Annotated in this window: 49 protein-coding genes, 1 pseudogene and 1 riboswitch (2 of these 51 cut by a window edge); of the genes and pseudogenes, 23 read left to right on the forward strand and 27 right to left on the reverse strand. The window is 61.9% G+C overall.

Translation table 11 applies throughout. The features are described from left to right. A protein-coding gene (locus ASD00_RS20890) for an MlaE family lipid ABC transporter permease subunit (protein ID WP_025427211.1) crosses the window boundary here: on the reverse strand, window positions 1–516 show its beginning. 639 nt of this gene lie to the left of the window's left edge; the window shows 516 of its 1,155 coding nt (coding positions 1–516); it begins with the start codon at window positions 514–516; the stop codon falls past the left edge of the window. Between the two features lie 138 nt (window positions 517–654). Between ASD00_RS20890 and dgcA the strand changes: the two genes are divergently transcribed. Continuing rightward, entirely contained in the window at window positions 655–1,638 is a 984-nt protein-coding gene (gene dgcA / locus ASD00_RS20895; protein WP_025427212.1) for an N-acetyl-D-Glu racemase DgcA, read from the forward strand. Here dgcA and ASD00_RS20900 read toward each other — a convergent pair. Both ASD00_RS20900 and ASD00_RS20905 read right to left on the reverse strand, forming a co-directional pair. Then, window positions 1,590–2,810: an MFS transporter gene (locus tag ASD00_RS20900; protein ID WP_025427213.1), complete on the reverse strand. Its 1,221-nt coding sequence runs from the start codon at window positions 2,808–2,810 to the stop codon at window positions 1,590–1,592. The two genes, dgcA and ASD00_RS20900, sit on opposite strands and share 49 nt — an antisense overlap. A gap of 105 nt (window positions 2,811–2,915) precedes the next feature. Continuing rightward, window positions 2,916–3,755, reverse strand: a complete 840-nt coding sequence (locus ASD00_RS20905; protein WP_025427214.1) for a UDP-2,3-diacylglucosamine diphosphatase — start codon at window positions 3,753–3,755, stop codon at window positions 2,916–2,918. A 175-nt stretch (window positions 3,756–3,930) separates the two neighbouring features. On the opposite strand from ASD00_RS20905, the gene ASD00_RS20910 reads away from it, so the two are divergent. The 4 genes from ASD00_RS20910 to ASD00_RS20925 all read left to right on the forward strand — a co-directional run bounded on the left by ASD00_RS20910 (window position 3,931) and on the right by ASD00_RS20925 (window position 9,214). Beyond that, complete coding sequence (locus ASD00_RS20910) at window positions 3,931–6,243, forward strand: NADP-dependent malic enzyme (RefSeq protein WP_025427215.1); 2,313 nt, start codon at window positions 3,931–3,933, stop codon at window positions 6,241–6,243. A 176-nt stretch (window positions 6,244–6,419) separates the two neighbouring features. Beyond that, entirely contained in the window at window positions 6,420–7,157 is a 738-nt protein-coding gene (locus tag ASD00_RS20915; protein ID WP_025427216.1) for a LuxR family transcriptional regulator, read from the forward strand. A 154-nt stretch (window positions 7,158–7,311) separates the two neighbouring features. Next, window positions 7,312–7,956, forward strand: coding sequence for an acyl-homoserine-lactone synthase (locus ASD00_RS20920; protein WP_025427217.1), 645 nt, complete (start codon window positions 7,312–7,314; stop codon window positions 7,954–7,956). A 187-nt stretch (window positions 7,957–8,143) separates the two neighbouring features. Further along, on the forward strand, window positions 8,144–9,214 hold the full coding sequence (locus tag ASD00_RS20925; protein WP_025427218.1) for a DUF2865 domain-containing protein: 1,071 nt from the start codon (window positions 8,144–8,146) through the stop codon (window positions 9,212–9,214). Here ASD00_RS20925 and bluB read toward each other — a convergent pair. The 3 genes from bluB to ASD00_RS20940 form a co-directional block, all read right to left on the reverse strand. Continuing rightward, window positions 9,123–9,914, reverse strand: coding sequence for a 5,6-dimethylbenzimidazole synthase (gene bluB / locus ASD00_RS39045; RefSeq protein ID WP_057214315.1), 792 nt, complete (start codon window positions 9,912–9,914; stop codon window positions 9,123–9,125). The genes ASD00_RS20925 and bluB overlap by 92 nt on opposite strands. 44 nt (window positions 9,915–9,958) lie before the next feature. Continuing rightward, a riboswitch (cobalamin riboswitch) is annotated at window positions 9,959–10,168 on the reverse strand. Window positions 10,169–10,245: 77 nt separating this feature from the next. Then, complete coding sequence (locus ASD00_RS20935) at window positions 10,246–11,067, reverse strand: SDR family oxidoreductase (RefSeq protein WP_025427220.1); 822 nt, start codon at window positions 11,065–11,067, stop codon at window positions 10,246–10,248. Between the two features lie 91 nt (window positions 11,068–11,158). Beyond that, the gene (locus tag ASD00_RS20940) at window positions 11,159–12,352 is read right to left on the reverse strand and encodes a phytanoyl-CoA dioxygenase family protein (RefSeq protein WP_057208695.1); all 1,194 of its coding nucleotides are present in this window, start codon (window positions 12,350–12,352) and stop codon (window positions 11,159–11,161) included. Between the two features lie 100 nt (window positions 12,353–12,452). Between ASD00_RS20940 and ASD00_RS20945 the strand changes: the two genes are divergently transcribed. Next, window positions 12,453–13,478 carry a LacI family DNA-binding transcriptional regulator gene (locus ASD00_RS20945; protein ID WP_025427222.1) on the forward strand — a complete coding sequence of 342 codons (1,026 nt, stop codon included), beginning with the start codon at window positions 12,453–12,455 and terminating at the stop codon, window positions 13,476–13,478. A gap of 34 nt (window positions 13,479–13,512) precedes the next feature. On the opposite strand, the gene ASD00_RS20950 is transcribed toward ASD00_RS20945, so the two are convergent. Both ASD00_RS20950 and ASD00_RS20955 read right to left on the reverse strand, forming a co-directional pair. After that, window positions 13,513–14,478, reverse strand: coding sequence for a quinone oxidoreductase (locus ASD00_RS20950; protein WP_025427223.1), 966 nt, complete (start codon window positions 14,476–14,478; stop codon window positions 13,513–13,515). Window positions 14,479–14,490: 12 nt separating this feature from the next. Continuing rightward, complete coding sequence (locus ASD00_RS20955) at window positions 14,491–14,979, reverse strand: 2,4'-dihydroxyacetophenone dioxygenase family protein (protein WP_025427224.1); 489 nt, start codon at window positions 14,977–14,979, stop codon at window positions 14,491–14,493. Window positions 14,980–15,090: 111 nt separating this feature from the next. Between ASD00_RS20955 and ASD00_RS20960 the strand changes: the two genes are divergently transcribed. Then, window positions 15,091–15,762: an XRE family transcriptional regulator gene (locus tag ASD00_RS20960; protein ID WP_025427225.1), complete on the forward strand. Its 672-nt coding sequence runs from the start codon at window positions 15,091–15,093 to the stop codon at window positions 15,760–15,762. A gap of 4 nt (window positions 15,763–15,766) precedes the next feature. Here ASD00_RS20960 and ASD00_RS20965 read toward each other — a convergent pair whose 3' ends face one another. The 5 genes from ASD00_RS20965 to ASD00_RS20985 all read right to left on the reverse strand — a co-directional run bounded on the left by ASD00_RS20965 (window position 15,767) and on the right by ASD00_RS20985 (window position 22,318). Then, window positions 15,767–17,281 carry a diguanylate cyclase gene (locus ASD00_RS20965; protein ID WP_057208697.1) on the reverse strand — a complete coding sequence of 505 codons (1,515 nt, stop codon included), beginning with the start codon at window positions 17,279–17,281 and terminating at the stop codon, window positions 15,767–15,769. 163 nt (window positions 17,282–17,444) lie between these two features. Continuing rightward, the gene (locus tag ASD00_RS20970; RefSeq protein ID WP_025427227.1) at window positions 17,445–19,178 is read right to left on the reverse strand and encodes an ankyrin repeat domain-containing protein; all 1,734 of its coding nucleotides are present in this window, start codon (window positions 19,176–19,178) and stop codon (window positions 17,445–17,447) included. 267 nt (window positions 19,179–19,445) lie between these two features. Continuing rightward, window positions 19,446–20,273, reverse strand: coding sequence for a TolB family protein (locus ASD00_RS20975; protein WP_025427228.1), 828 nt, complete (start codon window positions 20,271–20,273; stop codon window positions 19,446–19,448). A gap of 24 nt (window positions 20,274–20,297) precedes the next feature. Further along, the gene (locus tag ASD00_RS20980; RefSeq protein ID WP_025427229.1) at window positions 20,298–20,483 is read right to left on the reverse strand and encodes a hypothetical protein; all 186 of its coding nucleotides are present in this window, start codon (window positions 20,481–20,483) and stop codon (window positions 20,298–20,300) included. Between the two features lie 152 nt (window positions 20,484–20,635). Continuing rightward, window positions 20,636–22,318, reverse strand: coding sequence for an NAD+ synthase (locus ASD00_RS20985; protein ID WP_025427230.1), 1,683 nt, complete (start codon window positions 22,316–22,318; stop codon window positions 20,636–20,638). A gap of 269 nt (window positions 22,319–22,587) precedes the next feature. Between ASD00_RS20985 and ASD00_RS20990 the strand changes: the two genes are divergently transcribed. The 5 genes from ASD00_RS20990 to ASD00_RS21010 all read left to right on the forward strand — a co-directional run bounded on the left by ASD00_RS20990 (window position 22,588) and on the right by ASD00_RS21010 (window position 28,048). Then, a complete protein-coding gene (locus tag ASD00_RS20990; protein ID WP_025427231.1) occupies window positions 22,588–24,510 on the forward strand; it encodes an LTA synthase family protein in 1,923 nt (640 codons plus the stop codon). A 257-nt stretch (window positions 24,511–24,767) separates the two neighbouring features. Next, complete coding sequence (locus ASD00_RS20995) at window positions 24,768–25,316, forward strand: DUF1003 domain-containing protein (RefSeq protein ID WP_025427232.1); 549 nt, start codon at window positions 24,768–24,770, stop codon at window positions 25,314–25,316. Between the two features lie 181 nt (window positions 25,317–25,497). After that, entirely contained in the window at window positions 25,498–25,920 is a 423-nt protein-coding gene (locus ASD00_RS21000; protein WP_025427233.1) for a TadE/TadG family type IV pilus assembly protein, read from the forward strand. 1 nt (window position 25,921) lies between these two features. Further along, window positions 25,922–26,935, forward strand: a complete 1,014-nt coding sequence (locus tag ASD00_RS21005) for a pilus assembly protein TadG-related protein (protein ID WP_057208699.1) — start codon at window positions 25,922–25,924, stop codon at window positions 26,933–26,935. 162 nt (window positions 26,936–27,097) lie between these two features. After that, window positions 27,098–28,048, forward strand: coding sequence for a hypothetical protein (locus ASD00_RS21010; protein ID WP_038576148.1), 951 nt, complete (start codon window positions 27,098–27,100; stop codon window positions 28,046–28,048). Between the two features lie 94 nt (window positions 28,049–28,142). Here ASD00_RS21010 and ASD00_RS21015 read toward each other — a convergent pair whose 3' ends face one another. The 5 genes from ASD00_RS21015 to rpiA all read right to left on the reverse strand — a co-directional run bounded on the left by ASD00_RS21015 (window position 28,143) and on the right by rpiA (window position 33,257). Next, entirely contained in the window at window positions 28,143–28,541 is a 399-nt protein-coding gene (locus ASD00_RS21015) for a GFA family protein (protein WP_025427236.1), read from the reverse strand. Between the two features lie 121 nt (window positions 28,542–28,662). Then, window positions 28,663–30,036, reverse strand: coding sequence for a 3-deoxy-7-phosphoheptulonate synthase class II (locus ASD00_RS21020; RefSeq protein WP_025427237.1), 1,374 nt, complete (start codon window positions 30,034–30,036; stop codon window positions 28,663–28,665). A gap of 245 nt (window positions 30,037–30,281) precedes the next feature. Further along, window positions 30,282–31,673, reverse strand: a complete 1,392-nt coding sequence (gor, locus tag ASD00_RS21025; protein WP_025427238.1) for a glutathione-disulfide reductase — start codon at window positions 31,671–31,673, stop codon at window positions 30,282–30,284. Between the two features lie 218 nt (window positions 31,674–31,891). After that, window positions 31,892–32,440: a DUF2059 domain-containing protein gene (locus tag ASD00_RS21030; RefSeq protein WP_025427239.1), complete on the reverse strand. Its 549-nt coding sequence runs from the start codon at window positions 32,438–32,440 to the stop codon at window positions 31,892–31,894. A gap of 121 nt (window positions 32,441–32,561) precedes the next feature. After that, the gene (gene rpiA / locus ASD00_RS21035) at window positions 32,562–33,257 is read right to left on the reverse strand and encodes a ribose-5-phosphate isomerase RpiA (RefSeq protein ID WP_025427240.1); all 696 of its coding nucleotides are present in this window, start codon (window positions 33,255–33,257) and stop codon (window positions 32,562–32,564) included. 223 nt (window positions 33,258–33,480) lie between these two features. Here rpiA and ASD00_RS21040 point away from each other — a divergent pair, with 223 nt between their 5' ends. Further along, window positions 33,481–34,158 (forward strand): HAD family hydrolase, encoded by a 678-nt coding sequence (locus tag ASD00_RS21040; protein WP_025427241.1) that lies wholly within the window; start codon window positions 33,481–33,483, stop codon window positions 34,156–34,158. Window positions 34,159–34,411: 253 nt separating this feature from the next. Here the strand turns inward: ASD00_RS21040 and ASD00_RS21045 are convergent, their stop codons facing one another. Continuing rightward, on the reverse strand, window positions 34,412–36,307 hold the full coding sequence (locus tag ASD00_RS21045; RefSeq protein ID WP_025427242.1) for a murein L,D-transpeptidase: 1,896 nt from the start codon (window positions 36,305–36,307) through the stop codon (window positions 34,412–34,414). Window positions 36,308–36,810: 503 nt separating this feature from the next. Here ASD00_RS21045 and fumC point away from each other — a divergent pair. The 3 genes from fumC to ASD00_RS21060 all read left to right on the forward strand — a co-directional run bounded on the left by fumC (window position 36,811) and on the right by ASD00_RS21060 (window position 40,312). Further along, window positions 36,811–38,232 carry a class II fumarate hydratase gene (gene fumC / locus ASD00_RS21050; protein WP_107027596.1) on the forward strand — a complete coding sequence of 474 codons (1,422 nt, stop codon included), beginning with the start codon at window positions 36,811–36,813 and terminating at the stop codon, window positions 38,230–38,232. A gap of 189 nt (window positions 38,233–38,421) precedes the next feature. Beyond that, the gene (locus ASD00_RS21055) at window positions 38,422–39,492 is read left to right on the forward strand and encodes a GGDEF domain-containing protein (RefSeq protein WP_025427244.1); all 1,071 of its coding nucleotides are present in this window, start codon (window positions 38,422–38,424) and stop codon (window positions 39,490–39,492) included. Window positions 39,493–39,667: 175 nt separating this feature from the next. Beyond that, window positions 39,668–40,312 carry a L,D-transpeptidase gene (locus ASD00_RS21060; RefSeq protein WP_025427245.1) on the forward strand — a complete coding sequence of 215 codons (645 nt, stop codon included), beginning with the start codon at window positions 39,668–39,670 and terminating at the stop codon, window positions 40,310–40,312. 33 nt (window positions 40,313–40,345) lie between these two features. Here the strand turns inward: ASD00_RS21060 and ASD00_RS21065 are convergent, their stop codons facing one another. From ASD00_RS21065 to ASD00_RS21075, 3 genes are all read right to left on the reverse strand, one after another. Further along, the gene (locus ASD00_RS21065) at window positions 40,346–41,152 is read right to left on the reverse strand and encodes a M15 family metallopeptidase (protein WP_038576151.1); all 807 of its coding nucleotides are present in this window, start codon (window positions 41,150–41,152) and stop codon (window positions 40,346–40,348) included. A gap of 64 nt (window positions 41,153–41,216) precedes the next feature. Continuing rightward, entirely contained in the window at window positions 41,217–41,825 is a 609-nt protein-coding gene (locus ASD00_RS21070) for a pyridoxamine 5'-phosphate oxidase family protein (protein WP_025427247.1), read from the reverse strand. A 212-nt stretch (window positions 41,826–42,037) separates the two neighbouring features. Beyond that, entirely contained in the window at window positions 42,038–42,946 is a 909-nt protein-coding gene (locus ASD00_RS21075; RefSeq protein WP_025427248.1) for an alpha/beta fold hydrolase, read from the reverse strand. Between the two features lie 47 nt (window positions 42,947–42,993). On the opposite strand from ASD00_RS21075, the gene ASD00_RS21080 reads away from it, so the two are divergent. Then, window positions 42,994–43,479 (forward strand): MarR family transcriptional regulator, encoded by a 486-nt coding sequence (locus ASD00_RS21080; RefSeq protein ID WP_025427249.1) that lies wholly within the window; start codon window positions 42,994–42,996, stop codon window positions 43,477–43,479. 26 nt (window positions 43,480–43,505) lie between these two features. On the opposite strand, the pseudogene ASD00_RS21085 reads toward ASD00_RS21080, so the two are convergent. Together ASD00_RS21085 and ASD00_RS21090 are read right to left on the reverse strand one after the other, a co-directional pair. After that, a pseudogene (locus ASD00_RS21085) lies at window positions 43,506–45,325 on the reverse strand (monovalent cation:proton antiporter-2 (CPA2) family protein). 24 nt (window positions 45,326–45,349) lie between these two features. Next, complete coding sequence (locus ASD00_RS21090) at window positions 45,350–45,724, reverse strand: DUF971 domain-containing protein (protein WP_057208701.1); 375 nt, start codon at window positions 45,722–45,724, stop codon at window positions 45,350–45,352. A 148-nt stretch (window positions 45,725–45,872) separates the two neighbouring features. On the opposite strand from ASD00_RS21090, the gene moaA reads away from it, so the two are divergent. Further along, entirely contained in the window at window positions 45,873–46,922 is a 1,050-nt protein-coding gene (moaA, locus tag ASD00_RS21095; protein ID WP_025427252.1) for a GTP 3',8-cyclase MoaA, read from the forward strand. Window positions 46,923–47,195: 273 nt separating this feature from the next. Here moaA and ASD00_RS21100 read toward each other — a convergent pair whose 3' ends face one another. Then, window positions 47,196–49,748, reverse strand: coding sequence for a methyl-accepting chemotaxis protein (locus ASD00_RS21100; RefSeq protein ID WP_025427253.1), 2,553 nt, complete (start codon window positions 49,746–49,748; stop codon window positions 47,196–47,198). Window positions 49,749–50,203: 455 nt separating this feature from the next. On the opposite strand from ASD00_RS21100, the gene ASD00_RS21105 reads away from it, so the two are divergent. From ASD00_RS21105 to mobB, 3 genes are read left to right on the forward strand one after another with little or no spacing between them, the layout of a single operon-like run. Continuing rightward, entirely contained in the window at window positions 50,204–51,112 is a 909-nt protein-coding gene (locus tag ASD00_RS21105) for a DMT family transporter (protein ID WP_025427254.1), read from the forward strand. Between the two features lie 16 nt (window positions 51,113–51,128). Next, window positions 51,129–51,794, forward strand: coding sequence for a molybdenum cofactor guanylyltransferase MobA (gene mobA / locus ASD00_RS21110; protein WP_051509168.1), 666 nt, complete (start codon window positions 51,129–51,131; stop codon window positions 51,792–51,794). After that, window positions 51,791–52,318 (forward strand): molybdopterin-guanine dinucleotide biosynthesis protein B, encoded by a 528-nt coding sequence (gene mobB, locus ASD00_RS21115; RefSeq protein ID WP_025427256.1) that lies wholly within the window; start codon window positions 51,791–51,793, stop codon window positions 52,316–52,318. The genes mobA and mobB overlap by 4 nt, the downstream gene beginning before the upstream one ends. Before the next feature lie 75 nt (window positions 52,319–52,393). Here the strand turns inward: mobB and ASD00_RS21120 are convergent, their stop codons facing one another. Further along, a complete protein-coding gene (locus tag ASD00_RS21120) occupies window positions 52,394–53,137 on the reverse strand; it encodes a polysaccharide deacetylase family protein (protein ID WP_025427257.1) in 744 nt (247 codons plus the stop codon). Window positions 53,138–53,237: 100 nt separating this feature from the next. Next, on the reverse strand, window positions 53,238–55,586 hold the full coding sequence (locus ASD00_RS21125) for an OmpA family protein (RefSeq protein WP_025427258.1): 2,349 nt from the start codon (window positions 55,584–55,586) through the stop codon (window positions 53,238–53,240). A 415-nt stretch (window positions 55,587–56,001) separates the two neighbouring features. Between ASD00_RS21125 and ASD00_RS21130 the strand changes: the two genes are divergently transcribed. Both ASD00_RS21130 and ASD00_RS21135 read left to right on the forward strand, forming a co-directional pair. Next, window positions 56,002–56,784 (forward strand): ABC transporter substrate-binding protein, encoded by a 783-nt coding sequence (locus tag ASD00_RS21130; RefSeq protein WP_057208703.1) that lies wholly within the window; start codon window positions 56,002–56,004, stop codon window positions 56,782–56,784. A 169-nt stretch (window positions 56,785–56,953) separates the two neighbouring features. Next, window positions 56,954–57,671, forward strand: partial view of an ABC transporter permease gene (locus ASD00_RS21135; RefSeq protein WP_025427260.1) — the 5' portion only. It continues 86 nt past the right edge of the window; the window shows 718 of its 804 coding nt (coding positions 1–718); its start codon is at window positions 56,954–56,956; the stop codon falls past the right edge of the window.

A 57,671-nucleotide genomic window follows, 5' to 3' on the forward strand; every position in this document is an offset into this window, starting at 1 on the left:
GTCGATCTGGTGAACGATGGCCGCCGGCGAGACGCCACTGTGCCGCCCGAGCTTGAGCTGGGCACCGCGAACCGCCGAGCCGAGAATGTACATCGCCGCGACGGTATCGTTCCAAGTGGCGATCATCACCTCGCCGACCGGTGCGAACAGCCGCTGGAACAGCGGAAGATGTTCGCTTTCGTCCTCCGGTGCCGGCAGTTCCGCCGGTAGCGCGCCGATCAGCTCGACATAGCGTTGACCGCCGTCGACGAACTGGATCTCGTCCTTTTCAGGTCCGGCAAGCCGCGTCATGAAGCGCCGGATGATCCAGGCGCCGGCCGTGTCCATAGCCGTCACACCCGACAGATCGAACTGCCTGACGCTGCTGCCCTTGCGCGCAAGCTGTTCGAGCTTGGCGGCCATGGCTTCAGCTGTCTCGTGCCGCCAGACGCCTGAAAAGACATACGCGCGTTCCGAGCCTCCGGCGTCTCCACTGAGCGCGACATCCGCAACGATCTTGGTCTGGGAACGCGTCACCTGGTCTCTGTCATCCCGATTTGCTAACCGCTCGTAAAAGCTTGCTCCGTCATAACGGCTCACATCCTTGATGTCATCCTGACGAAGCCGGTAACATCAAGACCTAAGCGCCAGATAGGCCCCGCCGGAGAAGATTTCATGTCAACTGTGCTCGAAGCGACAACCGAAGACTTCCCGATTGCGGGCACATTCACGATTTCACGCGGTTCGAAGACCACGGCAAGCGTCGTGACATGCCGAATCACCAAGGACGGCACCAGCGGTTGGGGGGAATGCGTACCCTATGGCCGCTACAACGAAACCATTGCCTCGGTGCTCGCCGAAATCGAAGCCATATGCCCGCAGATCGAACAAGGCCTGACGCGCCCGGAGCTACAGTCGGCGATGAAGCCGGGTGCGGCCCGCAATGCGGTCGACTGTGCGTTGTGGGATCTGGAAGCAAAGCAGAAAGGCAAATCTGTCCATGAGCTTGCCGGTCTCTCCTCACCTGGCACATTGACGACGGCCTATACGCTGTCGCTTGCCGAGCCCGATGCGATGCGCAACCAGGCCGCACAATATGCCCACCGCGCGCTGCTCAAGATCAAGGTCGGCACATCAGACGATGCCTCCCGCATCCGCGCCGTGCGCGAGGGTGCGCCGGAGAGCCGCATCATTCTCGATGCCAATGAAGGCTGGACGCCCGACAGCCTCGCCTATCACTTCGCCATCTGCGCCGAGCAGCGCATCGACCTGATCGAACAGCCGCTTGCCGCCGGCCATGATCAGGCCCTGGCCACGATCGCCCGCCCCGTTCCGGTGTGTGCCGACGAGAGCGTGCACGCGACCGGCGACCTCTCGGCCCTGGTCGATCGCTATGACGCCGTCAACATCAAGCTCGACAAGACGGGCGGCCTGACGGAGGCGCTTCGCATGCGCGATGCGGCAACGTCGCTCGGCCTCAAGGTGATGGTCGGCTGCATGGTCGGAACCTCGCTCGGCATGGCACCGGCAATCCTGGCGGCGCAGGGCGCGGATTTCGTCGATCTCGACGGGCCCCTGCTTCTGGCACGCGATCGCACGCCCGGCCTGCGCTACGAAGCCTCGCTGGTCTTTCCGCCGGAACCACGCCTCTGGGGCTGAAGATACCAGGCGGCAACGGCAAAGCAGCAGCCGGCAAAGGCGACGACCGACATCGAATAGAACCCGTTCACCCCGTACCAGGCGTAGAGATAGCCGGACAGGAAGGTGAGGATCGCCGTGAAAATGCCGGTGTAGAAGAAATAGAGCCCCTGGGCCGATGCCTCCTGCTCCTCGACGACGCGCTCCACCAGCTTGTTCTGCATGCCGGTGTGCATGATCGCATAGGTGAAGGCGTGGAAGCACTGCAGCACGAAATAGCCGGAAAAGCCGAGATCCATCGGGAAGATGATCCAGCGCACGACCGCCAGCGAGCAGCCGGACAGGATCATCGTCCAGACGCTGAAGCGGCGGATGATCGCCTTGGCGAAGATGAACATCGTCACTTCAGCAGCAACGCCGGCACTCCAGAGGATGCCGATCTCCGTGCCGCTATAGCCGATATGCTGCCAGTAGATTGCCGAGAAAGCGAAGAGCATGGCGTGGCTGGCGTTCACCAGCGTCACGCCGATCAGCAATAGCTGCAGATCGAGCTGGCGCAACGATTGCGGCGGAGGCTCGGTCAGCGCCGTGATCGGTGACGGGCGCCGCGGTCGGCCGACCTTTGGCGCCGCAAAGGCCATCAGGATCGTCAGGCCGAAACCGACCGCCATCGCCGGCAGCACCATGTCGCCACCGAAGATGCCGATCATCCAGCCGCCGAGCATGGTTGCGCCGATGAAGGCGACGGAACCCCAAAGCCGCATCTGCGCATAATCGAAACCCCAGCGCCGGACGCCGGAAAGCGCGATCGCCTCGACGATCGGCACATAGGGCGAATAGACCGCCGATTGCAGCGTATAGATGATCAGAACCGGCCAGAACTCCCGGGCGTAGAACAGCACGAAAGCCGTCGCCAGCGACAGGAAACCTGACCAGATCAAAACGATCGTGCGCTCTCCGAGCCGATCGGCGATCACACCGGCAATTGGCGCGGTGATCACGCGTACGAACATCGGCAGCGCCAGCACGACGCCGATCTCGAAATCGCTCATGGAAAGCGTGCTCAACCAGACCGGAAAATACGGCATTGCGAAACCGTTGACGATCAACGGAGCGCAGAAGAGCAAGGCGATGCGAAGCGCAAAATGACGCGGCGGAGGGCCCACAGTTGCGGGCGCTTGGGAGGGAATCATGGGAGAACCTGATGGCTATCGGCCAGCAATAGCATAGCCCGCTGCCGGATCGCCATAACCTAGATTTCACTACAAGCGACGCTTGCGCCCTCGCCGGCGTTCCCGTCAGGCTGCCCGTTGCGTCAGCAGGTGCGCCAGAAGCCGTTCGGCTTCGGCCGTTCCCTCGGCCTCTGCGACGCCGCCGCGCATCTGATGCCAGGTGATCAGTTCCATGGTGCCGTCGTGGTGTTCGGCGATCGCCGTGCAGCTTTCGACCCAGTCGCCCGTGTTGATGTAGCGCACGTCGCCGATATCCTCGATGACCGCATGGTGGATATGGCCGCAGATCACGCCCTGCGCATCATGCCGCCGCGCCTCGTCGGCAACCACCTTCTGGAACTCACCGATAAAGTTGACGGCGTGCTTCACCTGCAGCTTCGCCCAGGAAGAGAACGACCAATAGGGCATGCCGAGCCGGCGACGAACGGCGGCCAGGCCGATATTGATGGCGATCGCCGTATCGTAGGCCCAGTCGCCGAGATAGGCGAGGATGCGCGCATTGCGCACGACCACATCGAATTCGTCGCCATGCAGCACCAGATAGTTGCGGCCGTCGGCACCCTTGTGCATATGGCGCTGCGCCACTTCGATGCCGCCGAAGTGAACACCCGGGAAATCGCGCATGAACTCGTCGTGATTGCCGGGGATATAGATGATGCGCGTGCCCTTGCGCGCCTTGCGCAGCAGCTTCTGGACGACGTCGTTGCAGTTCTGCGGCCAGTACCAGCTACGCTTCAACCGCCAGCCATCGACGATGTCGCCGACGAGAACGATGGTCTCAGCCTCGTGATGGCGCAGAAAATCAATAAGAAAGTCGGTCTTGGCGGCCTTGGAGCCGAGGTGGACGTCGGAGATGAACAACGTCCTGAGGTGTCTTACGGAATTGATTTGCGGTGCCGCCATCATACCAGCCTCGTCTTGATTGAGCCTTCTGGGGCCCGTCAAAACCAGACTCGTGTTTCAGGAAGATGACACGGACGCCGGCCGCTTCGTCGCACCGGCTTAAAAGAACCGCGCAAAAACTGTACGCGGTTCGCAATTCATGCCACAAGGCCACGTCCAAAAAAGAGGAATGCAGACTATGAGCACGGGCGACAAAACGAAATCCCAGACAGGTCCGGTCAGCGGCGACATCGACCAGCAGGCCCTTTTCTTCCACCGTTACCCTCGCCCTGGGAAGCTCGAAATTCAGCCCACCAAGCCGCTCGGCAACCAGCGCGATCTCGCGCTCGCCTATTCGCCCGGTGTGGCTGCGCCCTGCATCGCCATCCGCGACAATCCTGAAACGGCTGCCGACTACACGGCACGCGCCAACCTTGTCGCGGTCATTTCCAACGGCACGGCCGTTCTCGGCCTCGGCAATATCGGTCCGCTTGCCTCCAAGCCGGTCATGGAAGGCAAGGCCGTCCTGTTCAAGAAATTTGCCGGCATCGACGTCTTCGACATCGAGATCGACGCGGCGAGCATCGAGCGTATGGTCGATGTCATCTCGGCGCTCGAGCCGACCTTCGGCGGCATCAACCTCGAAGATATCAAGGCGCCGGAATGCTTCGAGGTCGAGCGCCAGTTGCGCGAAAAGATGCAGATCCCCGTCTTCCATGACGACCAGCATGGCACCGCGATCATCGTTGCGGCCGCAATCCTCAACGGTCTGGAACTGGCCGGCAAGGACATCGCCAAGGCCAAGATCGTTACCTCGGGTGCAGGTGCCGCAGCGCTCGCCTGTCTCAATCTGCTGGTCACGCTTGGCGCCAAGACCGAAAACATCTGGGTGCACGACCTCGAAGGCCTCGTCTACAAGGGCCGCGAAGTGCTGATGGACGAATGGAAGTCCGTATACGCGCAGGAAAGCGACAACCGGGTATTAGCCGACAGTATCGGCGGCGCCGACGTTTTCCTCGGTCTTTCCGCCGCTGGAGTCCTGAAACCGGAACTGCTGGTGCAGATGGCCGAAAAGCCACTGATCATGGCGCTCGCCAACCCCACGCCCGAGATCATGCCGGAGGCAGCGCGCGCGGCGCGCCCCGACGCGATGATCTGCACCGGCCGTTCGGATTTCCCCAACCAGGTCAACAACGTGCTTTGCTTCCCGCACATCTTCCGCGGTGCGCTCGACTGCGGCGCAAGCACGATCAACGAAGAAATGAAGATGGCGGCGGTCCGCGCCATTGCCGGCCTTGCCCGCGAGGAGCCGTCCGACGTGGCCGCCCGCGCCTATTCCGGCGAGACGCCGGTCTTCGGTCCCGATTACCTGATCCCCTCGCCCTTCGACCAACGCCTGATCCTCCGGATTGCGCCGGCGGTTGCCAAGGCTGCCGAGGAAAGCGGCGTCGCCACCCGCCCGATCCAGGACTACGACGCCTATCTCGACAAGCTGAACCGCTTCGTCTTCCGCTCGGGCTTCATCATGAAGCCGGTCTTTGCCGCCGCCAAGAATGCGCAGAAGAACCGCGTGATCTTCGCCGAAGGTGAAGACGAGCGCGTGCTGCGCGCCGCCCAGGTGCTGCTGGAGGAAGGCACGGCCCGCCCGATCCTGATCGGTCGTCCGCAGATCATCGAGACGCGCCTGCGTCGCTACGGCCTGCGCATTCGTCCGGATATCGATTTCGAGGTGGTCAACCCCGAGGGCGACCCGCGCTACCGCGACTACGTCGAGGACTATTTCGCCCTCGTCGGCCGTCTCGGTGTCATTCCGGAAGCTGCCCGCACGATCGTCCGCACCAACACCACCGTCATTGGGGCGCTTGCCGTCAAGCGCGGCGAAGCCGATGCGCTAATCTGCGGTGTCGAAGGGCGTTACAGCAAGCACCTGCGCGACGTCTCGCAGATCATCGGCAAGCGCGACGGCGTGCTCGATTTCTCGGCCCTCAGCCTGCTGATCTCGCAGCGTGGCGCCACGTTCTTCACCGACACCTATGTCAGCTACTGCCCGAGTGCCGAAGAAATCGCCCAGACCACCGTCATGGCGGCGCAGGAGATCCGGCGCTTCGGCATCACGCCACATGCCGCCCTGGTCTCGCATTCGAACTTCGGCTCGCGCGATTCCGAGAGTGCCACCAAGATGCGCCAGGCGCTTCAGCTTGTGCGCGAACTCGCGCCCGATCTGGAAGTCGATGGCGAAATGCACGGCGATTCGGCCATCTCCGAAGTGCTGCGTCAGCGCGTCATGCCCGACAGCACGCTCTCGGGCGAAGCCAACCTGTTGGTCTTCCCGAACCTGGATGCTGCCAACATCACGCTTGGCGTCGTCAAGACGATGACGGACAGCCTGCATGTCGGACCGATCCTGCTCGGCTCAGCACTGCCGGCGCACATCCTGTCGCCGTCCGTGACCTCGCGTGGCGTCGTCAACATGGCGGCACTCGCCGTCGTTGAAGCCAGCCATCCGGGCTAGCGACGCCCTCGTTTTTAAGGGCCGCCGCACCCGGCGGCCCTGTGATGCTGCCGCGACCCTGGGCAACAACCATTGTTTGCAAGGGTCGACAATCCACAGCAAATCGGCTGTCGGTTCTGGACAAAAGGTGAACCCCCAACCATTGTGGGGTTTAGCGCAAAAATCGGTGTTGTGGCATGACTGAACAACAGGCTGTCCTCGACATGCTGGAAATTCTGGAATGCGGAGGCTGTGTCGAGCCGGCCCATTTCTTTACGTTGATGCGCCGTACCTTTCGCATCGCTCATCTCCTATATCTTGAAGCTGAGCCCTATGCCGACGAGCTCAAGATCTGCCGGTTGCACCACACGTTCGGTGCCTACGCGGCCGAGCTTTATCTGACGCGGGAGCTCTACCGTATCGACCCGATCCTCAAGCTGGCGCTCGGTGGCGTCAGGCCTGTCGAATGGACGACGGCGCGCCACCGCTTTCCCGAATGCGAGCCATTGTTCAAGACGGCCGAAGAGATCGGCCTTTCCAGTGAAGGCGTCGCCCTGCCGCTGCCCTCGCCGGCCGGCCGCACCGCCTTGCTGGCCATCAACGTCAATATGTCGGCCGCGGAGTGGTCGATCTATCGGCGCAACCACTTGCGCGACTTCCAGCTCGCCGCCAACCTGTTTCATGCCGGCATGCTTGAAAACGCCGCCATGACAGGGGGGCTGAACACGCGCGATACGCGCCTCACAGGTCGCGAAACCGAGGTTCTCACCTGGTCGGCGGCCGGCAAGAGCTATTGGGAAATTGCCACCATTCTCGGCATTTCCGAACGCACCGTGCGTTTCTTCATGACCAATGCCCGCCGAAAGCTCAATGTTGTCTCCAACACGCAGGCCGTGGCCCAGGCCGTTCGCCATGCACTGATCCCGACGGTTTGACCCACCCTCAAGACGCTCCTCCTTCGCTCATCTGAAACCCCGTCTATATTTAGTGGGAAAAAACGGTTTCCGGAACTGTCGGTAGTGACAGTTTCGCCCCTGCCTGAGGACTGACAGCATCACGCCATCCCCCAAAACAAGGATGGAGAAGAAGATGATCAGGATCCTCAACGGCAGGACACGCGGACAGCACCCACAGTCCATCGACGAGATGTTCAAGCTGCGCAAGCGCGTCTTCCACGATTTCCTGAAATGGGACGTGCAGACCGATGGGGAATGGGAGATCGACAATTACGACAAGTCGAATCCGCTCTATATTCTGTCCTATTCGCCGGAGACGGGAAAACTGCGCGGATCGCTGAGATTGCTGCCGACGCTCGGCCCCAACATGCTGGACGATACGTTCCCGATCCTGCTTGGCGACAACCCTGAGATCCGCAGCGCCTCGATCTGGGAATCGAGCCGCTTCTGCATCGACCCGGAGATTTCTCAGGACCGCGCCTCCAACCAGGTGACCGTCGCCGCCGCAGAACTGATGTGCGGTGTCGGCGAACTCGGGCTGGCCTCCGGCATCAGCCATATCGTCACGGTGACCGATGTCTTCCTCGAGCGGATGTTCCGCCGCATGGGTTGCCCCGGCGAGCGCATCGCTGACCCGCACCGGATCGGCTCGGTCTATGCCGTAGCGGTCGCCTGGGAAGTGACGCCGTCGCTGCTCAGCGCCATGAAGGCCGTAGCGGCGATCGAAGGCACGGTTCTTGAACGGCCGATGTCGCTGGAGACGGCACGCGCCGCCTGATCTCTAACGCTCCTTCCGTTCCTCCCACCGGACGGAGCTGTTAACGCAATGCGAGGCTTGTCGTTGCACCGGCGGCGACAAGCCTTATGATAGGGCTGAAACAGGAAGTGCCGACAGCGACCGAACCCGGACAACAAGGGTGGCGCCGTGCGGTTGCAGGAATGGACGTTCGCCCGTGTTCCGGAACATGAAAACCCTAGCCGCGGCGACCTTGCCGCTGCTTCTGGTTCTTGCCGATCAGGCGCTGGCCTCCAGCGTGTGCGACCGCCTGAACACTCGGCTCGCCGAACTGCCCGCCGCCATCGAAACTACGGCCGATACCCGCGATTATGCGAGCGCGATTTCCCGACAGAACATCGAATTGCGCCGGGCGCGCAACGATCGCCGACGCGCCGGCTGCGGCACAGGCAGCGTCGTCGTCTTCAACGGCGGCGACCCGGATATCTGCACAGACATCAACAGTCTGATCGCCGAGATGGAAGACAATCTGCGCATCCTCAAATCGGAGCGCCAGCAGCTGATGTCAGGCGATGGAGACGATACGCGCCGGCGCATCCTCGCCGCCCTCGAGATCAACGGTTGCTATGGTGGCAGCGAGGAATTTGCGACCGCCGACCCGGACGAGCCGGAAACGTACCGCAACATCCTGCGCGATCTGCCGCCGGACGAAAGCTACGGACCAATGCTGCGGGACGGCGAAATGGGCACCTACCCGCCGGAAAGCGGCGTCTATTCCGGCACGCTTCGCACCATGTGCGTGCGCACTTGCGATGGCGCCTTCTTCCCGATCTCGTCCGAGGCAAGCCCTGTGGACTTCGCCCGCGACGAGCAGGCCTGCCGCGCCCGCTGCCCGGGTGCCGAAACAGAACTATTTTTCCACGACCTGGCGACCGAGGAGAGCGACCAGATGGTCTCCGCCTCGACGGGACGCCCCTATAAAGAACTGCCAAACGCCTTTGCCTATCGGACGCGCGGCGTCGGCAAGCCGGGCATTTGCGGTTGCCAGATTCCAAAGATCGCGACGACGCCCAAGGCTTCCAGTGGCAACACTGGCAACAGCGAATCGTCGATCATCGTCATCGAGGGCAAGAAGGAAGCGGCCGCCCCTACCGCCAAGGCGGCTGCGGAGGAGCGCCCCTACGATCCCGCCAAGAGCAAGGTGCGGGTCATCGGGCCGACGTTCCTTCCCCAGGAGGAAACGTCGATCGACCTTCGCCATCCGAAGGGTCCGGGCTACCAGCCGGTTCAGAGCAACTGATCGCAGCGTCTGCCTTTCGGCAGGTTCCCCAGCCTTCCTCGAACACCAGCTCCTCCAGCGGCAGCCGCTGGCGCCAGCCCTTAACCGCAAGTTCCGGCTCCTGGTAAAGGCGATCGACATATCCGAGGCAAAGCCAGGCGACGATCACGACATGATCGGGAATGCCGAGGATCGCCTTGATCTCATTTTCATGAAAGATACTGACCCAGCCGACACCAACGCCTTCGGCGCGCGCCGCAAGCCAGAGGTTCTGCACGGCACAGACGGTGGAATAGAGATCCATCTGCGGGTTATGGGTGCGCCCGAGAACGACCGCTCCACCGCGCGTGCGGTCGCAGGTGACGCAGATGCTCAAGGGTGCCTTGCGGATCCCCTCCAGCTTCAGGGAGCGGTATTTCGCTTGGCGGTCGCCATCGAACATCAATGCCGCTTCGTCGTTGGCGCGGGAAAAGGCCTGCCATACCCGCTCGCGGGTTTCGGCCTGCCGGACCACGACGAAATTCCACGGTTGCATGAAACCCACCGATGGCGCCCGGTGCGCAGCATTGAGCAGGCGCATCACCACATCGTCAGGCAAGGGTTCGGCCAGGAACTGATCCCGCACGTCCCGGCGCGTTTCGATGGCTCGATAGACGGCTTCGCGCTCGTCGGATGAAAAGGCCTCTGCAGCCGCAAGGCCGCCATTAGCGTCAGTCAGCATCGTTCGATCCCCAACAATGCACAACCTTCCGCCGTCCGCGCGGATATCGGTCTATCTTGCCAGGCCGGTCTTCTGACTTCGGATCAACCGGCCGCCTCACCTTCCCAGATCACATGAAGATCCAGTGGCAAGATCTTGAGCAAGCTCAAAATCCCTAGAGGCAGTCGTCCCCGTCACAGCGTTGGGCACGTTCCGGAATAACACCGGATTCCCGATTCTCCCGCGTTGCGGGCACCTGACGGCGTCATAAGGGCACAGCCCACAGGGAATGACAAGCAAGTCCGGCGTCGCTTGCCGGTCACTCCACAGGGCCTCGCGACAGCGTCAGATGTCAGAGCGGCGCGACCGGATGCGGCGAGCCGTCATAGCCGCCCCACACCGACTGGTCGAAGCAGATGACCGACCCCGTCATCAGGCCGGACTCATCCGACGAGAGATAGGCGCAGGCACGCGCGACTTCCTTGGGGTCGACAAGCCGACCGAAGGGTTGGCTGGCGGCCGCCTTTTCGAGCCAGTCGTCTGCCGCCCCATGAAATTCGCGCTGGATGCGGTCTTCCCCTTCGGACGCCATCCAGCCGATATTGAGGCCATTGACGCGAATGCGGTTGCGCAGCAGCGCATAGGAGGTGTTCTTGGTCAGCGTCTCCAGCGCCCCCTTCGACGAGCAATAGGCGGCGATAAACGGCTGACCGGCCATCGCCGACATCGAGCCAATATTGACGATGGTGCCCTGCGTGCCCTCCCGCCGCATCAGCTTTACCGCTTCCTGCATCAGGAAGAACGGTGCGCGCACATTGACAGCGAACATCCGGTCGAACAGTTCGGGGCTGGTGTCCAGGATGGTGCCGCGATCGGTGATCGCCGCCGCATTGACCAGCGCATCGACGCGCCCGAATGTGGCGTCGCAGGCGCTGACGACCTTGCGCGCGTCCTCGACCTTTTCGAGGTCTGCCTCGACATAAAGTACCTGCGCGCCGGTTGCCTTGCGGATCTGCTCGGCCTTCGCTTCGCCCTTGGCAACGTTGCGTCCACAGATGACGACACCTTTAGCCCCACGTTCCGCAAACAGGTTGGCGATCGTTGCGCCCAGCCCCTGCGTCCCGCCGGTGACGATGGCGATCTTGCCGTCGAGACGGCCATATTGCTCGGTCATGAAAGTCCTCCCAGAATTGAAAGTGAGATGAAAACAGGGCGACCGGCCCCCGCCGCAGAACGCCGGGGACCGGAAAGATCGATTCTGCCGTTCAGCTCAGCTTGCGCTGTGCCTGCTCGCCAAGCGCGCTTCTGAAATCCGCATCGCTCCACCTGCCTGCCAGCGCCTCATGCATCAGTTGCGCCTGGGTCTTCGGCGCGAGACCGCCCAGCGGCGGATCGCGATCGAGATTGGTCGGGAAGGAATAGCCCTCGGCACAGGACGCAATCGCATTGGCCGCCTCATCGGCCGAAAGCGTGCCGGATGCCACGAGTGCGGTCAGCGCCGGGTAGAGGGCTGCACTCATCCTGGCGCGATCGACGGTCTCCATCGCCCTCCCGAAGGCCGAGGAGACCTGGAGCAGGTTGGCGACGCGCTTGATATCAGTCGAATGATTGCTGCCGGCCGCATGGAAGAGAGCCGGGTTGAAGAAGACGACATCGCCCTTTTCCAACGGCAGCTGCACGTGATGCTGGTCGAAATAGGCCCGGAACTCCGGACGTTTCAACGCGAGATAGCCGGGCACGTAGGTCTGGCTATAGGGAAGGAAAAGCGTTGGACCGCTCTCGATCGGCATGTCGCAATGGGCAACGGCACCTTGCAACGTCAGCACCGGCGACAGCCTGTGCACATGAACAGGATACTGCTCGATGACATCAGAGGTCTGGAATCCCAGATGATAGTCGCGATGGGCCGCCTGCGACGCGCCGCCGGGATTGACGCGATTGACCTGCGCCGTCAGCTGGTAGTTCGGACCAAGCCAGGCTTCGCTGACGAGCGCGATGATGGCGTTGGCGTAATAGGCGGCAAAGTTCTCAGGGCTTTTCAGGCAGTGTTTTTCGAGCGAATTCCAGATCCTGTCGTTAGCGCCGGGCTTGGCAAAGTGGTCGCCGCCGCCACTGTTGGTGCGGTGTTGCTCGTCGATGATGGCGTCAAAGATGCCGCTGGCCGCATCGATGACTGATGTGTCGGCATAGGCGTGCTTGAACACCGCCACCCCGGGCCCGGTTGCCAGCACCTCGCAGATTTCGGCCAGGGCAGCGCGGCGCCCCTCGGTCGTGGCGCAGGCGGCAACCAGGCTGGCGCTGTCATAGATCAGCACATTTTTCTCGCAGGCGAGCGCGTGTGGATAATCAGCAAGGTTCGTCTGCCGCTCCACCTCCGCACGGAACGCCTCGATGTCGCAGGCATCCTCGCTCAGCCACACACGGTCGAGGCGCTGGCGCGCCCTGTTGTCGGTCTTCATCTCGTTCCTCCTCAGAAACTTTCGATGTCCCGACTATAGGCGGCGTGAGATCGTGATATAGAGCAGGAATCCATCAAAAAACCATCAGGAGAGTTCGTCGTTGGCACATCCGTTTCTGGTCAAGGATATCGCCTTTCAGGCGGGACTCAGCACCGCGACCGTCGACCGCGTCCTGAATGAACGTCCCGGCGTGCGCCGGCAGACGGCAGCCCGCGTGCGAGCCGCCATCCGCGAGCTGGAGAAGCAGCAATCGGGATCGGAGATGCAAGGCCAGAAGCGCGCGATCGATATCGTGATGGAGGCGCCGGAGCGCTTCACCGAGGCGGTCAGGCAGGCGTTCGAAACCGAGGCGCCGACCTTCATGCCGACCACGTTTCGCTGCCGGTTCCATTTTGCCGAGATCATGCGGCCGCACGACATCGCGCAGCTGCTCGACCGCGTCCGCCTGCGTGGGACCGACGGCGTCGTGTTGAAGGCACCTGATGTGCCCGAAATCGTTGGCGCCGTCGCCCGCCTCGAACAGGCGGGAATTGCGGTCGTCGCGCTTGTCACCGATCTGCCGAACTCGGCGCGCACCGCCTATGCCGGGGCCGACAACCGCGCGGCCGGCGAGACGGCGGCCTATCTCGTGGGCGAACGGTTCGCCGGGCAGGCAGCAACCGTGCTCGTGACGATTTCGAGCAGCCGTTTTCGTGGCGAGGAGGAACGCGAAATCGGCTTTCGCCGGGTGCTCCGCGAGCACTATCCGGCGATCCGCATCGTCGAGATCAGCGAAGGCTACGGCAAGGACGCCGAAACCGGTGTTCTTGCAGCAAGAGCGCTTGCGACAGACGCCGACATCAATGCCGCCTATTCGATCGGCGGCGGCAACCGCGCCGTGCTGGCCGCCTTCGAGCGCCTCGGCCGCGACTGCAGCCTGTTCATCGCTCATGACCTCGACCAGGACAATCTGGCGCTGCTGCGCCAACGCCGGATCCATTTCGTCCTGCATCATGACTTGCGCAGCGACGCCCGCATGACTTTTCGCGCTATTCTCGCACGACGGAGCGGCGCCGGGCAAAAGCTGGGCGGAAGCCGACTGTCGGCCGTCGAGGTGATTACACCCTACAACGTGCCCATCATTTGAAAGGCGGGCCCCGCGACGACACGGGGCCGGTCTCTCACTCCGGCAAAAGCACGATCTTTCCGGAAAAGCTGCGGTCTTCGAGCCGCGCATGGGCTGCCGCACCGTCCGACAGTGCGAAGGTCTCGATGCGCGGACGTTCGATGATACCAGCGCGCAGGGCCTGGAACAGACGCTCTGCCCGGCTTAGCCGTTGCTGCCGGTCTGTCAGAAAATCCCAGAGATCGCCGCCAACGACGGTTTTCGAATTTTCCATGAGATAGCGCGGATCGACCAGCGGCGCCGGCCCACCCGCCATGCCGAATGTCACCAGCGTGCCGCGCGAGCGCACCGCCGAGAGACTGTCGAGCAAGGTTATGCCGACCGAATCATAGGCGACATTGACCCCACCGGCGCTCAAGGTGCGCACCTTGTCCGGCCAGCCCTCGTCATATCCGAGCGCATGGGCAGCACCGGCGGCCTTGGCAAGGGCCTGCTTTTCCAGCGTCGAGGCCATGGCGATGACGCTTGCGCCCCGCGCGATGGCGAGCCGGATCAGCAATTGCCCAACGCCACCGCCTGCCGCCTGGACAAGAACCGTGTCACCGGCCCGGACGCTATAGCTGTCCTCAACCAGATACTGCGCCGTCAGCCCCTGCAGCAGGAGCGCTGCCGCCGCCTCGAAGCCGATATCAACAGGAAGCGGAATCGCCCGCTCCAAAGGCACGGTCACCCGCGTTGCATTGGCAAACGGCACGTCGGCAAACCCTATCCTGTCGCCGAGGGCGATGCCTTCAACGCCTTCACCGACCGCGATGACCTCACCGGCCCCTTCATAGCCGGCAATAAAGGGTGCCTTGCCGGCGAGCACATAATTGCCCTTGCGCCGGTAGATATCGGCGAAGTTCAGCCCGATCGCCCGCATGGCGAGCTGGATGTGGCCGGGCGGCACGGCCGGGTCGGCAACCTCGCGGTAGCTCAGCACCTCGGGCCCACCGAACGAGTCGAACACCAATGCATGCATGATCACTTCCCCCTATCGGATGAGCGTACGGACGAATTCGTCGCCGAGCCCGACGGACTTACAGTGTGCCGCATACCGATCGAGCCTGACGAGCACATCGTCATACCCTTCGGCGTTGCCGTCCTCGTCGAGATAGACCAGGGGGCCGAACACATGGAACAGCGCCTTCATATGCCCGGCCTCCGGATGCACGTAGAGCGTATGAATGTCTCCCGCCGGCTCGAAGATGAAGGTGCCGCGTCGTGCTATCCAGTCGCGCTCACGATACCCCCAAGTGCCCTCGAGCGTCCAACCGGTAACCGGATTGGAATGGCGATGCCGCTCGATCGTGCCGGCTCCCTTCGCCTTGAAGAGGCTGACCCAGCTCCCGCCGCGCACGTCAAACAGCAAGGGCAAGGAAAAGGCACTGTCGCCAAATGGCAGCCATCGCCGCTCGTCGGCCTCCGCATCGGCAACGAGCAGCTCGTCTACTCCATATCTGCTTTCGGCAATGTTGATCACAGTCCATCCTCCCGTTAACTTCAACAATTGGGAATTATCTACTATAGTGGATTTCGTCAACAGAATTGAGAATCGTCGATTTTGCCTCTATCTGTTGCGCGAGGAGACGCCATGCCGAAGCTGACCATCACCCGCCGCCCCGCCGAACAGAGATTGCGCACGACTGAGGAGCGTCCGGCCGAACTCGGTGCAAGGGTCAAGGAGCTCAGAATCGCGCGCGACTGGACACTAGAAGAGGCGAGCCAGCATATCGGCCTGTCGCGTTCGGCCCTGTCGAAGATTGAGCGCAACGAGATGTCACCGACGTTCCACGCCATGCAGAAGTTGGCAGCTGGATTCTCGCTCGACCTCCTGAGTTTTCTCGCCTCCGGCGAGGCAAGCCCGCCTGCCGGTCGGCGCAGCATCACCCGACAGGACGATGGTACCCGCCACGAAACGCCGAACTATGGTCTGCGGCTGTTGATGGAAGAGGTCCGCAACACCGCCTTCATGGCGGTGGAGGTTCTGGTCAGAGCACGATCGCTCGACCAGTTCCCGGATTGGGACCGGCATGACGACGAGGACTTCATGTATGTTCTCGAAGGCGATATCACGCTCTACACCGAACACTACGCGCCAGCCGTGCTGAAATCCGGCGACGCCGTCTACTTCGATGCGCGCCTTGGCCACGCCTGCATATCGACCAGCGACAACGATGCCCGGCTGTTGTGGGTGACCGCTCCGCTTGGCGGGCGCTTCAGCCGTTCAGACGATGACCATGCCGATGGAACGGCGTCGGCCTGACAGCTCAGCCGGTATGGCGCCTGTCAGCCTCATCGTCCGGCGCATCGTTGTTTTCCGTCGAAAGGTCGTCGGCCGTCTGGACGCGGTTGCGTCCCCGTCGCTTGGCCAGATAGAGCGCCTCGTCGGCTACAGCCAGCAACGACCGAGCAGTACGGCCATGCCTCGGCGCAAAGGCCACACCAATGCTACCGCCGATACGCAGCACCTGCCCCTCGAACTCGATTGGCGTCTGCGCATCGTTGACGAGACCGGTGGCAAGTTCGGACGCATCCTTGCCGGTTGACCGCAGGATGACGGCAAATTCATCGCCGCCAAGGCGGGCAACAGTTCCGCGCGCACCAACCCGCAGGCGGTAACGTTCGGCCATCGTCACCAAGACTGCGTCACCCGCCGCATGGCCGTGCTCATCGTTGACGGCCTTGAACTCGTCGAGATCGGCAAAGATCAGCGCGAATGGACGTTTTTTGACGTCGAGCAGGGCCGCAGCGAGCACTTCGTCGAAGCCGCTGCGATTGAGCAGCCCGGTGAGACGATCGTGTTTCGCCATGTGGCGGTTTCGCGCCTCGCTCTGCTGCAGGGCGGAAAAGACGGAGGAGAACCTGAGGGCCACAAACGCCATCAGCGGGGTAGCCGCGATCGCGATGACGATGACGCTCGGCAGGATTTCCGCGCGGACGAAGCCGCCGGGCGATTTGGGCGTCCAGGCGACGACAAGGCATGAGACATCAGCGCAGCGACCGGCGGAGACGTGCACGCCGTCGGCCGGCCGCTGTGACAATGGCACGAAAGCGAGGCCGGTTACGCCAAGCTTTGCCTCGATTTCGCGCAGCGACCGCGCCGTCAGCGGGCGAACCGAAACCATGAACACCGGCTTGCGGCGTTCGGCCGGCAGCTGCAGCGTTTCCGGGATGACGGCCTGAACGACGGCTATGCTCATCTGGCCCTCGATCTGGCGCATATCCACGGCATGAATGCCGGGCACGATCGGCGTGACCGATTGCCGATCAGGCTGGGGGATATCGAGCGTATAGGTGCCGTTGTTGTTTCTCAACGCGTTGTCGTAGCGGCGTCGGGCTTCGTCGAGCAGATCTTCGACGTCGTGAAGCGGGGCATCGGCCGCCTCCGCCGGCACGACCAGCCCATCCTTCACCGCGGTCGAGACATGCCCGTCGGCATCGCTGACGATCAGCCAGGAAAAGCCGTAGTCCTCCCACAGCCAACCCGCCAATTCCGGGGCCACAAAGGTATCGCTCAGCCGTCCGGCCGCAAGTTCCGCATAGGTCGCATTCCAGAAGGAAACCTGGGCCTGAAACTGGACGGCGGCTTCCATCTGGTGCCGCAATTCGTTTGCCACCAGCCGGCGTTCCGCCGAAAGACCGAAGCGATCGGCCTCGACGACGGAGCGGTTGAGAACGAAGATGAGGCTGGCGATCGTCAGGATCGCGACCAGGGTACAGGCCGCATGGATCGCCCACACCGCCCTGTTGCGCTTCGGTTGCCGAAACTTTTGCTCGATCACGCCAGCGCCCCCTCACCGGACCAGCCGTCAAAGGCGAGGGGTGGCACCGGTCAGACGCCACCCTAAAGATCAAAGCAGAAATTTAGTTTAAGCAAGCTGGTATTTGAAAGCCTTAAAGACTTCAACCGCCTAGTAAAGCCGACAATCACCAGTCGTGCGACTGTTAGTTGGACTGCACAGCCGGACGCAACAAGGAGACGATTTCGTCGTCGCCTTCGTCGCGCGCCAGGTCGCGGATCGACCTCGTACCAGTACCATCACGCAGGTTGGCGTTCGCGCCTTTTTCGAGCAACAGCTTCACCACGGATGGCCTCCTGTTGACGACAGCGATAGCGAGCGGCGTCATCCAGTCGCTCTGCGGGTTTGGCCGCCCACGCCCACGGAACTGACCGAAGGGGATGTCGAGCAACTCCGGCTTTTCATTGACGATCTCGAGCACCCGCTCTCCCTTGTCGAAGGCAGCGGCCGCAAACAGGTCGAGCGGCTGTGTCTCGAGGAAGCGCACCATATCGGCCTTGCCGTTGTATTCGGCCCAGCCGATCGGCGGTGCGTGATGATACGGGTCGCGCGCCATGGTGTTGGCACCATGCGCGATCAGCAGCTTCGCCATCTCGATATGCCCGTGCAATGCCGCCTCGTGCAGCGGTGTGCGCGACGTCATGCGGTTGACGTCGAAGCCGAGCGACAGCATCAGCGCCACCTGGGCCGGCTGGGCTTCACCCGCAGCCTCATGCAGGATCGCCGGATGGGCCGCCTGCGTGCGCGAAACAAGCGCCGCATCCCCGGCTGCCAGCGCCTTTGCCGCCGTCGCATTTCCCTCACCGATCGCCCGCGCGAGGCGATCGACATCGGTGAGTTCCGCGACCGTGGCGCCATGGGCCACCAGATAGCCGGCAAGGGTCGGATCACCGCCGAGCTCGGCCCATTGGTAGGGCGTGCGACCTTTCACGACGCGGTTTACGTCGGCCCCATGCTCGACCAGCAGCCGCACACGGTCCGTCATCTTCTTTTCCAGCGCCCAGGCAAGTTGATAGTCGAAGACCCTTTCGCTGTTCTCGATCAACTGACCGTCTTCGCGGACAAGCCAGTTGTTCCTGTCCTTTGCGCTTAGCCCATACCGCAACAAAAGACCGATGCAGGTGTTATCGGGCTCGAACATGCGGTTATAGAGCGCCTGGCTATCATTGGCCGTAGCGCCGGCCTTAAGCAGGAGTTCGGCAAAGGCGACGCAATCCGGATGTTCTGGCTGACGCTCTTTGCCCGCCTCGCCCTGGCCGAAGACGCCCGTCAGCGCGGTAAAACGATATTGCCCGTCGTCCATCCAGAAGGCATTGGCATCGGCGCCACACGCAATGAGCCGTTCAGCCGCTGCAAGGGAAGATCTGCCGGGAACGCGGGCATAGGCCGCGTAGAGCAGAGGCTCCCAATCGTAAGGCCCACCACGCTTGCCGGAGAGTTTCGGATCCGTGTCGAGCCAACGGTCGATGGCGTCGCCATCGCCAAGAGCGGCTGCTACATGGATGCTTTCACGGGCAATTTCTGGATGCTCGTCGAGCAAGGCTTTCGCCTGGGCATATCGCTCCGGGTCCGCAGCGATGTCGCCGAAATAGGACACGGTCGCCAATGCGAGGAAGCGATTGGCAAGCTGTTCGGTGGCGGGCTTGCCGCCCTGAGCGCGTTCGAGATGCGTTTTCAATCGGGTCCAGCTGGAGAAGCCGAACTCCCGGGCGATGACCAGTTGGGCATCCTGCAGGCCGATTGTGGCCGGCTCGGAGAAATAGGACAGCGCCCGCTGGCGTGCCGCGGCATCGCCAGCCTTCAGGGCTTTGTGAAAAGCCTTGGCCTGCTTGCGGATGGAATAGAGGGTAGCGTTCGCGGAAAGATCGCGCGTGATCATGAAAGACCTCCTTTCATTCACGTCCGGTATCCGCGCCCACAGACTGAAAAGAGGTGTGGCAACCAAGTCCAGTGAAACAGGTGGGTCTGGCCCTTCCCGCGGATCGGGTGCGCCCTGCGAACGACACGATCGCTAGCACGCAGCCGATATTCTTGTCCACTGCATGTTTCCTTAAATCCTATCCGATTTAAGGATAAAACATGCAGCAATTCAAAGTGCTACAGCGACCTTTGCGCGTCTGATAAGACGCGCGGCGCTGTAGGCTTCTCAGCTTTCCGGTTCGTAGCGAACGAAAGCAAAGCGATCCCCCTTGGGCGACCAGTTGGGAACATTCATCGTGCCCTGCCCGCCGAAGAGCTCGAACAGCTCGCGCGCGTTGCTGCCATCCATCTCCATCAATCGCAGACGGACGTTCAGGTCCCGCGGATGATCGAAGACATCGCCGTCATAGGAGAGAACCAGAAGGTGTCTTCCGTCGGGCGACGGATGCGGGAACCAGTCGCCATAGGGGCTGTCGGTCACGCGCTCAACGTCGGTGCCGTCGGGACGAACGCGCCAGATCTGCATGCGGCCAGTGCGGCTGGAGTTGAAGTAGATCCACGCTCCATCCGGCGACCAGTCCGGCCCGTCGTTGCGGCCTTCGCCCTGCGTCAGTCGCCGCTCTTCGCCGCCTTCGACCGAGATCGTATAGATATCGAAGACCTGATCACGAATACCGCAATAGGTCAGTGCGCCGCCATCCGGCGACCAGCCGTGCCAGTAGGACGGGAGGTTGGGGGTGACAAGCCGCGGAGTGCCGCCAGAAGCCGGCAGCAGGTAGATCGCCGACTTGCCGAACTCGGTCTTGTCGCTGATCGCAATCGTGCTGCCATCAGGCGAAATGCCGTGGTCATTGTTGCAGAGATGGGCAAAGCCGGTTTCGATCTCGACCGGCTCCGAGCCGTCGAAGGCCAGCCGGTAAAGCCGGCCGTCGCCATTGATGATGAGATATCGCCCGTCCGGAGACCAATTCGGCGCCTCGACCAGCCGCTCCGTCTGCCAGACGACGCGAGTCTCGGCGGTAACGATGTCATAGGTTTCGATGGAACTGCGCATACGCTTCTCCTGCCGCAACCGCAGCTATTTGCTTTCTTCGCCCCGTGGCAGCACCGCCAAGACTTTGGCGCAGATCGACCGCATCAAGATGACGCTGCGCTGGTCTTGCCAGGTCGAGACCAAGCCCCAGGCCAGCAGCAGAAGAATGCAGACGAAGGCGACGCCGACGGTGACGAGACTACCGGTCGCAAGACCATAGACACCGAACACGGCCGGCGTCGCGAAACAGGCGATCTGCGCCGAAAGCTGCCCACCGGCAGAAACGTCGCTCAGCGACCACAGCCGGATCAGCCGGATTTCCTCCTCGGTGAACTCCGGCTGGCTTTCCTTGCCGTCCCGCCCTTCGGGGATGCGCTCACCGTCTATCCCCGATCGCGGAACCGGTTGGTGATTGGATAGCGCCGATCGCGGCCAAAATTCTTCTTGGTGATCTTCACGCCGGGCGCCGACTGTCGGCGCTTGTATTCGGCGATATAGAGCAGATGTTCGATGCGGTGTACCGTTGTCTCGTCATGACCACGAGCAACGATCTCCTCCGTGCTCATCTCCTTTTCGACGAGGCACTCCAGAATGTCATCGAGCACCGGATAGGGCGGCAGTGAATCCTGGTCCGTCTGGTTGGGGCGAAGCTCGGCCGACGGCGCCTTGTCGATGATGTTTTGCGGGATGACCACGCCGGATGGACCGAGCGCGCCCGGCGGCACGGTGGTGTTGCGCCAGCGCGAGATGCCATAGACCTCCATCTTGTAGAGGTCCTTGATCGGATTGAAGCCGCCGTTCATATCGCCATAGAGCGTGGCGTAGCCGACCGACATTTCCGACTTGTTGCCGGTGGTGACCACCATCGAGCCGAACTTGTTGGAGACGGCCATCAGGATCGTGCCGCGCGTGCGGCTCTGCAGGTTTTCCTCGGTGATGCCCGATTCCGTGCCCTCGAACATATCGGCCAGCGCGCCGAGAAATCCTTCGACCGGCTCTTCGATCGGCACGATATCGTAGCGGCAGCCGAGCGCTTCGGCGCAATCCTTGGCGTCCTTCAGCGAGTCCTTCGAGGTGTAGCGGTAAGGCAGCATGATCGTGCGTACCCGTTCCTCGCCGAGCGCATCAACGGCAAGTGCTGCGCAGATCGCCGAGTCGATGCCGCCGGACAGGCCGAGCACGACGTTCTTGAAACCGTTCTTGTTGACGTAGTCGCGGAAGCCGAGCATGCAGGCGCGATAGTCTGCCTCCTCCCGCTCCGGCAGGCGCGATTGCAGGCCGCCGGCACAGTGCCAGCCATTGTCGCCCTTTTTCCATTCGACGATCGACAGCGCCTCCTCGAACTGGCTCATCTGGAAGGCGAGCGACTTGTCCGTGTTGAAGGCGAAGCTCGCGCCGTCGAACACCAGTTCATCCTGACCGCCGAGCTGGTTGGCATAGATCATCGGCAGGCCGGTCTCTATCACCTGCTTGAGCACGACCTGATGGCGCACGTCCACCTTGCCGCGATGATAGGGCGAGCCGTTCGGTGACAGCAGGATTTCGGCGCCGCTTTCCGCCAGTGTCTCGCACACACCAAGATCGCCCCAGATGTCCTCGCAGATCGGGATACCAATGCGAATGCCGCGGAAATTGACCGGCCCTGGCATCTCGCCCTGGTCGAACACCCGCTTCTCGTCGAACTCGCCGTAATTCGGCAGATCGACCTTGTCGCGTACCGCAATGATCTTGCCGCCATCGAGCACGGCGACGGCATTGTGGCGCCCGGTCTTGGCCAGGCGCGGGAAGCCGATAATGACGCCCGGGCCGCCGTCGGCGGTCTCCTCGGCCAACTTTTCCACCGCCTGTAAACAGGCCTTGAGAAAAGCAGGCTTGAGAACCAGATCCTCCGGCGGATAGCCGGAAATGAAGAGCTCGGTGAGCAGCAGGAGGTCGGCGCCCTGGCGCGCCGCATCGGCGCGCGCCTCACGCGCTTTCGCCAGGTTTCCGGCGATATCGCCGACGGTCGGATTGAGCTGGGCGATTGCGATACGAAGCAGGGTGGGAGCGGCTTTGTGAGCGGTCATGAGCGGGCCTGTCGGTCTGTTCTCGAACGAATGCGTCTGACTTTCGCCCCGATCTTTAGCGCAATCCGCGCGAAAATGCCCACAGCCAATCGCCGCGAAGCGAAAAATTCCAAAAAATTCTGCGTTTCCGGTTTGTTATCGGCGCCGGCTCGCGCGTCCTCACGTCACGAAAACCTGTTTCCAAACACCCTGAACAAGTCATTCATCCCCTGTTCAAAATGACAGTCGTATGACAGCTACACGACACATTGATGAAATTGGAGAAGACGTTGGCCAATATCGATTCAGCCGTAGCGAGGAGATCACGAGTCTACGCTGGTAGACCCGGATTTGCCGCGCGGCACGCCAAGACGCTGACCTCCGCACGCAGTGCATTGTTCTCGCTGTCGATCGCGGCAGCCCTCGTTTTTGCAGTCGAGTTGATCGTGCGCCAGTCCATGGCCGACACGGTCGCCTACTTCCTCGATCCGACGCGCCCCGCATGGACCACCATCGGTGCATTCTTCCTGATCCTTCTCGCCATCGATGGCGTTTTCGGCCGCGAACACAAGTCCGCCGTGGTGCTCGCGCCGCTGGCGATCATACCGGCCATCATCTGCCAGCAGAAGCAGGTCTTTCTCTCCGACCCGCTCTATCCGACCGACTTCCTCTTTGGCCGCCAGATCCTCGAATTGATGCCTGTGCTTGTCAAGGATCGTCCGTGGACGGCCGTCGGCATCGTTGTCGGCCTCATCGCAGCCGTTACAACCATCGGCCTGTTGCTGCGTTACGCCTGGCGCAACTTCCCCAAGCTGACACGCCGCGAGCGCATCGCTCGCGCAGCTTTTGCGCTGCCGCTGCTCTTCGCCTTCTGGCACATCATGGATTACAACCAGTTCTCCTGGATCCGTGATCGCCTGAAGGTCATCCCGATCATGTGGGACCAGACCGAAAACTATCGTCACAACGGCTTTGCGCTGGCGTTTGCGATCAATCTGCCGATGGCCAACGTCAACGCGCCCGCCGGCTACATGGCCGATGCGATCGATCGCATCCCGGTCAAGCCGCTGCCGGCCGGCACCTCCCACCGCAGCAAGCCCGACGTCATCGTGCTGATGAGCGAATCCTTCTGGGATCCGACCCGTCTGCCGAACGTCAAGCTTTCGCCCGACCCGATGCCGACGATCCGCGAAATGCAATCTGGCAACGTGTTCTCGCCAGAGTTCGGCGGCATGACGGCCAATGTCGAATTCGAAGCGCTGACCGGCTTTTCGAATGCCTTCCTGCCCTATGGCAGCATTCCGTACCAACAGTACATCCGCAATCCGATCCCCTCGCTTGCCACCTTCTTCCGTGGCGAGGGTTACGTTTCGCGTGCCATCCATCCGTTCCAGAGCTGGTTCTGGAACCGCACCGCCGTCTACAAGGCCTTCGGCTTCGACACCTTCAAGTCGGAGGAGAATATGCCGCCGATGCAGAAGCGCGGCATTTTCGCCTCGGACGAATCCCTGACCAAGGAGATCATCCGCCAGGCGGACGCCATGGATGACCCCTTCTTCTTCTTCGCGGTAACGCTGCAGGGCCATGGCCCCTATGAGCCGAACCGCTATGCCAAGAATACCATCAAGGTCGAAGGCAACCTGCCGGAGAGCGATCGCCAGGTGCTTGAAACCTACGCCCAGGGCGTCAAGGAAGCCGACGAGAGCCTGAAGAAGCTGATGGACTGGGCCAAGCAACGTGACCGCGAAACCATCATCGTGCTCTTCGGCGACCACCTGCCGCCGTTGAACACGGTCTACACCAACACCGGTTTCATGAAGGGCGTGACCGCGGAGCGCAAGGGCTCGAAGGACCAGATGAAGGCGCAGCACGAAACTCCGCTCGTCGTCTGGTCGAACAAGACGGGTCCGAAGAAGAATGTCGGCACGATCAGCCCGGCCTTCCTTTCCTACCAGATCCTCAAGCAGTCCGGCTACGAGCATCCCTACTATACCGGCTTCCTCGGCAAGGTGCACGACCAGTACCGCGTCGTCGACCGCTACATGCTGATCCGCAAGAACGGCAAGGATGTCGCCGAATGGTCTCGTCAGCCGAAGGTCCCGGCCCTGCTGCGCGACTATCGCTTCCTCCAGCACGACATGATGTTCGGCAAGCGCTACTCGACCGACCGCTTCTTCAAGTCGCACGCGGATCTCTACGCCGCAGGCTTCTAAACCACACCCGCACACGTTCGTGCGACATCACTGGCCTCTGAACAGAGCCGGACGGTAAACCGCCCGGCTCTGTGCACTTTCTCATCTATCCCGTTGATTTCCTCGTCGAAGTGGTGCGCTTAAGCGCGTCGCGATCTTTCCGATTCGCTCACTGCGCTTTAGGCTCTTGTTTTTTGCCCGTGTCGTTATCGCAAATCCGCCGCACACTTTTGCGCGAAACGCTTTCGATATCGTCCGATCCATTTCCGGAGATAGCCATGCCGCATTTGAACGAACTCTCGCAGCACATCTTCGGCAAACCGATGGCCGAGCTCGGCGAAATCGAGCGCCGCATCCTGACCCGCGCCAAGGAACGACGCACCGTTGCAACCGACACCAATGCCGCGTTCAGCGCCGAGCTGTCCGTCGGCGACCGGCTCGCCGACGCCATTGCCAGGATTGGCGGCTCCTGGGGGTTCATTCTCAGCTTTTGCGGCTTTCTCGTCGTCTGGGTGATCATCAACACCGTCTTGCTGGTGACCGGGGCCTTCGATCCCTACCCCTTCATCTTCCTCAACCTGCTGCTTTCGATGCTGGCGGCGCTGCAGGCGCCGGTCATCATGATGTCCCAGAACCGGCAGGCCGAGCGCGATCGCTTCGCTGCGGCAAAGGACTATGAGGTCAATCTGAAGTCGGAAGTCGAGTTGATCGCCCTGCACCACAAGGTGGACGATGTGCTACTGCGCGAGATCGCCGAGCTGAGGACCGACATCGCCAATCTTAACCGCCAGCTTTCCCAGTATCGGCACATACCCGACAATGAATAGACACCGGACAAGCCACTAAAGCGCGCAAGAATCTGCAAGATTCCTAATTCAATCACAAATAATAGGCTATTTCTGACTATTGAAACAACCTATTAGCGTATCGAAAAATTAACACTTGGGGAGCACCGTCAAGGCGCAGGGACAGAGAAAAAGCAGTCACGGTTCGGTCGGAGTTGCTGATATGTCCAAAATAACGCGCCTGTTCGGCAGCCGCGATGGCGCTGCCGCAATTGAATTTGCAATCATCGCCCCTCTATTCTTTCTATGTGTGTTGACGTTGATCGCCTACGGCATCTACCTCAGCGCGGCCCACTCCATTCAGCAGATAGCCGCCGACGCAGCGCGCACCGCCATTGCCGGACTTTCCGAAGGCGAGCGAGAACGCCTTGCCACGGACTACATCCAGCGCACGACCATGGACCAAGCCTTCATCAAGCCGTCCCGTATGACGGTCACCGTCAAGGACGATGCTGGTAACGCCAACCAGTTTACCGTGAGGATCAAGTACGACGCCGGCGATCTCCCGATCTTCAACATGTTCACTTTCGCCATGCCGAGCGAAAATATCGAGCGCTTCGCTACGATCCGTTTGGGAGGTATCTGATATGGGTTTGAAAGCGCCGGGAATAGCACACCTCGCCCGATCAAGAGGTGGCAACGTCGGCATATCCGCCGCTCTCGTCATGCCGCTCGTGATCGCCTCCATGGGACTTGGCATCGACTACGGTTACCTCACGGTCCAGAAGCAGGAAATGCAGTCGACCGTCGATCTTGCTGCCATCGCCGCCGCATCGAACGTCTCCTCCGCCGAGCAGGCTGTTCTCAAGTACTTCTCCAACAACCATGTCAATTTCGCTGTTGCGACGCCCTCCGGCCTGTTGACCGTCGATGGCAAGGTTCTGCCGCCCGGCGACGTCGGGACGGAAAGGTCGACGGCGTGGCAACGGTCACGCGTGGACGGTATGTCCCCGATCCGGGCGTCGCAGCCGGCCAGCGCTTCGTCAGGGATGCCGCAGGGCATAGACGGGCTTGCGGCCCTTGCCGGTATGCGCATTCGGTTGCCGATCTATGTCGAGCTTGCCCACGCAGAAGCCAAACTTGCCGACATCCGTTGCTACGGCGGCAAGCCGGAGAACGCGGCAGTCGTCGTCGACGCGGTGCCGGGCGTCGCTGAGATCGCCGTCGGTGACGTCAATCCGAAGGTGCTTTCGAGTTTCTCCTTCGACGCTCGGGTCGAGCGCGCCCGCATCGTCGATGCGCTGGCGGTCAAGATCGACGCCATCGCTCACGTCGAGGCGCAGAACCTTCAAGCGTCCCGCCTCACCTTCAGCCCCGCCGAAGTGGCCGCACGCTCGATCAAGAGCGTTTCGACCAAGGACATCCTGTCGTCGACGACGAAGACCCTGCTCAACAATCTGGACCTGAACATTCAGGTGTTGTTCCTGACGCTCGGCAGCCCGACTATCCTGCAACAGGCGCTTGCCCAGACCTTGGCCGCGGTCACGAAACCGGTGGACGATCTGCTCTACAATCTGCTGCTCCTAGTGGGGGTACGCGTGGGAGAAGCCGATGTCCGCGTCACCGGCGTCAAATGTCAGCCACCGGTACTGGTGCAGTAACAGCCTCGCGACAGCACAAAGGGACTGGCAACGGAAAATCGATTGCCGATGCTTTCGAACAAAATGACGGGTTCGCACGTTATGGGCAAGGTAGAGCTGCTACATGCAGATGGGTTGAGTAGTATCGAAGCACACGTGGCGAGGGATCGGAACCCGAGGCGTATGCGAGAGATCGTCGGGAGACGTGCGCGACAGATGCAGTTGGTTGCAAAACAGGGGGATGCTGCACCGGAGAAACCGCTCGCCTTCACGGCGGACGGATTGCTGCGCAACCCGCTCCTGCGCGAGACGCTGCAGATCAGCGCTCGCGATCTGATGGCGGTCTATGATATTTTTCCACGTGTGGCTCGTCTCGTCGCCTCCCACCAGAAATGGACGCTGACCCAGGCCGCTTACGCGCTTCATCTTGAGCGCGACCCGTCTCACCCCGATTCGGGAGTGACTGCCGCGCGGTTGTTGAAGTTCATGCGCGAGACCGGCGGCGCAAGCAGGAACACGGCAGCCGCATTCCTGTCCGAGCTGCTCGCCTACAAGCTGCTGCGCGATGTCAGAGGTGAGCGGACGAACAAGAAGGTTCGCCCACTTGAGCCGACGGAAGTCAGCGAGAGCGCCATGATGCGTTGGTTCATGAGCCAAATGGGCACGCTCGACCGCCTCGATGGCGGCAGACGTCTGGAACATGTCGAGGCCGACACCTCTGTCCTTGGACGCACGCAGCCGATCGCGGCGCGAATGCTCCTGTCCGACAAGAATTGGAGCGAGCCCCCCGAAGGCGTTGCCATCTTCGTTTGGACCGAATGCGGGGGCTTGCTGCTCGATGACCTCATGGCGCGTCCGAAAAGCCTGACGCCCGTGGACGGAAAGGTCTGGCTGGAACTCAATCTCGCCGAGCTTGCCAACCACTACACCATCTCCAACACGCACGTGCGCAGACTGTTCACCAAAGCGCAGGACACAGGTTTCATCGGCCGATCGAACGACGGCTCCCGTGGACGCTTTTGGATGAGCGCCGGACTGGTCGACGAGTATTGTCGCTGGCAGGCTATAAAGCTCGCGGCCCTGGCCAATGCCTATGAGCGAGCCACGGACGGTGCAGTCCGGTTGGCGAAATAGGTCATTTCCTTCACTAAGTGCGGCCCGGCGTCGCCGGAGGTTCGCGCGCACGGATCGCGTCATCGCCTGGCGGCCGGAAGTGGCTTGAACGGTCCTACGACCGGCCCGCTTCAAACTTCGGCAGATCGTCGTTAATGTCGTAGAAATCGCCCTTGTCGGCACAGAATATGTGATAGCCGGGTAGGAGATCCGTCGGCTTCTCAAAGGCGCCGGCCATGATCGAGACGTATTCGGCGCTATCGGATTTCCAGAACAGAGCCGAGCCGCAGTTGCGGCAAAAACCACGCTGCGCGCCATCGCTCGAACGATACCAGGTCACGTCCTCCGCCCCCTCAAGTTCCATGTCGCGATCCAGCACATTGGTCGCGGCGTAATAGAGGCCCGTCTGCTTGCGGCATTGCGTGCAATGGCAAAAGATCAACTCGCGCAGTTCGCCCCGCGTCTTGAACCGCACTGCCGCGCAAAGGCAGCTGCCGCTGTGAATATCCGACATGGTCCCCGACCTCCTGAAACGAGAAATGCCGGGCCAGCTTCGCGAGCCGGCCCGGCATTGTCAATTTCATAGCGACCGCTCGAGGTTCAGAAAATCTGAACCGTGCGGCAATGCCTCAGTATCAGCCGTTGACGACCAGCTTCTTCTCGTCGCGGCCGCCCTTCATGCGCTCGGCGAGCAGGAACGCCAATTCCAGCGCCTGGTCCGCATTGAGGCGAGGATCGCAATGGGTGTGGTAGCGATCGGCGAGATCGTCACCCGAAAGCGCACGGGCGCCGCCGGTGCATTCGGTAACGTCGTTGCCGGTCATCTCGATATGAATGCCGCCCGGGTGCGAGCCTTCCGCACGGTGGATCTGGAAGAAGCTTTCGACTTCCGACAGGATCCGCTCGAACGGGCGGGTCTTATAGTTGTTGAGCGTGATCGTGTTGCCGTGCATCGGATCGCAGGACCAGACGACCTTCTTGCCTTCGCGTTCAACCGCGCGGATGAGGCGCGGCAGGTGCTCGGCAACCTTGTCATGGCCGAAGCGGCAAATCAGCGTCAGGCGGCCGGCTTCGTTGGCCGGGTTGAGCAGATCGATCAGTTCCAGAAGGCCGTCAGCCGTCAGCGACGGGCCACACTTGAGGCCAAGCGGGTTCTTGATGCCACGGCAATATTCGATATGGGCGTGGTCCGGCTGGCGGGTACGGTCGCCGATCCAGATCATGTGGCCCGAAGTCGCATACCAGTCGCCGGAGGTGGAATCGACACGCGTCAGCGCCTGCTCGTAGCCGAGCAGCAGCGCCTCGTGGCTGGTGAAGAAATCGGTTTCGCGCAGGCTCGGATGATTTTCAGAGGTGATGCCGATCGCCTTCATGAAATCCATCGTCTCGGAAATCCGGTCGGCGAGCTTGCGGTAGCGCTCTGCCTGCGGGCTATCCTTGACGAAGCCGAGCATCCACTGATGAACGTTGTCGAGGTTGGCATAGCCACCCATCGCAAAAGCGCGCAACAGGTTGAGCGTCGCGGCGGACTGGCGGTAGGCCATGATCTGCCGTTCCGGATCCGGAACGCGTTCCGCTTCGGTGAACTCGATGCCGTTGATGATGTCGCCACGGTAGCTCGGCAGCTCGACGTCGCCCTGCTTCTCGATGTTGGAGGAGCGCGGCTTGGCGAACTGGCCAGCGATGCGACCGACCTTGACCACCGGCTGCTGAGCGCCGAACGTCAGAACGACGGCCATCTGCAGGAACGCGCGGAAGAAGTCGCGGATCGTGTCGGCCCCATGCTCGGCAAAGCTCTCGGCGCAATCGCCGCCCTGCAGCAGGAAGCCGCGGCCTTCGGCAACATTGGCAAGAGCAGTCTTCAGACGCCGCGCCTCGCCGGCAAACACCAGCGGCGGATACTTCGCGAGTTTCGCTTCCGTTGCCGCAAGAGCCGCAAGGTCCGGATAATCCGGAACCTGCTGGATGGGTTTCTGCCGCCAGCTATTCGGAGTCCAAGTCTGTGCCATTTCGATCACCTGTTGTCTGCCGCGGACGTCGGTCCGCGCGGGTCGCGCCCTGACGGTTTCGACACCGCCCGGTATTCGGAAATTTCACTGCGTCCGCGCGCCCCGCTTCAGCGCGTGGCCAAGCCTTCGCGCCCGCTCGAAGCCGGTGACTTCGCGGATGCGGGCTTATAGACGTTAAGCGATGGCTTGGAAAGGCATCCTACCAGAATTCATGGTTTCCGGCGTCAGCAAAGCAACCGCCCTGCTCAGCCGACCCGCTCGCCCTTACGCACGCGATAGGACGGCGCATACATCGTCACAAGCTCTTCCGATGCTGTCGGATGCACCGCCATCGTCCGATCGAAGTCGTCCTTGGTGCAACCGGCCTTCAGCGAAATGCCGAGCAATTGCGCCATTTCGCCGGCATCGTGCCCGAGGATGTGGGCGCCCAGCACTTTGCGGTCGGCAGCGTTGACGATCAGCTTCATGATCATCTTTTCCTTCCGGCCGGAAAGCGTCGCCTTCATCGGCCGGAACTCGGCACGATAGACTTCCAGTTCTTCGAACTGACGCGCAGCCTGCTCCTCGCTGAGGCCGACGGTGCCGATCTCCGGCTGGGAGAAGACGGCCGTGGCGATCAGGTCGTGGTCGGGCGATACCGGGTTGTTCTTGTATTCGGTCTCGATGAAGCACATTGCCTCGTGGATCGCGACCGGTGTCAGCTGGACGCGATCGGTCACGTCGCCGAGGGCATAGATGCCGGGCGCGCTCGTGCGCGAAAAGGCGTCGACGACGATCGCGCCGCGCTCATCCGTGTTCACCCCGGCGCTTTCGAGCCCGAGGCCCTTGGTGTTCGGCACGCGGCCAAGCGCCAGCATCACCTGATCGACGGCGATTTGGCCGTGTTTCATCGTCTGCGCCACGCGCTTGCCGTCGGCGTCAGTCGTGACCGACTGGATGATGTCTTCGCAAAGGATCCGGATGCCCTTCTCTTCCATCGCCGTGTGCAGGCCGCGGCGGAGATCCTGATCGAAACGCGAGAGGATTTCCTTACCGCGATAGATCAGTGTCGTTTCGACGCCGAGACCATGAAAGATATTGGCGAACTCGACAGCGATATAGCCACCGCCTGCAATCAGGATCGACTTCGGCAGTTCCGCCAGATCGAAAGCCTCATTGGAGGAAATGCAGAGTTCATGGCCCGGCAGCGCGTCATGCGGCGTCGGGTGGCCGCCGACAGCAATGACGATACGTTCGGCGGTCACGGTCTTGCCAGTGTCGAGCAGGCGAACCGTATTCGGGCCGACAAGCTCAGCCCGTGTACGCAGGATCTCCGCGCCGGCATTGGCGAGCCCCTTCTGGTAGAGGCCTTCGAGCCGCGTGATCTCCTGCTCCTTGGCAGCGACGAGCTTTTGCCAATCAAAGCGACTTTCGCCGACGGTCCAGCCGAAACCCGCCGCATCCTCGAAATGTTCCGAATATTGCGACGCGTAGACATAGAGCTTCTTCGGAACGCACCCACGGATGACACAGGTGCCGCCATAACGGAACTCTTCGGCGATCGCGACCTTCTTGCCGAGACTTGCCGCCAGCCGGCCGCTTCTGACGCCACCCGAACCGCCACCGATTACGAAGAGGTCATAGTCGAAAGCGGGCATGGGCGAACTCCTGAAGGTCGTGCAAGCTGCAATTAGGACAATTAGGGGACCGCGGACCAGGCATTTTCGCCGGCGGCACGCCCCGCTCGGGGGGCAGTCCCCCGTCGCAGGCACATATAGTGTTGCACTGCAGAAAAAGAAAAGCCCGGATTGCTCCGGGCTCCCCAAAACGTGATGTTTAGCCCAGCTGACCCGAGCTCTCTCCGACCGACCGCGGATTATTGGGCGGGCGGTGTCTCAACGGTGCCTTCAATACGTGGCGGAGCCGAAGTGCCGACCTTGGCGTCGAGCGACTTCGTGGCTTCGGTGTTGAGGTCGCGCGACACGCCGGCTGCCCAGATGTCTGCCGCCTTCAACAATTCGCGCGAAGCAATCGGGCCGTCGTTCAGAAGCTTCTTGCCGGCCGTCGACTTGTAGAACTCGGTAATGGCGTTCAGCTCTTCAAGCGTAAAGGTCTTGGCGTAGATCGTCGCGGCTTCGTTTTCGAGATCGGCGCGACGCGCTGCCAGGGTCAAAGCCTTTTCGTCGACGGTCGCGGTGATCAGCTCCTGGAAGTTCGGCGAAGCCTGGATCAGAGTATTCTTCAGACGCTCGGCGAGGTTCGGCAGAATGTTGTCGAAGTTGTTGGTCACGCCGAGTGCAGCGATGGTCGCACGCGCGGCCTTGATCTGGGCGTCGGACACGTCCTGAGCCTGAACCGGAATGGATGCAGAAAGGAGAACCGCGGTGGCTGCGAAAGTGCGGACAAGACCTGCGAGTTTGTTCATTTTTATCCATGCTCCTGTGTTTGTCGCATGCTGCCGGGGCGATTGCCGCCGCCAGGCCCGCATGTGTGGTAACCTGTTTTCTTCACCGGCCCCTGCTCCCCAGGGAGCGACGGGAACCGGCTCAAGATGCGGTCAGAATGCGTGCCTCTTCCGGTCCGGCAATAATTGCCAGCGACGCGATGCCTATGAAAAGTCCATGCTCGACCACGCCCGGAATGGCATTCAGCTCTCCCGCGAGCGCATCTGCATCAGGAATACGGCCAAAAGATGCATCAAGAATGAGGTGTCCACCGTCCGTCTTGAAGGGGCCGTCGCCTGAGTTGCGCACGGAGATGTCACCGGAAAGACCGAGACGCGAGGCCACCTTTTCGATGGCGATGCGCGTTGCCACCTGGCCGAAGGGATTGACCTCGATCGGCAGCTTGAATGCGCCGAGAACATCGACGACTTTCGATTCATCGGCGATGACAATCATGCGCTTGGAAGCGGCCGCGACGATCTTCTCGCGCAGCAATGCGCCGCCGCCGCCCTTAATCAGTCGCAACTGACCATCGACTTCGTCGGCACCATCGATCGTCAGGTCCAGTTCCGGAAGTTCGTCCAGCGACTTCAACTGCACGCCAAGCTCCAGGCACAGCCGCGCAGTACGCTCGGAGGTCGGAACGCCTTCGATGCGGAAGCCCGCAGCGACCTTCTCGGCCAGGAGCCGAACGAACTCCTCGGCAGTCGATCCCGTCCCAATGCCGAGACGCATGCCGTCTTCGACATGTTCGAGCGCCGCTGCCGCGGCTTTGATTTTCATTTGGCGGGCGTCCATACGCCAGTCGCTCCCTTTTTACCCACCGGATGTGGATGCGGTTACCCACCTTCTCCATCCGTTTTCCGCTGAGACACTTACACGCCCAAAGCTGCAAACAAAAGCCAAAATCAGGGGCCCGGCCCGGATTCCTGGTCCCTTCCCACACACACTTGCCATTGCATTCTCTTGCAACTTCGCCTACCCGAACGACAACTCTTTCCGGCTACGCGAGGTTCACCTCTTGTCTTCCCCCATTGTCGTCTTTGATCTCGACGGAACCCTTGTCGATACGGCGCCGGATCTGGTGGCGAGCCTCAACCATGCGGTGACCCAGGCCGGCGTCGAGCCGGTCACCTACCGCGACCTCACCCATCTCGTTGGCCACGGTGCCCGCGCGATGATAGAGCGGACTTTTGCGCTTCGCAACAAGCCGCTCGATGAAGAAGCGTTGGCCTGGCAGATGAAGGAGTTCGTCGACTTCTATCATGGCTCGATGCCGGGTGATTCCCTGCCTTACCCGGGCATGCTCAACGCACTCGACCGGCTGTCGGCGGCGGGCTTCAAGCTCGCAGTCTGCACCAACAAGCCGGAGATGCTGGCAAACCGGCTGCTCGAGCGCCTAGGCCTCATCGATCGCTTCGCGGCGGTTTCCGGTGGCGACACGTTCGAAATCCGCAAGCCGAATGCCGACCACCTGCTGCGCACGATCGCCAATGCCGGCGGCAGTGCCGCGCACTCGGTGATGATCGGTGACAGCCTCAACGATATTCTGGTCGCCCGAAACGCCGCGATCCCGTCGATCGCCGTGCCGTTCGGCTATTCCGACGTGCCGATCGAAAGCCTGGAGCCGACAGTGATCATCCGCCACTTCGACGAGTTGACGCCGGCGCTGGTGACAGGGCTTTTCAACGGCAAGTAAGCGCGCGGGCGCTGGGCCTGAGGTTTTGATCCGCATCTGATCGAGGATAGAGCCCACTAAGATCAATCGTCATTGGCAGCGCGCACGTAGCAGGTTCCTGCGTCGCGCCGCTTCTCGCATCGCAAAAACACGCTGCGTTCCTCTCGCGTCACCACCACCTAAACGAAAAACCCCATGGAGAAGCTCCACGGGGTCTGAAATTCTGTCGTCGAACACGGTGCCAGTGCGAGTGGCGCCATCGCCTAATTGGGACTTACCCCTCGGCCCGGCGAGCGTCGCGGGTGGCGTCGAGGGCGCGGTTCACGTACATGTCGCGCTCATACACGTCGTCGAAATACTCGATGACACCGTCCTTGTTCGGCCAGGCGGTAAAATAGGCGACGTAAACAGGAACCTTCTGCGGCACCTGCAACGCCTTGTTGCTGCCGCCGCCGATTTCCTTGCCGACATCCTCGACGCTGGTGCCAAGCACGGCCGCTGCCATCCGGCGCGGATCGGCGAGCCGCACGCAACCGTGGCTGAGTGCGCGCTGGTCACGCTTGAAGAAGCTCTTCGACGGCGTGTCGTGCATGTAGATGGCATGCGCATTCGGGAACAGGATCTTCAGTTCGCCAAGCGCGTTGTCGCTGCTCGGCGGCTGGCGCACGGCAACCGAGGCGGTCGATCCGGTCCAGTTGACGGAAGACGACGGCACTGAGCGCCCGCCTATCTCAACCTGATAGCCCATCCGATCGAGATAACCAGGGTCGTTGCGCAGCTTCGGCAGCATCTCGTTGATGATGATCGACTGCGGCACGCCCCAGTATGGATTGACCTCGACGGTCTGAATCTCATCCTGGAAGAAATAGGTCTGGTTCGCCTTTGAACCGACGACGACGCGCATCGAAAACTGCTCGGCGCCATTGTCGCTATAGGACGCGGTAAAGGCCGGCTGGTTGATGAAGACGTAGCGGTTGCCGAGCCCATCGGGAAGCCAGCGCGCCTGTTCCATCGCGACTTCGAGCTTGTTGATCTTGCTTGCCACGGTGTCGCCACCGGTCAGGAGTCGCAGCGACGCCTGACCGACGACGCCATCGGCCTTCAGGCCATTCTCCTTCTGGAACGCTTCGACGAGCAGAACCAGCTCAGGCGTGTACTCAGGGGTTCCTTGATAGGCCGCGAGCACTGCGGCGTGATCCGACTTCAGCGTCTCGGAACCCTTGATGCGGATCCCGGCGACGATGTTGGCAAGTTCCGGATTGCTTTGGCCCGGCTTCAGGAGCGTGCCCGGCGCGATCTCGACACGCTGTTCCACGCTCTTCTCTGCACGAAGGCGCTCGAGTTCAACCGACAATGCAGCGAATTGTTCGCTCTTCGGGTTCTGATCGTTGAGCAGCGTGGCAACATCGGAGCTTGCCGACATCCTATCGAGGAAGGCTGAGAGATCGACGGTCTTGCGCTTGAAATCGTGATAGCCGGAGATCTTGTTGGGATCGATGCGGCCACGCACCGTGTCCTCGACATAGGAAAGCGTTGCCGCCGACAGCGCGATTTCGAACTGAACAAGTTCCTTTTCGCGCGCGATCATATCGCCGCGGTCGAATTCATCAGCAGGCACCTGAACGGCATAATCCTGCGGATCGAGACCGACCTTTGCTGCATCGGCAAGAACGGCAATCGCCCCCTTTGCGCGCGCGTTGACACCGGTGCCGTCGATCCAGACGAAATCAGAACGCGAGCCGTAATGGGTCTCGATGGCTTTTGCCACATTCGAGGTCGTGCGAACCTCAACGTCAGGCATGAATTGACGGGCATCGGTGAGCGCCGCACGCAGCATTGGCGGCAGCGCTTCGTTGCGCACAGAACCGGTGACGACCGGATCGAGCAGCCTACCGGTATCGACCCGGCGCAGAGGTTCCGCCTTGTAGGTATAATAGCGAGGGCCGGTCACCTTCGGCAGCGGCGTGGAGACCGTCCTCTGCTGCGGCTGCCCCATGGAACCGACACCGGGCAGCGGCTGGCCGGACTGCATCTCCTGCTTCGGCGTCTTCTGTCTGCCGCCGCGGATAAGGTCCATCAACGTGATGGCCGCAGCCGGCCGCACATCGAAGGTTGCAATCGAACAGCTGCTCATGAGCGCTACGATCGCTGCCGTCTTGAAAATTCTCATGTGAAACTACGTCCCCGTATCGCGTTGTCGCCGAACTCGGCTTTAGCCAGATTCTCGCCACGCCCTCGTGCTCTAAAACTTATAGAAAAGGATGGTGAATGAAAAGGAAACGCGCCTCCCCGAACGTGCATGAAAACACCTCTGCGTGGTAAAAAAACCGCTTGATTTCCAGGACGTTCGAGGGGGCGTAAAAATTTGATTTGCATCGACATTAGTGTCGTTGCCACCCGGCCCGCACGGCAAGGCGAGCAATGCGAGCCTTAAAGGAAGGCAACGAATGTGGCTGAAACGCCACAAGGAATCCGGGTTCGCCGCGCGCACGCGAATCAGCCGCTGCACGACTGCAAAGGCCGCTCTTTGTCGCACGCCCGCCTTTCAAACGATTGTAGCATTGCCAGCTCCGGGGCCACCTCTTTACAAGCCTTGCCAGCCGGGGCAGAGAGAGGCCCGGCACCTTGGGGAAGGGACAGCCGGTTGCGACCGCGTCCCCTCGCCCAGACTTCATGAACCGCATGACGAAGGCAGGGATCACGATGACATCGACGCGCACGGAAACAGATACGTTCGGCCCCATCCAAGTGGCAAACGACCGCTATTGGGGCGCCCAGGCCGAGCGTTCCCTCGGCAACTTCAAGATCGGCTGGGAAAAACAGCCGGTCGCAATCGTCAGCGCGCTCGGCATCGTCAAGCAGGCCGCGGCCCGCACCAACATGGCGCTCGGTCGCCTGGATGCAACCATTGCCGATGCCATCGTCAAGGCCTCGCAGGAAGTCATCGACGGCAAGCTCAATGACCACTTCCCGTTGGTTGTCTGGCAAACAGGCTCCGGCACCCAGTCGAACATGAACGCCAACGAGGTCATCTCGAACCGCGCAATCGAAATGCTCGGCGGCGTCATGGGCTCGAAGACGCCGGTGCATCCGAACGACCACGTCAACATGAGCCAATCGTCCAACGATACCTATCCGACGGCGATGCACATCGCCTGCGCGGAGCGGGTGATCCATGATCTGCTGCCGGCGCTAAAGCACCTGCACGAGGCGCTCGAAGCCAAGGTCAAGGCGTTCGATCACATCATCAAGATCGGCCGCACCCACACCCAGGACGCAACCCCGCTGACGCTCGGCCAGGAATTCTCCGGTTATGCCGCCCAGGTCGCGTCCTCGATCAAGCGCATCGAGTTGACCCTGCCCGGCCTTTGCGAGCTCGCGCAGGGCGGTACCGCTGTGGGTACCGGCCTCAATGCACCCATCGGCTTTGCCGAGAAGGTCGCGGAAGAAATCGCCAAGATCACCGGCATTGCCTTCACCACGGCACCGAACAAGTTCGAAGCGCTTGCCGCCCACGATTCGATGGTCTTCAGCCACGGCGCTATCAACGCCGCAGCAGCTGCCCTCTTCAAGATTGCCAACGACATTCGCTTCCTCGGCTCCGGCCCGCGCTCGGGCCTCGGCGAGCTCTCGCTGCCGGAAAACGAACCGGGTTCGTCGATCATGCCGGGCAAGGTCAACCCGACCCAGTGCGAAGCGCTCACACAGGTCTGCGTCCAGGTGTTCGGCAACAACGCCGCACTGACCTTTGCCGGCAGCCAGGGCCATTTCGAGCTCAACGTCTTCAACCCGCTGATGGCCTATAACTTCCTGCAGTCGGTACAGTTGCTCGCCGATGCCGCGATCTCCTTCACCGACAACTGCGTCGTCGGCATCGAGGCCCGCGAAGACAACATCAAGGCAGCGCTCGACCGCTCGCTGATGCTGGTGACGGCGCTGGCGCCGAAGATCGGCTACGACAACGCGGCCAAGATCGCTAAGACCGCCCACAAGAACGGCACGACACTGCGCGAAGAAGCCGTCGGCGGCGGTTACGTCACCAACGAAGAGTTCGACGCCATCGTGCGTCCGGAAACGATGATCAGCCCGGCCTGATCCGTATACCCCTGCCGCGGCGCCTTAATCCGCGTCGCGGCTCGGCCCTCGCCCGGATCGACGGGACATTGCATTGTCTGCGTTAAGTCGAATTGTCTTCATTCGCAGAAGCAATCATTAAGACTTCGCAAATCATTTGCCCCTAAAAATCAGTACCTGTAAGCAATGAGTAATATTGGGGGTTTGCGAATGCAAACGGCCACCTCTGGAAAAACGCAAGCTCCGGATATCGCAGCACAAGTAACTCATGCGATGCGCATGATGGGCGTGTCGCCGATACCGCGCAATTACGAGCTTTATTACGAAGCCTACCTCGGTTCGAATCCGCAATTGTCCAAGGAACTCGCAGCTCTCGGCAGCCGCGCGACCCAGGAGGAACTCGACGCGATCGGCGCACAATATTTCAGCCATATCCATCGCTCGACCGGTATCGAGCGCGCCCACACCAGCCTTGCGGCCAAGCTGACCGAACTGGTCAACCTGTTGAAGGACGAGCAATATGCGCTCGAGACTTACAACAAGGTTCTCGACGAAGCCTATGTCAACATAACGAGCAAGAGCGCGTCCAGCGCCGACATCCTGCGCCACGCCATCGGTATCCTCACCGAGGCGACCGCCGACACGATGAGCCAGGGCAAGGAGCGCGTGCAGACCGTGGTGCAGAAGTCCTTCGAGATGGAGGTCATCCGCCAGGAACTCGACGAATACAAGCGGATCGCCAATACGGATTCGCTGACGCGGCTCGCCAACCGCCGTGCCTTCGACGACAATCTCGCCGCCGTCTACAACAACGATCATGAGAAGAACTTCACCGGCCTGCTGGTTGCCGATATCGACCACTTCAAGAAGGTGAACGACACGTTCGGCCATCCGGTCGGCGACAAGATCCTGGCGACGGTCGGCAGCGTCATCCGCGCCAATGTCCGCCGCGACGCCTTTGTCGCCCGCACCGGCGGAGAGGAGTTCGCGGTCATACTCAAAGACAGCAGCCAGGAAGAATGCCTGCAGGTCGCCGATCGCATTCGCACCGTACTGGCCGGCACGCCCTTTAGAAATTCCAAGACCGGCGTCAATTATGGCCCGATCACCCTGTCGGTCGGCGTCTGCATGGCGACCGCCGCGGAGGATGCCGTCGATCTCTACAACAAGGCGGATATCGCGCTCTATTCCGCCAAGAATGCCGGCCGCAACAAGACGATGCTGTTCGAAGACGGCATGCGCAAGGAATCCGGCCGCAACTGGCTGATCTACCGACGTTAGCAACGTCCGAGATACCCTTCATGAAAATGGCGTCCATCGGGCGCCATTTTCATGTCAGCACTCTCGTTCCCTTGGAAACAGCCAGGCCTGATTGCAATCGCTAGAACAGTTGCAACAGGGACCAACGGCTACGGAAAGCACGATCGGTTCCCACAATCCGAGGGGGAGAACCGACATGAAGCGCATTTTTGCAGCCGTCACCGCGATCGTCTTGATGACAGGATCAGCCGCAATTGCCGGCGAAAAGGCACAGGGTCAGATCACCGTCGCCTCCCTCGACAGCAACGCCGCCAAGACCGGTTGGCTTCAGGTCCTGTCGCAAGGCGGCGCCAGCTATAAGGCCAAGCGCGGCGACATCAGCCAGTCACCGATCGCGCGAGAACTCGTCGCCTTCCCTGAGACCGCCGCTCCCGGCACCATCATCATCGACAATTCCGAGCGTCGCCTCTACCACGTCGTCGGCCGCGGCATCGCAGTCAAATACGCCGTCAGCGTTGGGCGGAAGGGGTTTCTGTGGACCGGAACCAACACCGTGAGCCGCAAGGCCGAATGGCCCACCTGGGTGCCGCCCGAGGACATGCGCGTTCGTGAAGCCAAGAAGGGCAAGGTGCTGCCCGCCAGCATGGAGGGCGGCATCGACAATCCGCTCGGTGCCCGCGCCATGTATCTCGGCTCGACGATCTACCGCATTCACGGGACCAACCAGCCGCTGTCGATCGGCAAGGCGATGTCATCAGGCTGCATCCGCATGGCCAACGAGGATGTCGAGCACCTTTATGCCAATGTCCAGCTCGGCACGACTGTGGTCGTTCGCGACTGACCGACCAGTCAAGGCAAGGCGTCCACACTCAGCCTATCGACAGGCGGAGGCACCCGCCTGTCTTGCAATGGCGATCAGTTCCGGCCGGTACTCGAAATGCATGGTGTCGAAATGATACCAGCGGCCGCCCCAGATGAAACCATGCTTCTCGAAGACCTCGACGATCTCCAGCGGATAGCGGTTGCGGTAGGGCGCCGCGCCGCTCTTGCCTCCGCCCGCCCAGCGCCAGTAGTCGGCAAAGCCGGTGTTGAGATCGATCGCCGCGCCAAAACTGTGCACCGAGAGCGTGTGCGCGCCGGCAATGTTGCGCCAGTTGAAGGTCCCGGCACTGGGCACGAGATACCGCTTCAGCTTTGGTCGTGAGGCAAGCTCGCGCCCGACCGCCTGCAACGCCTTGGCCACACCGTGCCTGCTGGTGACGCTCAGGCGCTCGCCGAACCAGTCAACCACGACAAGATCGCGCCTGACGCCCGCAGCACTGCCCCCATAAAGACGTTTCATCAAGGCTTCGCTGCGGATGCGGCCCGGATCGAAATCCACACCCGGCGGCTTGGCACAGGGACCAAGCGGATAGATCTGCGAAAGACTGTCCTCGATATCGCCGGATGCGAGCTTTTCGGCGTGGCTCTTCTGCCTGCCATCATCGATCGGCAGCGCCGGGCCGCCATCGCGCAGGGTCAGCGTGTCTTGGCCGACCTCGGCGACCGCCTCCGGATAGGCCCTGGCGAGCAGTTCGAGCTTTTCGCTGAGCGTCGGCTCGGCCGCCAAGCCTCTGCTGACACAGGCCGAGACAAGCAGAACGGCGGCACCAAGACACGCGCTTATAGATCCACGTCGCATCACGTTTCCATCTCTGGCTTGCGTCGGCTCCGCGGTCGTTCGCAAACCCGCTCGGCCGTTCAGCCTACCACATGGTCTGGGCTGCGCGCTCCGGCCATTCGCGGTCATAGGTATCCCGATCGAAATCGGCCTTGGCGGCCTTCAGCAACGCACCGGGCGTCGGAAGCGTCGCGGGATCGATGAAGCGCTCAGGATTCCAGATCTGCGATCGCATCAAGGCGCGGGCGCACTGGAAATAGACCTCGCCGATGGTGACGACGAGGACGCTGCGCGGGTTCCTGCCATCGATCTCGAAGGAGTCAGTCAGCGCCGGATCGATGCTGACAACGGCGGTGCCGTTGATGCGCATGGTGGTGTTGGATCCAGGCACCAGGAACATCAGCGCCACGCGCGGGTCGCGCACGATGTTGGCGAGCGAATCGACGCGGTTGTTGCCGCGCCAGTCGGGCATCAGAACCGTCTTGTCGTCGGCGACCCGGACAACGCATTCGTCGTCGCCGCGCGGAGAACAGTCGAGCCCTTCGGGACCTACGGTCGCAAGTGCGGCAAAGGGAGATGCCTCGATCATCTGCCGGTACTCTGCGGTCAGCACTTTGGTGACCTTTGCCACCGATGCCTCGCTGACGCCGCCGTAAAGCGCGTTCAATTCCTCGACCGAGGTGATGATCGACATGCCGTCCTCCCGCAAATGCATGATGCCCAAACCGTTATCCGGCTTCATGCAGCCAACTCAATATCAGCAGCGGCGCTCGCCTCGCGAAAGACGGTAACACCGCGGTCGAAGTGATCCTTTCGACGGATAGCATGACGGGCATATGACGGCATCAGCGAAATCTTCCGAAGCCGTATCGGACGCGAGAACGCGGATGCGCGACCAGCCTTCGGTCAGGCAGCAGCCTTTCGATCCTCGGCATGGACGAAAGCATTGATCCTGTCGATCACCGGGCTTGCCGATACGATGCGGCGATGGCCGTAGCCATTCGCCCAGTGAAGCTCGACATTGGGTCCGGCCGCCGCATAGCGGCGCGCATGGTCGGCCGAAACCTCCTTGTCATCTTCCGCATGGATGATCAATGTCGGAACGGCCCGCACCTCAAGGATCCTGGCCGCATCGAAATCCTCCAGCCGGCGGCCGGACAGGCGTTCGACGACGCCTTCGAAGGCGCCCTGGGTTTTGGGTGAAAGGCGAAGAACTTTTCCGAAGCCCTTGAAAAGCCAGGTCATCTCGCTCGGTGCACCGATCAGGACAAGCTTTTTTGCGACATGACTAGGCACGTCGCAAACGAGACCACCGGCCGCACAGGCAAGGCTGGCGCCTCCGAAGGAATGGCCGACGCTGACGTCAAAGCCCCCGAAATGCCGCCAGGCGGCATCGATCGCCCTGACGGCGGCCGGCATCGTCAGCGTCCGCCCCGGCGAGGCGCCATGCCCGGGCCAGTCAAGTGTTACCACCTCGGCTCCGCTGGCAACCAGCCCTTCGATCATGGTGGCGAGATAATCGCTGCGCGATCCCCAGCCGTGAACCAGCAGCACGCGCTTGGCGTTGGCGGCATTGCGCGGGCTCGCGAAATGCCGTGCTAGGACCCACCCGCCGGCATAGGAAAGCGTCACCGGCTCGCCCTTGGCGATCACCGGGACGGCAGCGGCAAGGGCCGCGCGTTCCTTGGCGCTCTTCGGCTTGCGGCCGGGCGTAACACTGAACAGTTTGAAGGCGAGCCGGCCGGCGGCCTCGGGAGAAATGACCGACACGCCGGCAAGCGCATGGCGGATGACCTTGATCGCAAAGGATGCCATAGTGAGAATCTCTTGATATGTTCGATGCTGAACATTATTGTACAACGATGAACAAAAAGCAAGTGATGAACGAACAGCATCATTTCCCCTGGGACCACCCGCGTTTTCGTAGCTGGATTGCAGTCGCGCGCGCCTGTCAGTTGATGCAGCAGACGATGACGCGCTCGCTCGCGCATCTCGACATCAAGCCGCCTCATCTCGACATCCTGATCAACCTCTATCGCTTTGACGGGATCTCGCAGCAGGAGCTTGCCCGCAAGCTGCTGGTGGGGCGGTCCAACATGAGCATGCTGCTGCCGCAGCTGGAAAAACGCGGGCTGATCGAGCGCCGCGGCGACGACAAGGACAAGCGCGTGCTTCGGCTGTCGCTGACACCCACCGGGCGCACGCTGACGGAAGAGGCCATGGAGGTTCAGACCGGCCTCATCGAAAAGTCGATGGAGGGCGCACCGCTCGAGGACTGCATGGTCGTGGCACAATCCATGGAGCGGCTCATCGCCGTTCTGCTCAGGGACGAGAACGAACTCGCCTGACTGCCGGACCGGGCACGAGCCAGTCTTTAGCTGGCTGAGCCTTCCTGTGCCTCGCGGGCTTCCGCTTCCGCCCGCTCGCGCGCGGTTCGCGAGGCGATAATGTCGGACGGCTGCGCGTTGCCTCGGATCAGCTGTCGCCCGGCATAGATGCCGCCGATGGTTTCGAGCGCAAAGCGCTCCTTGTCGAGGTCGCGGAACTCTTCGATCACATCCGCAGCTGTTTCAGCATCCTCGCCCAGAACATTCAGCACTTCAGTGCCAAAAGCGAGCGCCGATTCGAACGTCTCGCGGATCTCGAAGTCCACCCCGGCGTGCAGGAGGTCGATGGCATGACCGCGGTCGAACGCGCGCGCCAGCACGGGCACCAGCGGAAACTCCTCCTTGGCGGTGTGGGCGATCTTGATCGCCGCCGCCTTGTCGTCGACGCAGATGAGGATTGCCCTTGCGGTGGCTGCGCCTGCCGCGTGCAGGATATCGCTGCGGGATCCATCGCCGTAAAAGACCGGAAGCCGAAGTTCGAAGCGTCGCGCACGAAGTCCGCATCCTTGTCGATCAGCGAGAGCTTGTAACCGCGCGCCAGCAACGGCTGGCTGACGATCTGGCCGAAACGGCCGAAGCCGATCATCAGCACCGTGCCTTCGACATTCTCAGGCACTTCCAGATCGTCAGTCTTCGGCGGCTCGGGTTTGGCGAGACGGCCATGGATGAAGATCGCGATCGGGGTCAGCATCATCGACAGGATGATCGTCGCCGTTAGCGTCGCATTGGCTTCGGCATCGATGATGCCGGCCGAGACGGCGGCGGCATAGTGCACGAAGGCGAATTCGCCGCCCTGCGCCATCAGCACCGCCCGCTCCAGACTTTCGCTGTGGCAGGCACGCAGCAGCCGCGCGACCGCATAGATCAGCACGCCCTTCAGCGCCATATAGGCGAGCACGGAAATCACAACGACCTGCCAGTTGGCGGCGATCACCGACAGGTCGATCGCCATGCCGGCACCAAGGAAGAACAGGCCGAGCAGGATGCCGCGAAACGGCTCGATATCGGCTTCGAGCTGGTGGCGGAATGCAGACTCAGAAAGCAGCACGCCGGCAAGGAAGGCACCCATCGCCATCGACAGGCCGCTCTGCTGCATCGCCAGCGCCGAACCGAGGACCACAAGCAGCGCCGCTGCGGTCATCACCTCGCGTGCGCCCGCGGCTGCCAACAGCCGGAACAGCGGGTTCAACAGGTAACGACCGGCGATCACCAGCGCCACAAGCGCTGCAAAAGCAATGCCGATCGCCATCCAGCGCTCCGACGGCTCGCTCGCAGCCCCGCTGCTGCCAAGCAGGGTCACGAGCACCAGCAGCGGCACGATTGCCAGATCCTCGAACAGGAGGATCGCGATCATGCGCTGGCCCTTCAGCGTCGAAATCTCGTTTCGCTCCTGCAGCATCTGCATGACGATCGCCGTCGAGGTCAGCACGAAGCCGGTGCCGGCGATGAAGGAGGGAATGGGCGCAAAGCCGAGCTCTAACCCGACACCGGTCAGGCCGGCAATGCAGGCGAGCACCTGTGCCGCGCCAAGGCCAAAGATATCCTTGCGCATGCTCCAGAGCTTCGACGGCTGCATTTCCAGCCCGATGATGAACAGGAACATCACGACGCCGAGTTCGGCCACATGGAGGATCGCCTGCGGCTCGGTGAAGAAGCGCAGGCCGAACGGGCCGATCACCAATCCAGCAATGAGATAGCCGAGCACCGACCCGAGCCCGATGCGCTTGAACAGCGGCACGGCAACGACACCGGCGGTCAACAGCACGACCACCTGCATCAGGTCATTCGCATCAGATGCTTCGGCCAATAGACCCTCTCCTTTTCAGATGGTTCAGCGTGGCTTTTCGGTCTTGTCGCGCGACATGCCCTTGTCGGCGAGTTCCTGCTCGTAAGCCGCAAAAAGCTCCTCGCCCTCCTCGCCCAGCTCGCGGAGATAGGTCCAGGTAAAGATGCCGGTATCGTGAAAATCGTCGAAGCCGATCCGCACGGCGTAGTTTCCGGTCGGCTGCACCGAGATGATCTGGACGTTGCGCTTGCCCGGCACGGTCACCCGCTGACCCGGTCCATGCCCCTGCACCTCGGCAGACGGCGAAAGCACCCGCATCATCTCCGCCGAAAGGTCGAAGGTTGCGCCGTCATTGAAGGCGACGACGAGGCGGTGGCGATCTTTCGATACACGCAGTTCCGTCGGCCAGATTTCGCTCATGATGTCTGCTCCTGTTTTCAAGCTCACGCTTAACTGAAGAATCGCCCGTGGAGAATTACCCGGCTTTTCCAATCAACACTTTGCGACAGGATGCGCCTTGACGCGACCACGTTTGCTGGCGACATTGAAGGGGCTGGGAGAAAGACATTTGAACACAGCAGCGATAGTGAAAGCCGGCGCAAGGCCGCTTGAGGACAGAACCGCCCCGATGATCGATCCGTTCGGCCGGGCGATCACCTATCTGCGCGTGTCCGTTACCGATCGTTGCGATTTCCGCTGCACCTATTGCATGGCGGAACACATGACCTTCCTGCCGAAGAAGGATCTTCTGACGCTGGAAGAACTTCACCGGCTCTGTTCCGCCTTTATCGCCAAGGGTGTGCGCAAGCTGCGGTTGACCGGCGGCGAACCGCTGGTACGCAAGAACATCATGTTTCTGGTGCGCGAACTCGGCCGCGAGATCGAGGCCGGGCGCCTTGATGAGCTGACGCTGACGACCAACGGTTCGCAACTTGCGAAACACGCCGCGGAACTGGCCGATTGCGGCGTGCGCCGCATCAACGTCTCGCTCGACACGCTCGATCCCGCGAAATTCCACCAGATCACCCGCTGGGGCGATCTCGGCAAGGTCATCGAAGGCATCGACGCGGCCCAAGCCGCCGGCATCAAGGTCAAGATCAATGCCGTTGCGCTGAAAGGCTTCAACGACGCCGAGATCCCCGACCTGATGCGCTGGGCGCACGGTCGCGACATGGACCTGACATTGATCGAAACCATGCCGATGGGCGAGATCGAGGAAGATCGCACCGATCACTACATGCCGCTGTCGGAAATGCGCCGGCAGCTTGAGCAGCAGTTCACGCTGTCCGACATCGCCTACAAGACCGGCGGACCGGCCCGTTATGTCGAGGTCGCCGAAACCGGCGGCCGGCTCGGCCTCATCACGCCGATGACCCATAATTTCTGCGAAAGCTGCAATCGCGTCCGGCTGACCTGCACCGGCACGCTTTACATGTGCCTCGGCCAGAATGACGCCGCCGACCTGCGCACAGCACTGCGGGCCTCGGACGACGACGTGTATCTCGGCCAGGTGATCGACGAGGCAATCGGCCGCAAGCCGAAGGGCCACGACTTCATCATCGATCGTGAGCACAACCGCCCGGCCGTTGCCCGCCACATGAGCGTCACCGGCGGCTGATCCGCCCTCTTCTCCCCGCCAGCGGGGAGAAGAGCACGCGTGGCAGCGCTCTCGCCTCCCTTGAGCCTTGAGCCTTGAGCCTGCGCGGCGGGCCGGACAAAGGTCAACCGCTACGAAGTGAGTCGGGCAAGGATGCGCGATCGACATGTTGGGAATGGCGCCGTAAACGAGCCGAAGCAGTCGAAAACCTGTCGCGTGGCACGTGCCCTCTCCCCGTCTGCGGGGAGAGGATTAGGGTGAGGGGCAGCCGGCAGATGCCGCCCGCCGGCTCGCTCAAGCCGCGTAGTTCGATCCATAGCCACGGCCATAGGCCTGGCTCGCGACCGTCGAGGTACCGGTCTTGAAACGCTCGATCTTTTCGTTGAGCGCCTCGACCTGCCGGCGCAGGCCGTGGATCTCGGCGGTGTTTTCCTCCACCATGGCCGCATTCTGCTGGGTGAGCAGCTCGACCTCGTGCACCGCCGAGTTGACCTCGTTGAGCCCCGTATATTGGTCGGCGGCGGCGGCCTCGATGTTGCTGACGAGCTGATGGATGGTGCCGATGTGGTCGTTGATCACTGCAAGCGCGTCGCCGGTTTCCTTCACCAGCGCCACGCCGCTTCTGACCTGCGCCGAACTGTCGGAAATCAACCCCTTAATCTCACGCGCAGCACCAGCACAACGCTGGGCGAGCTCCCGTACCTCCTGCGCGACCACGGCAAAGCCGCGACCCGCCTCGCCCGCCCGCGCCGCCTCGACGCCGGCATTGAGCGCCAGAAGGTTGGTCTGGAAGGCGATCTCGTCGATGACGCTGATGATCGTGCTGATCTTCTCGGACGAGCGGTTGATCTCCGCCATGGCGTCGATCGCCTTGGCGACGACCTGGCCAGAATGCTTGGCGTAGGAATTGGTCTCGTCGACCGAGACAGTGGTCTTGCGGGCGCTTTCGGCCGTCGAGCGAACGATCTCTGTCAGCTGGCGCAAGGCGCGCGAGCTTTCCTCGAGCGCGGCCGCCTGCTGCTCCGTCCGCCGCGCCAGATCGTCGGCCGAGGCCGAGAGATTGCTGGTGCCGCCGGTGATCTCGCCGGTCACCATACGCACATCGCTGAGCGTGGCGCGCAGTGCCTCGACAGCGTTGTTGTAGGTGCGCGCCATGATCACGTAGTCGGCCGGCAGGTCTTCCGCCATGCCTTCTTCGAGATTGCCGGCGGCAAGCTCCGCCAGCACGTCAGAAAGCGCGTTAAGCGCCTGCATCTGTTCGGCCTCGATCCTGGCACGCTCTTCGGCGCGGCGGGCTTCGTCTTCCGCCGATAACGTACGGGCGGCCTCCGCCTCGCGTCCCAACCGGACGTTTTCGACCGCGTTGTCGCGGAACACCGCTACAGAACGCACCATGTCGCCGATCTCGTCGCCGCGGTTGCGGCCTTCGATCGCCACGTCGAGATCGCCGTTGGCAAGCCGGGTCATCGTCTCGGTCACGCGCTTCAACGGGCCGCGCAGGGTCTCGACCAGCATCAGGCCGCCGACGATTGCAAGCAGCGTTCCGGCCACCATCGCCACGATCGACATGTCAGCCGAACGCTGGCTGTCGACCTTGCCGGCTTCCTGGGCGCTGCTGACGAAGCTTTCCAGCGTCGCACTCGCACCGGCAACCAGTGTCGAGGCCGCGGTCTTGGCTTCCTGCCAGCGCCCGCCGACGTCGATCAGCGCGGCCGTGCCCTTGTCGATGTTGTCGAGCGACGGCTTGAGCTTGGCCGGCAGGTCACGCAGCGCGGCATTCTTGCCACCAAGCTCCGACAGTTTCGCCGCGCTGTCACGAACGGCCTGAATATCGGCCAGCACCAGATCGCGGCCTTCCGCGTCGAGCTTGCGGTGTAGCTCGCTGATATGCAGCCGCGTGCTGTCTAGCCCCTTGAAGGTATCGCCCATCAGCGCGATCAGCGTCTTCAACTGCGAGATCTCGCTGTCCATGCCGACGAAACGCTTGGCGGCTGTGTCGGAGTTCTTGGCCGCTTCCTTGGCGAAGTCGGCCTCGTATTTCGAGAACTTGCTGAGGATCGGCACCAACGCGTTCTTCTTGGTCTCGCTGTCTTCAGCGCCGGCAAGGATCGCCTGGACCTTCAGCGCCAAATCCTTCAGCTCGGCAATCGGCTTTTGAACCTTTTCGGAAGCGATCGTCTCGGCGTCCTCGATCTGCTTGATGAGGTGCGGCAGCAACTTGCCCGCCTGATCGATCTTGGCGTCGGCGTTCGCCGCCATCGTCACCGGTAGGCGGAATTTCTTGATCCGCTCGGCGATCCCCTGATAGGCGGCGGCATCGAACAGCAGCGCCTTGGCAAACGCTTCCTTCTCACCCGATTCCTTGCGGATGATGTCGATCTGTTTGTAGGCGCTGTTGCCCTGCGTCGTCATGTCTGTCAGCGCCGCCTCGAGCGAAGCCGTCACCTGATCCTGTTCGACCTTGATCGACCAGAGCTTTTCGGTCTGGGCGCGCATGGCTTCACCGAGCGACAGCACGGAGGCGATCTCTGACTTGTCAGCCTCGCGCGTCAGTAAGCCGTCAAGCGAACGGACGCCGCTTTCCTGTTCGTCGATCTGGGCGCTGAGCGCCCCTCGCGTTTCTTCGCTCGGCGCATCGGCAAAACTCTGGAGCGCGCTGCGCAGCGCCTGGAAATCCGAGAGATTGTTGATGGTTTCGCGCGTCACGGTCATGTGGCCGTTCAGCGTTCGCGCCGTGAAGAAGCCGATGAGGCCGATACCCGCGATCAGAGCCACCAGAGGAACCACGAAGAGCAGAACCTTCGTGACGATTCGCAGTCGCTGTAATAGACGATCGATGAAAGACATTGCGGACCCCAGATTATTCTTATGTGAGACATGTCCGCGCGGTGGCTTCTTCTTGCTGGAAGCACGGGTGAAATATCGGCGGAAGCACCTCCCAGGCCCCGACCGACATCTCTGGAATGACGCGCCGCCAAGGTTCCGGCGCACGCCATCCACCGATCGCGTCATGCGATTGGAAGCGGAATCATCGATGACGATAGGCAGTGAAACTTAAGATTCCGCGAATAGAAACCGGTTCGGGAGAACGCATTTTCTGCACGGCGGACAGTCTTCGTCCGGGTTGATCTCGCCATTGCCCGAAAATTCTACTTGCGCTGGAAGAAAAATCCGCCGTCGGCGGGTTGGTGTTTGCACAAAATGGCGGCCGATGCTTAAACGGTATGCGAGATCCGGCAACGGATTCGCCTTCCCATCCGCCGTCAGGTTTCCGCCCGATCCGGCGCCGCAGGACAGCCCGCATGCAATCCTCCAGCAATTTCCGCGGCATCGTCTTCATGTGCCTGGCGATGGTCGCCTTCTCCTGCAACGACGCCTTGGTGAAATCGGTGACCGGGGCGATGAATGTCGGCCAAATCCTGTTCGTGCGCGGGCTGCTGACCACCTTGATGGTGATCGTCATCGCCCGGCATTTCCGGGCATTTCGTCCGCTTCGCACCATGATGAAGCCGGTCATCATCCTGCGCATCATCATGGAGGCGCTGGCGTCCATCACCTACATCTCGGCGCTCGGACAGATTCCGCTCGCCAATGCATCCGCGATCATGCAGGCGCTGCCGCTGGCCGTGACGCTCGGCGCCGCCGTATTCCTCGGCGAGCCGGTCGGCTGGCGGCGCTGGACCGCCATCTTCGTCGGCTTCATCGGCGTGCTGATCGTCCTTCGCCCGGGGCCGGAAGGTTTTACACCGGCCGCACTCACGGTCGTTGCCTGTGTCTTCTGCACAGCCACGCGCGATCTTTGCACCCGCCGCATCGACCACGACATCCCCTCGCTCTACATCACGGTGACGACGGCGCTCGTGACGACCCTGGTCGGTGCCGCAATGATCGTACCGCTTGGCGGATGGCAGTCGATGTCCTCGACCACGCTGACCCACATCGCTGCCGCAAGCCTGCTTCTGATGGTCGGATACCAGACGATCGTGCTTGCCATGCGCGGTGGCGATATCTCCGTTATCGCGCCCTTTCGCTACACCAGCCTGCTGTTTGCGATCACGATCGGCATTTTCTTCTTCTCGGAGAAGCCGGATGCATGGATGCTGCTTGGTGTTGCCGTGATCATCGGTTCCGGCCTCTACACCTTCTATCGCGAGAGCCGGCGCGGCAAGAAGCCGATAGCCCAAAGCTCGCTGACCGGACCGCTCGAATAGGAACAACGAAAGCCCGATGCCAACAGTCAAGACACCAGATGCGAGACACCCACCGTGGCCGGCCGTGATCCTTGCCGGCGGGCTTTCACGCCGGATGGGTCATCCGAAGTCCGGATTGAGCCTCGGCGGAAAGACGATGCTATCGCGGATTATCGACAGGCTCCGGCCACAGGTCGCAAGCATCGCCATCAACCTCAACGGCGCAGCCGAGCAGAAGACGATCGTGGGGCATCCTGTCATCGCCGATACCGTGCCCGGCTTTCTTGGCCCACTCGCCGGTGTATTGACCGCCATGCGCCACACGGCCGCCATCACGCCGGCAGCAACGCATGTCCTCGTCGTGCCCACCGATACGCCCTTCTTCCCGCACGACCTCGCCCAACGCCTGACCGATGCGATGACGCAGCGCGAGCAGATTGCCGTTGCGTTATCCGATGACGCCCTGCATCCGCTTTTTGCCCTATGGCCGGTCGCGCTCGCCGATGACCTAGAACACTGGATCACAACCGACCCAAAACGCCGCGTGCGCGCCTTCATCGAGCGCCATCCATCGGTCACGGTCGATTTTCCGATGACCACCACAGCCAGTGGATTGTTCGACCCCTTCTTCAACGTCAACACACCAGACGATCTGCTGCGGGCAGAGGAATGGCTTCGCATTCTCGGGGAGAACAGCGCATGACTGCGACGAAAATCTTCGGCATCGCCGGCTGGAAGAATTCCGGCAAGACCGGGCTTATGGTCCGGCTTGTCAGCGAACTGACACGGCGCGGCTTCGTCGTCTCGACCGTCAAGCACGCTCATCATGACTTCGACATCGACAAGGTGGGCGCCGACAGCTACCGCCACCGGGAGGCAGGCGCCCACGAAGTCACGATCGTGTCAGGCACGCGCTTCGCGATCATGCATGAACTGCGCGGCGGGCCGGAACCGAGTTTCGAGGAAATCATCGCCCGGCTCGCCCCGTGCGATCTGGTTCTGGTCGAAGGCTACAAGCGCGAGCCGATCCCGAAGATCGAGTCCCGTCGGCTGGAATCGGCCAACCGCGAACCTCTGGCTCCGACCGATCCGCATATCTGCGCCATTGCCGCCGATCACCCGGTTACGGACACGGATCTGCCCGTGTTCGATCTCGACGACACGAATACGATTGCCGATTTTGTCGAGCGCGTGACCGGCTTGCAAAGCAACAGCGGCGCTCGTTAACGCCGTCATGTCATTGCTGAGCAAGCGAAACGCAGGGCTTACCCGCGCGAAGTCACGACACGCGGTCGAACAGAGTCAGTTGGTGGCGCCGACTGTCATTTCATCGGGAATATCGTTGAGGCGGACGAAGCTGTAGCCCTTTGCCTTTAAGTCGAGAATACCGCGAGCGACGCCGGCGCCGGCGGCGTGCGTCGGCTGGTTGATATGGGCGATGATGACGTCGCCGTCCCGGGCGTTGCGGATGCGCTTCTCTGCCATGGCCGCCCCGAGCAGCGACCCGCCGTCGCCATTTACGGAATAGCCGGCGATGCGGTAGCCCATTTCGCGGATCTGGCTCATCGAGGTGTGGGTGTATTTCGCCGTCGCGCCGCGGAACCAGCGTGGTGCGGCAAGGCCATGCGCCTTGATTGCGGCCGCGCCACCGTCGACCTCGGCCGCAACGGCAGCGCTCGAGCCTGCCGCAGCCAACCCATAGACAGAGACCTTGATGTCGATCGGCGGCACATGCATGGCGCCATGATCCTCGATCTCGAACAGGTCCGGGTGCGCCTTCATCATCTCGACCACCAGCCCGTTGCGCTTCAACCAGCGCGCCGTCACAAAGATCGTCGCCGGAATGCGGTTCTCGATCAGGGTTCCGAGGATGCGCATGTCGGTTGCGCCGCTGCAGGCGTCAAGCGTCAACGCCACGCGCGGAGGTTGGTCCCTGCCCAAAGGATTGCTCGGAAGCCGCAGGTCCGGTTCGACGAGTGCCGGCGCCGCAGTGGCGGACTGGGCAAACAGGGCAAGGGAGGCAATGAGAAGAGCAGCGGTTTTCATGGCAATCCGGAATGAAGAAGAAGAATGGAAACGGCAGAAACCCGCCCTGTGACGGGCGGGTTTCCGAAGATTTTCGCGGGCGACTGTGCCCGCGCTTTGATCAGCGCTGGGCGACCGGGCGAACCAGCGGCGTCACGCGGCGAATGGTAACGCGGCGGTTCTGCTGCTCGGCGACCTCGGTGCGAACCTTGAGGAAGCGCTCGCCATAGCCCTGCGTCACCAGGTTTTCGGCAGGAATGCCGTAGACCTCGGTCAGAAGCGAGGCGACCGATTCGGCGCGCTGGTCGGAAAGCACCAGGTTCGAGCGGTCGGAGCCGACAGCGTCGGTATGACCTTCGATGAAGAAGGTTTCACCCGGATCCTTGGCCAGCACCTTCTCCATGGCGGCGGCAACGCTGCGCATGGTCTTTGCCTGCGACATCGACACTTCGGCACTGCCCGTCGGGAAGGTGATGGTGTCGAGGTCGATGCGGCGAACCTTGTCGCGCAGACGCGCGGAGTGCCGCACTTCGTCGATCGTATAGACGCGCTCTACGCGCTCCACCGGCGGTTCGGCCAGGAAGTCGTAGTAGTCACGGTCCGGATCTTCGGAAACATCGGCGATGTATTCGCGAACCGGGATGCGCAGGCGCATCGGCGGCAGCTCGTAGCCGACGTCGATGATCGCCGGACGCGGACCTTCGTCGCGCTCAGGCGCGTAGATCATCAGGTACTCGTTGCCATCACGGTCGACACGCGAGCGCTGCAGGATGTCGCCATAGCGGTTGTAGACCGTGACGATCCGGTAGCCGCCGGGACGAACGATGGTTTCGCGGGTGCGGCCACGCGGCAGCTCGTCGTAGAAGGTCTCTTCCGCATCGCGGCGAAGGCGTGGACGATCGTCGCCGCGAACGAAGATCTGGTCGCCAACGCCGAGGATGACGCGGTTGTCAATCTCCTGCACCACCTCCACATTGGTGACGTTGTTCGTCACGTTGTTGACGGTCGTGTTGTTGTTGATCACCGTGTTGTTGACAATGGTGTTGTTGACGATGTTGGTCGTCTCGGGAACGGCGAATACCGGCACTTCCTCGACGCGCGTGCCCTTCTCGTTCAGGTTCGCTTCGATCTTCTGAGGCAAGTCAGCCTGAATCTCTGCCGGTATCTGCGCCTGCGAAGAGGCGTCATCGGTCGGCGCCGGAGCGGCTTCTTCCTGCGCACGCAGTTCTTCGCGCTGCTTCTGTCGGTCTTCGCGCGACTTGTTGCCGCCGGCATTGTCGGCGTCCTTGTCGCTGTCGAGAACGGCAGCGCCGTTTTCAACCGGCAGAACGACAGTTTCGTCTGACGCCGCGGGATCTTCGGCGATCTTCTGCTTTTCTTCCTCGGTGCGGGTGTCGACCACCTCCGGTACTGGCTGGACCTGAGGCTGCTGCTCAGCCGTCGCCGGCTGCTCGGTGCCCGGAGCCGGCTGTCCCTCGCCTGTCTGCGGCTCGGTTTGAGGCTCGACGGCGGGTGCTACGGCTTCGCCGGCATTCTGCCCGTCGGTTGCAGGCGGCTGTTCACCGGCGTTCTGGCCTTCGGTCGCCGGCGGCTGACCGGTCGTCGCTTCGCCACCAGCCGGCGGGCAAGCGGTGGATGCATCCTGGCCTTCCGGCACGACGCACTCGCCCTGCTGGGCCTTCTTGGCTTCATCGGCCTGGCGCTTGGCTTCTTCCTCGGCGGCCTTCTGCTGCTCGGCCGCCTGGCGGGCGGCTTCGTCCGCAGCCTTCTGCTCGTCCGCGGCCTTCTGCTGGGCTTCGCCTTCGGCAGCCTTCTGCTCGTCGGCGGCCTTCTGGGCTTCGGCGGCCTTTTCCTGTTCGGCAGCCTGGCGCGCAGCTTCGTCTTCGGCCGCCTTCTGCTGTTCGGCGGCCTTCTGTTGTTCTGCCGCCTGACGGGCCGCCTCCTCTTCGGCAGCCTTCTGGGCTTCGGCAGCCTTTTCCTGCTCGGCGGCCTGGCGTGCGGCTTCTTCTTCAGCCGCCTTCTGCTGCTCAGCCGCTTGCTGTTCCTGCTGTTTCCGCGCGGCTTCCTCTTCCGCAGCTCGCTGCGCTTCGGCAGCCTTCTCCTGCTCGGCGGCCTGGCGTGCGGCCTCTTCCTCGGCAGCGCGCTGCTGCTCGGCCGCCTGGCGGGCAGCCTCCTCTTCGGCGGCCTTCTGCTGTTCGGCGGCCTGCTGTTCCTGTTGCTGGCGCTGCGCTTCGGCTTCCGCCGCACGCTGCTGCTCCTCAGCGGCCCGCTGTTGTTCTTCCGCTGCGCGCTGCTGCTCTTCCGCCTGGCGCTGCTGCAGCAGAAGCTCTTCTTCCGATGGCTGCCCGCTTCCTTCCTGCGCCACTTCGAACGGCTTCATCAGGCTGTCGGCAAGGGCTGGTTGCACCGCAAGCGACACCGAGAGCACCGGTAGCGCCACGGTTGCGAATAGTCTGGATCGAATCGACATAGTCTTCCTTCCTCGTCCTGGGAGGTCCCTTACCTGCCACTGTTACCCACCGGACAGCCAGTTCGGCAACAGGGGGTAGGCGTGAATTCTCAAGGGCCTTGATCCAAGCTTCCGGCTTTTTTGTGTTGCCGGCCAAACGAGCCGCCAACCCAACGCCCGCACCTCAGATCGGTTCCCGTAATAGGGCTAACCAAAGCAAGATTAACCGCCCCTGAACGCACCGTTCATGTTCGCTTGGATCATGGCCAGTGCAATCTCCGGTCGAAATTCTTTTCCCGGCGAGCGTTGTCGCTTTCCAGTTGATTTTTGCGGGAAAACAGTACGAATATCGCCTCAACCGGTGGCAAGCGCCCCGGTCAAGATAGGCATCCGTGAAGAACAAGAAACCGGATGTCGGCCAACAGAGAGGACTATCATGCGTATTTCCAGACGGCTGGCAGCCGCCGCATCGGCTGCCGTTTTCGTGCTCATGGCTGGCTCTGCCATGGCAGATGGCGAAAAGGTCGTTATCGGCACGGAAGGCGCCTACCCGCCCTTCAACAATCTCGAATCAGACGGCACGCTGACCGGCTTCGACGTCGACATCGCCAAGGCCCTCTGCGTCGAGATGAAGGTCGAATGCACGTTCGTGACGCAGGACTGGGACGGCATCATTCCGGCACTAATCGCCAAGAAGTTCGATGCAATCATCGCCTCCATGTCGATCACTGCCGAGCGCAAGGAAAAGGTCGACTTCACCAACAAGTACTACAACACGCCGCCGGCGATCGTGGTGCCGAAGGATTCGCCGATCACCGAAGCAACCGAGGCAGCACTTGCCGGCAAGTCGCTTGGTGCTCAGGGCTCGACCACCCACTCCAACTATGCCGAAGCGCATATGAAGGAAGCGGACATCAAGCTCTATCCGACCGCTGAAGAGTACAAGCTCGACATCGTCAACGGCCGCATCGACGCGGTGATCGACGACGTCGTCGTTCTTTCCGAGTGGCTGAAGTCGGCTGACGGCGCATGCTGCAAGCTGCTCGGCACGCTGCCGGTTGATCCTGTCATCAACGGCGAAGGCGCCGGCATCGCGGTGCGCAAGGGCGATGACGCGCTGCGCGAGAAGTTCAACAAGGCGATCGAAGCCATCCGCGCCAACGGCAAGTACAAGGAAATCAACGAAAAGTACTTCCCGTTCGACGTTTATGGCAGCTGATCGACGGCTTCCGGCCTGTTTTCCTAGTGAATCATGCCGGAAAAACGTTGGTTGATGAAAAAAATGCAACGGCGGATGGCTTGCCCTTCCGCCGTTTTTGTTTGACAAGAAACTAAAACATAAGCGCGATCCATATCCATAAGAACAGCGCAAAGGGGAATTCTCTGACATGAGCGGGTTGTTTACCGGCTTCTACTCGATCCTAGCCTGGATCGGCTCCATCGTGGATCCATTGTGCGGCCCTGTCGGCGTCTTTCGCTGGCTGGCACCCGGTACGCTCCTTGCCTGCGGCGACGCCGGCTGGGGCGACGAGATCGCCTACGGCTTCGTTGTCACCGCAAGCCTTGCCATCGCGACCTTGCCGGTCGGCCTTCTGATCGGCTTCTTCGTTGCACTCGGCAAACAGTCAGAAGAGCGCACGGTCCGCCTGGCATCGAACATCTACACCACCATCTTCCGCGGTCTGCCGGAACTGTTGACGCTGTTCATCGTCTACTACGGCCTGCAGATTCTGGTGCAGCAGCTTCTGGCATCGTTCGGCTACGAAGGGCCGGTCGAGATCAACGCCTTCTTTGCCGGCATGATCGCGCTTGGCGTGGTCTTCTCGGCCTATTGCTCCGAGGTTCTGCTGTCGGCCTTCAAGGCGATCCCGCATGGCCAGTACGAGGCGGGTGCGGCACTCGGGCTCCATCGCGGCCGCACCATGCGGCTGATCATCCTGCCGCAGCTCGTGCGCATCGCCTTGCCGGGCCTCGGCAATCTCTGGATGGCGCTGCTCAAGGATACGGCTCTGGTCTCGGTCGTCGGTCTGCCCGACATCCTGCGCCAGACCGGCATTGCCGCCCGCGTCACCAAGCAGGCCTTCGAGTTCTTCGGCATGGCCTGCA

This window comes from Ensifer sp. Root31 (genome assembly GCF_001424825.1).
GTDB classification, from domain to species: domain Bacteria; phylum Pseudomonadota; class Alphaproteobacteria; order Rhizobiales; family Rhizobiaceae; genus Ensifer; species Ensifer canadensis.

Bases quoted from the DNA above. Each gene is read 5' to 3' on its own strand.
- ASD00_RS20995 (WP_025427232.1), top strand. From the start codon at position 24,768: ATGCCGCATTTGAACGAACTCTCGCAGCACATCTTCGGCAAACCGATG.
- ASD00_RS20910 (WP_025427215.1), top strand. From the start codon at position 3,931: ATGAGCACGGGCGACAAAACGAAATCCCAGACAGGTCCGGTCAGCGGC.
- ASD00_RS20950 (WP_025427223.1), bottom strand. From the start codon at position 14,478: ATGCATGCATTGGTGTTCGACTCGTTCGGTGGGCCCGAGGTGCTGAGC.
- ASD00_RS21020 (WP_025427237.1), bottom strand. From the start codon at position 30,036: ATGGCACAGACTTGGACTCCGAATAGCTGGCGGCAGAAACCCATCCAG.
- ASD00_RS21000 (WP_025427233.1), top strand. From the start codon at position 25,498: ATGTCCAAAATAACGCGCCTGTTCGGCAGCCGCGATGGCGCTGCCGCA.
- ASD00_RS20915 (WP_025427216.1), top strand. From the start codon at position 6,420: ATGACTGAACAACAGGCTGTCCTCGACATGCTGGAAATTCTGGAATGC.
- ASD00_RS21075 (WP_025427248.1), bottom strand. From the start codon at position 42,946: ATGGCATCCTTTGCGATCAAGGTCATCCGCCATGCGCTTGCCGGCGTG.
- ASD00_RS21120 (WP_025427257.1), bottom strand. From the start codon at position 53,137: ATGAAAACCGCTGCTCTTCTCATTGCCTCCCTTGCCCTGTTTGCCCAG.
- ASD00_RS21055 (WP_025427244.1), top strand. From the start codon at position 38,422: ATGCAAACGGCCACCTCTGGAAAAACGCAAGCTCCGGATATCGCAGCA.
- ASD00_RS21065 (WP_038576151.1), bottom strand. From the start codon at position 41,152: ATGCGACGTGGATCTATAAGCGCGTGTCTTGGTGCCGCCGTTCTGCTT.
- ASD00_RS20960 (WP_025427225.1), top strand. From the start codon at position 15,091: ATGCCGAAGCTGACCATCACCCGCCGCCCCGCCGAACAGAGATTGCGC.
- ASD00_RS21045 (WP_025427242.1), bottom strand. From the start codon at position 36,307: ATGAGAATTTTCAAGACGGCAGCGATCGTAGCGCTCATGAGCAGCTGT.
- ASD00_RS21070 (WP_025427247.1), bottom strand. From the start codon at position 41,825: ATGTCGATCATCACCTCGGTCGAGGAATTGAACGCGCTTTACGGCGGC.
- ASD00_RS20975 (WP_025427228.1), bottom strand. From the start codon at position 20,273: ATGCGCAGTTCCATCGAAACCTATGACATCGTTACCGCCGAGACTCGC.
- dgcA (WP_025427212.1), top strand. From the start codon at position 655: ATGTCAACTGTGCTCGAAGCGACAACCGAAGACTTCCCGATTGCGGGC.
- fumC (WP_107027596.1), top strand. From the start codon at position 36,811: ATGAACCGCATGACGAAGGCAGGGATCACGATGACATCGACGCGCACG.
- ASD00_RS21015 (WP_025427236.1), bottom strand. From the start codon at position 28,541: ATGTCGGATATTCACAGCGGCAGCTGCCTTTGCGCGGCAGTGCGGTTC.
- mobA (WP_051509168.1), top strand. From the start codon at position 51,129: ATGCCAACAGTCAAGACACCAGATGCGAGACACCCACCGTGGCCGGCC.
- ASD00_RS21105 (WP_025427254.1), top strand. From the start codon at position 50,204: ATGCAATCCTCCAGCAATTTCCGCGGCATCGTCTTCATGTGCCTGGCG.
- ASD00_RS20905 (WP_025427214.1), bottom strand. From the start codon at position 3,755: ATGATGGCGGCACCGCAAATCAATTCCGTAAGACACCTCAGGACGTTG.
- ASD00_RS21090 (WP_057208701.1), bottom strand. From the start codon at position 45,724: ATGAGCGAAATCTGGCCGACGGAACTGCGTGTATCGAAAGATCGCCAC.
- ASD00_RS21005 (WP_057208699.1), top strand. From the start codon at position 25,922: ATGGGTTTGAAAGCGCCGGGAATAGCACACCTCGCCCGATCAAGAGGT.
- ASD00_RS21125 (WP_025427258.1), bottom strand. From the start codon at position 55,586: ATGTCGATTCGATCCAGACTATTCGCAACCGTGGCGCTACCGGTGCTC.
- rpiA (WP_025427240.1), bottom strand. From the start codon at position 33,257: ATGGACGCCCGCCAAATGAAAATCAAAGCCGCGGCAGCGGCGCTCGAA.
- ASD00_RS20925 (WP_025427218.1), top strand. From the start codon at position 8,144: ATGAAAACCCTAGCCGCGGCGACCTTGCCGCTGCTTCTGGTTCTTGCC.
- ASD00_RS21100 (WP_025427253.1), bottom strand. From the start codon at position 49,748: ATGTCTTTCATCGATCGTCTATTACAGCGACTGCGAATCGTCACGAAG.
- ASD00_RS21060 (WP_025427245.1), top strand. From the start codon at position 39,668: ATGAAGCGCATTTTTGCAGCCGTCACCGCGATCGTCTTGATGACAGGA.
- ASD00_RS21030 (WP_025427239.1), bottom strand. From the start codon at position 32,440: ATGAACAAACTCGCAGGTCTTGTCCGCACTTTCGCAGCCACCGCGGTT.
- ASD00_RS21010 (WP_038576148.1), top strand. From the start codon at position 27,098: ATGCGAGAGATCGTCGGGAGACGTGCGCGACAGATGCAGTTGGTTGCA.
- bluB (WP_057214315.1), bottom strand. From the start codon at position 9,914: ATGCTGACTGACGCTAATGGCGGCCTTGCGGCTGCAGAGGCCTTTTCA.
- ASD00_RS20935 (WP_025427220.1), bottom strand. From the start codon at position 11,067: ATGACCGAGCAATATGGCCGTCTCGACGGCAAGATCGCCATCGTCACC.
- ASD00_RS20920 (WP_025427217.1), top strand. From the start codon at position 7,312: ATGATCAGGATCCTCAACGGCAGGACACGCGGACAGCACCCACAGTCC.
- ASD00_RS20940 (WP_057208695.1), bottom strand. From the start codon at position 12,352: ATGAAGACCGACAACAGGGCGCGCCAGCGCCTCGACCGTGTGTGGCTG.
- gor (WP_025427238.1), bottom strand. From the start codon at position 31,673: ATGCCCGCTTTCGACTATGACCTCTTCGTAATCGGTGGCGGTTCGGGT.
- ASD00_RS20970 (WP_025427227.1), bottom strand. From the start codon at position 19,178: ATGATCACGCGCGATCTTTCCGCGAACGCTACCCTCTATTCCATCCGC.
- mobB (WP_025427256.1), top strand. From the start codon at position 51,791: ATGACTGCGACGAAAATCTTCGGCATCGCCGGCTGGAAGAATTCCGGC.
- ASD00_RS21130 (WP_057208703.1), top strand. From the start codon at position 56,002: ATGCGTATTTCCAGACGGCTGGCAGCCGCCGCATCGGCTGCCGTTTTC.
- ASD00_RS20900 (WP_025427213.1), bottom strand. From the start codon at position 2,810: ATGATTCCCTCCCAAGCGCCCGCAACTGTGGGCCCTCCGCCGCGTCAT.
- ASD00_RS21080 (WP_025427249.1), top strand. From the start codon at position 42,994: ATGAACAAAAAGCAAGTGATGAACGAACAGCATCATTTCCCCTGGGAC.
- ASD00_RS20985 (WP_025427230.1), bottom strand. From the start codon at position 22,318: ATGACCGCTCACAAAGCCGCTCCCACCCTGCTTCGTATCGCAATCGCC.